We start from the raw sequence: 49,814 nt of genomic DNA, 5'->3' as shown, positions 1-49,814 counted from the left end.
ACGAATTAGGGGCCTTAGCTGTAGGTCCGGGTTGTTTCCCTCTCCACGACGGACGTTAGCACCCGCCGTGTGACTCCCGGATAGTACTCTCAGGTATTCGGAGTTTGGTTGGGTTTGGTAAGACGGTAAGTCCCCCTAGCCCATCCAGTGCTCTACCCCCTGAGGTATTCATCCGAGGCGATACCTAAATATCTTTCGCGGAGAACCAGCTATTTCCCAGTTTGATTGGCCTTTCACCCCTAACCACAAGTCATCGGAGCCTTTTTCAACAGGCACCCGTTCGGTCCTCCAGTGAGTGTTACCTCACCTTCAACCTGCTCATGGCTAGATCACTAGGTTTCGGGTCTAATACAACGAACTTGACGCCCTATTCAGACTCGCTTTCGCTACGCCTTCGCCTATCGGCTTAAGCTTGCTCGTTAAATTAAGTCGCTGGCCCATAATACAAAAGGTACGATGTCACCCAGAACGTATCTTGGGCTCCATCTGTTTGTAGGTGTCCGGTTTCAGGTCTATTTCACTCCCCTCGTCGGGGTGCTTTTCACCTTTCCCTCACGGTACTGGTTCACTATCGGTCGCTGAGGAGTACTTAGGCTTGGAGGGTGGTCCCCCCGCGTTCAGACAGGATTTCACGTGTCCCGCCTTACTCGTGGATACATCATCGCATTACTCGTACGGGGCTATCACCCTCTGAGGCCCAGCTTTCCTGACTGGTTCCGATTGTCTTTGATGTATCACTGGCCTGGTCCGCGTTCGCTCGCCACTACTAACGGAGTCTCTGTTGATGTCCTTTCCTCCAGGTACTTAGATGTTTCAGTTCCCTGGGTTTGCTTGAAACCTCCTATGTATTCAGAAGTCTCATACCTTCTCTTGATAACCGGAAATCCAAAACCTCGCGGTTATGGTCCCGATCATTTCTGGTCGAACACCAAGACACAAGGTCTTGGAGTTCCGGCTATCGAAGGTGGGTTTCCCCATTCGGAAATCCGCGGATCAAAGCTTCTTCGCAGCTCCCCACGGCTTATCGCAGCGTAGCACGTCCTTCATCGCCTCTCAGCGCCAAGGCATCCACCGAACACCCTTAAGGCACTTGATTGCTCTCATTATCAATGTCCACACACTCGGCAGAATGTTGTCTGTACGATTGCCTTGCGGCGCGCACCCTCGATGAATGCTACGTACAGCCGGACATTGACTAGAAAGACCAGCTTGCTTCGTAAGATCGTTCCGATAGCGAGGCGGTCAAGCTTCGCTAAAAGGATCATTTTACAACTCGCAGCCAACCTTGCGGTCAGCGTCGAGCGCCGAAAATGATCCGGAGATAATGAAGTCTCGCGTGGCAATTGCTTGCCGCACGATCCAACTCGGATCGATCTCCTCTTTACGATGTCAGAAATCACGCAGCTTACTGTCTATCCAGACTAGTAAGTGCGAAGTGATGTTTCGCGGACGACGGTACAAGATCTCGGTGATCAAACCATCTGGTGGAGCCAGACGGGATCGAACCGACGACCTCATGCTTGCAAAGCACGCGCTCTCCCAGCTGAGCTATGGCCCCGTAACCAGAAGACGAATGCTCACTCGATGAAAGTGGTGGGCCTGGGAAGACTTGAACTTCCGACCTCACGCTTATCAAGCGCGCGCTCTAACCAACTGAGCTACAAGCCCCTAACGCATATCCTGTTAAGGACCAGGGATTCTGCAAGCCTGCAGCCCCAGCGCGTGTTCGTCCGCGAAGAAAGAGAAACGAAGACGGCGAAATCCCGCCAATGCAGCTCAACGATCTGGCGATCTGTTGGCCACTGATGTTTCTAAAACGGTTCGATAGAAGCAAGCTTCTGAAGAACCATCCTTAGAAAGGAGGTGATCCAGCCGCAGGTTCCCCTACGGCTACCTTGTTACGACTTCACCCCAGTCGCTGACCCTACCGTGGCCGGCTGCCTCCCTTGCGGGTTAGCGCACCGTCTTCAGGTAAAACCAACTCCCATGGTGTGACGGGCGGTGTGTACAAGGCCCGGGAACGTATTCACCGTGGCGTGCTGATCCACGATTACTAGCGATTCCAACTTCATGGGCTCGAGTTGCAGAGCCCAATCCGAACTGAGACGGCTTTTTGAGATTTGCGAAGGGTCGCCCCTTAGCATCCCATTGTCACCGCCATTGTAGCACGTGTGTAGCCCAGCCCGTAAGGGCCATGAGGACTTGACGTCATCCCCACCTTCCTCGCGGCTTATCACCGGCAGTCTCCTTAGAGTGCTCAACTAAATGGTAGCAACTAAGGACGGGGGTTGCGCTCGTTGCGGGACTTAACCCAACATCTCACGACACGAGCTGACGACAGCCATGCAGCACCTGTGCTCCAGGCTCCGAAGAGAAGGTCACATCTCTGCGACCGGTCCTGGACATGTCAAGGGCTGGTAAGGTTCTGCGCGTTGCGTCGAATTAAACCACATGCTCCACCGCTTGTGCGGGCCCCCGTCAATTCCTTTGAGTTTTAATCTTGCGACCGTACTCCCCAGGCGGAATGCTTAAAGCGTTAGCTGCGCCACTAGTGAGTAAACCCACTAACGGCTGGCATTCATCGTTTACGGCGTGGACTACCAGGGTATCTAATCCTGTTTGCTCCCCACGCTTTCGTGCCTCAGCGTCAGTATCGGGCCAGTGAGCCGCCTTCGCCACTGGTGTTCTTGCGAATATCTACGAATTTCACCTCTACACTCGCAGTTCCACTCACCTCTCCCGAACTCAAGATCTTCAGTATCAAAGGCAGTTCTGGAGTTGAGCTCCAGGATTTCACCCCTGACTTAAAGACCCGCCTACGCACCCTTTACGCCCAGTGATTCCGAGCAACGCTAGCCCCCTTCGTATTACCGCGGCTGCTGGCACGAAGTTAGCCGGGGCTTATTCTTGCGGTACCGTCATTATCTTCCCGCACAAAAGAGCTTTACAACCCTAGGGCCTTCATCACTCACGCGGCATGGCTGGATCAGGGTTGCCCCCATTGTCCAATATTCCCCACTGCTGCCTCCCGTAGGAGTTTGGGCCGTGTCTCAGTCCCAATGTGGCTGATCATCCTCTCAGACCAGCTACTGATCGTCGCCTTGGTAGGCCATTACCCTACCAACTAGCTAATCAGACGCGGGCCGATCTTTCGGCGATAAATCTTTCCCCGTAAGGGCTTATCCGGTATTAGCACAAGTTTCCCTGTGTTGTTCCGAACCAAAAGGTACGTTCCCACGCGTTACTCACCCGTCTGCCGCTGACGTATTGCTACGCCCGCTCGACTTGCATGTGTTAAGCCTGCCGCCAGCGTTCGCTCTGAGCCAGGATCAAACTCTCAAGTTGGACTTGAACTTTGAACCGGCTGATCACAACGTTTGACGAGGTCCCACCATTTTTCCGACGACCGAAGCCGCCGAGCTGCCCGCGATTCACATCGCTGGCAACGATGGTGTTTCCTTTAAAACGTGTACCGCCGAAGTCTTTCGTCCGGTCCCGATCCAAAAAGCCGAAGCTTTCTAGATGCGAGACCCGCAAGGACTCCGCCGTCCACGTTTCTCTTTCTTCATCTTCACTTGTCAAACAGCCCGAGACCGTGGAGGCCTCAACCTTCCCTCAGGAAGGGTACCGACACCCTTACCGACGATGAATGAACTCCAACCGACTTGTGTCGGCTGTTGTGTCACTCAACAAAGTGAGGAGCATCAGTGGCGCGTTCGCTCGCCTTGGTCAGTGACCCGGCGGCGCCGCGCTCAGTGGTTGGGGTTATAGGCCCCACCTTCCGGGCTGTCAACGCCAATCGTCAACAAAACGTCGCACAGTGGATCGTCGCGAAAATTCCTGCAATTCCAGCCTATTAGCGAGGCGCGGGACGCGACGTCGGCGCCCGCGCCGGAAAAAATCTGAAAAAAAGTTTGCGCGCCGGCGGGCTCCGGAGGGCGCTCCAGGGCCCCCTTCCCGGGCCCTTCGCCTCCCCCTCCCCCGGCGCCCCGCTTACCTTGGCGGGGCGGGTCCAGAAGCGGCCCGGCAATCCACGGCCAGAGACCTGGCCGGATCAGCCGCTCGGCCCGGGCCTAGCTTTGCTCCCCCCTCAGACCGGGCTTTTACGGCCTGTCATTCAGGAAACTTTTTCCATGATAGACGCCGTACTTGAGCCACAATCCCGCGGCGTTCTGATAAGAGACAAGCTTGAATCGCGGGGGTGCCAGTGGGGGCTGCCGGCGGTTTTCATGGGGTCAGAGGAAGGCGATCTTGCAGATGACGCGGCCTTCCCCGGACATTCGAGAGACATCGAGAGCGCTTTTTCCGTTCAGCTGTTCGTAATTTCGGCCGGGCCCCTCGCGGGGTCTTCTGAGCGCGAACGACTGTGCGGCTTGCCTTTTTCCGGCGATGCCCCTTCAAGAGGGCGACACGGACAAGGTTCGAACCGGGCTTCTTGGGTCGTTGATTGGGGGACTTGAGTGAACCACAGGACGTCACGCGGCGCTTACGGGCGTGAGACCGGGATCATCGATCTCGGCCACGAGCCGCCGCTGTCCGTCGACGGTTCTGAAGCCGCCGTGATCGACCGCCGCCGCGTCTCGGTGCAATGGTTCAGCGGCACGATTCTGACCGGACTCTGCGGCGCAGCCCTGATCGGCGGCGCCGTTTTCGCATCGCTCGACGGCGAGATGACCTTCGCCAAGGTGCCGGAGCGGGTCGAGGGCGCGCTGCGCGGGGCCTTCGGCGCAGCCGATCGCGCTGCCACGCTGCACAAGAGCGACCGCCTGCCGCCGCCGAGCGAATCCACGGCGTCGCGCAACATCGTCCGCGTCTCCACGGTCGCCCGCGTCGGCAACCGCGACGTGATGCGGGTGCGGCCCTTCGTCCGGATCGCCGGCAATCTGTCGATGACGACGAGCGATCTGTCGGCGAAAATTCCGCCGTTCAACGCCCAGCGCCTGCTCACCGATGTCGGCTCCGATCCGAAGACGGCCGCGGAAGACCCCAACAATCCGGAAGCCGTCGAGCCCGACGCGGAGGTCTCCTTCGTCACCAAGGACTTGTCGCCGGTGCTGCCGAAGGCGAAGATTTCCGCCGTGGTGGCGCTCGACGACATCCTGATGCGGGTGCGCGACGCCGCTAATTGGCGCGGCAATGGCGGGGTGCGCTACGCCTCGCTCGCCAACGCCGCCGCCGACATCTCCGGCGCGACCGGCCCCTCCGACATCAGGACTGCCTACGCCGCCGAGGCCTCGCCGTCCGATCCCTATGCCGGCTTCGAGACGCGCGTGGTGCCGGAAAACGTCACGCTGCTGCCCAAGACCAAGGAGCAGATCACCGGCGGCAATCCCAACGGCGAACGCGTCCATCTGGTCAAGAAGGGCGACAGCGTCGCTGGCGTGCTGCGCGATCTCGGCGCGACCGCCGACGAGATCAAGGCGATCACCGCGACGCTCGGGCCCCGCGGCCGCGACGGCGGCCTCAAGGAAGGCGAGAAGCTCCGCATTTTGATGGCGCCCGCAAGCCCCGGCGCCCGCCTGCAGCCCTATCGCGTCGTGGTTGCAAACGAAACCATGGTCGAGGCGATCGCGGCGCTGTCCGATCTCGGCAAATACGTCGCGGTCGACGTCTCCAGCATGAACACCGTCGCGGACGCTGCGGCCAGCGCCAACAGCGACGACGATGACGACGATGACGGCTCCGGCGTGCGGCTGTACCAGAGCATCTACGAGACCGCGATGCGCAACAAGGTCCCGATGCCTGTCATCGAGGACATGATCAAGATCTACTCCTACGACGTCGATTTCCAGCGCAAGGTGCAGCCGGGCGATTCCTTCGACGTGTTCTATGCCGGCGAAGACGAGGGCGTGGCGTCGAGCGAAAAGAACGACGTGCTGTTCGCCTCCCTCACCGTCGGCGGCGAGACCAAGAAATACTACCGCTACCAGAGCCCCGACGACGGCGTCGTCGACTACTATGACGAGACCGGCAAGAGCGCGAAGAAGTTCCTGGTCAGAAAGCCGGTCAACAACGCCATCATGCGCTCCGGCTTCGGCGGCCGCCGCCACCCGATCCTCGGCTATGTGAAGATGCACACTGGCGTCGACTGGGCCACCGCCTACGGCACGCCGATCTTCGCCTCCGGCAACGGCGTGATCGAGAAGGCCGGCCCCGAGGGCGGCTACGGCAAGTACATCCGCATCAAGCATTCCAACGGCTACGAGACCGCCTACGGCCACATGTCGGCCTTCGCCAAGGGCATGGAAGCCGGCAAGAAGGTGCGTCAGGGCCAGGTGATCGGTTTCGTCGGCTCGACCGGCCAGTCGACCGGCCCGCACGTCCACTACGAGATCCTGGTCAACAACCGCTTCGTCGACCCGATGCGCGTGAAGCTGCCGCGCGGCCGGTCGCTCGAAGGCCCGATGCTCGCAAGCTTCGAGAAGGAGCGCGACCGGCTCGAGGGCATGATGAGCGGCCGCGGCGGCGCTATCGCCCGCATGTCGGACGCCACCGGCGGCCCGCTGCAAGTCACTAACCGGTAAGCCGCCAACCGGTAAGCTGGCAGCCCGCCGACATCGGCTGGACATCTCCAAACACGACACGACTCTGCGTTGATCGCGCAAGGCTACTTCGCCACGTCACAACGTCAAGTTTCGTTTGCCAAAGCGCCGTGAGGAGCGAATACTTTCCAAAAAACGGGAGGTCTCGCCATGAAGAACAGGCTCGCCTGCGCAGCCTTCGTCGCTGCGTTTTTCACCGCGTCGAGCGCGTCAGCCGACGGTTGGGAAGTGACAAAACTCGTTCCCGGCTCGGCATTCCATGGCGTGCACGGGCTCGGTGTCGACAAGGCCGGCCATCTGTTTGCCGGCAGCGTCGCCGGCGCGGCGCTCTACGAGGTCGACATCTCCGCCGGTACCGCCAAGGTTGCAATCCCTTCCCCGGTGGGCATGGCCGACGACATCGCGTTCGCCCCTGACGGCACCATGGCCTGGACCGGATTTTTGACCGGCGATCTCTATTCGCGCAAGGGCGATGGCCCGATCAAGAAGCTCGCGAGCGGCCTTCCCGGCATCAACTCGCTCGCTTTCCGCAAGGACGGCAGGCTCTATGCCACCACCGTCTTCCTCGGCGACACGCTCTACGAGATCGACATCGAGGGCACCAAGCCGCCGCGCCAGATCATGGAGAAGATGGGCGGCCTCAACGGCTTCGAGTTCGGTCCCGACGACAAGCTCTACGGTCCGCTCTGGTTCAAGGGCCAGGTCGCCAAGGTCGACGTCGACAAGGCCGAGCTGACCGTCGTTGCCGACGGCTTCAAGGTCCCGGCCGCAGTGAATTTCGATTCCAAGGGCAATCTCTGGGTCGTCGACACCGCGCTCGGCCAGCTCGTCCGGGTCGATCCCAAATCGGGCGCCAAGACCATGGTCGCGCAGCTCAAGCCGTCGCTGGACAATCTCGCGATCGACGACAAGGACCGCATCTACGTCTCCAACATGGCCGACAACGGCATTCAGGAGGTCGATCCCGCGACCGGCCAGTCCAAGCAGATCATCATCGGCAAGCTCGCGCTGCCCGGCGGCATCGGCGTCACTAGCGAGAACGGCAAGGATACGATCCACGTCGCCGACGTGTTCGCATACCGCACGGTGGACGGCGCGACCGGCGAGGTCACCGAGAAAGCGCGCATGCACGCCGCCGGCACCACGCTCGAATATCCGATGAGCGCGACGGCGCAGGGCAACGACGTGGTGCTGTCGAGCTGGTTCACCGGCACCGTGCAGGTGATCGACGCCAAGACCGGCGCGACGCGCGACATGCTGCACGGCTTCAAGGCGCCGCACGACGCGGTCGTGCTCGCTGACGGCAGCATCCTGGTCGCCGAGCTCGGCACCAAATCGCTGGTCAAGGTGAGCGGCGAGCACGGCAAGGACCGCACCACGCTGATTGGCGACCTCGAAGGCCCGGTCGGGCTCGTCCGTGGCAAGACCGACGAGGTCTATGTCACCGAGGCCTTTGCAGGCACCGTGTCCCGGATCGACGGCAACGGCGAAAAGACAGTGGTCGCCAAGGAGCTGAAGATGCCCGAAGGAATCGCGCGCGGCAGCGACGGCACGCTGATCGTCGCGGAAGCCGGCGCCAAGCGACTGATCGCGATCGCGCCGGAGAGCGGCAAGGTGACGGAGATCGCGGCCAATCTGCCGATCGGGCTGCCGGGCGCGCCGGGCGGATTGCCGACGAACATTCCGACGGGCGTGGCCGTCGGGGCGACGGGGGTGGTCTACTTCTCGTCGGACGTCGAGAACGCGATCTACAAGGTGGCCAAGAAATAGCCTCGGCGCGTTCCCGCCTGCCGGCGGGGCCGCGCGTCGTGGCGCGATACAAGGCCCAGCAACCGCAGGTCCGCGAAGGTGCCTCGGGCCAGCGGAGGCGTATCGTGTCCACGGGTAAACCAGCTACCGACGTGTGGCGCGAGGTCAACGTCAACACCCCATGCGGGCGACAGCACGCGCTGTGCGGGCTCCGGCGCGTGCAGTGAGCCTGCGAACGGCCCTGCAAAAAACCGCCCCCGAGAGGCTGACCTCTCCGGGGCGGTTTGTCGTTTCAGGCTTCGAACACCCGCATTCAGTTCAACTTGCGTTTCGCCACTGGCGCCTCGAACTGCGCAATCTCGGCTGTCTGCGGTGCCTTGCCGTTGAAGGTCAGCACGTTGCCTTCGGAGGAGATCGCAACGGCATCGCCGTCCCTGACGTCGCCGGCCAGGATCATCTCGGCGAGCGGGTCCTGGAGGTGACGCTGGATCACGCGCTTCAGCGGCCTTGCGCCGTAGGCGGGATCCCAGCCCTTGGCGGCGAGCCAGTCGCGGCCGGCAGCGTCGAGGGTCAGCACGATCTTGCGATCGGTCAGGAGCTTCTGCAGCCGCGCGAACTGGATCTCGACGATCCGGCCCATCTCGCTGCGCTGCAGGCGATGGAACAGGATGATCTCGTCGACGCGGTTGAGGAATTCGGGGCGGAAATGCCCGCGCACCATTCCCATCACCTGCTCGCGCACGGCCGAGGTGTCCTCACCCTCCGGCTGGTTCACCAGGAATTCCGAACCGAGGTTCGAGGTCATGATGATCAGCGTGTTGCGGAAGTCGACGGTGCGGCCCTGGCCGTCGGTCAGGCGGCCGTCGTCGAGCACCTGCAACAGGACGTTGAAGACGTCAGGATGCGCCTTCTCGATCTCGTCGAACAGCACGACCTGGTAAGGCCGGCGCCGCACCGCCTCGGTGAGCGCGCCGCCCTCGTCATAGCCGACATAGCCCGGAGGTGCGCCGATCAGCCGCGAGACCGAGTGCTTCTCCATGTATTCGGACATGTCGAGGCGAACCATCGCGGTCTCGTCGTTGAACAGGTACTCCGCCAAAGCTTTGGTCAGCTCGGTCTTGCCGACGCCGGTGGGGCCTAAGAACATGAACGAGCCGGTGGGACGATTCGGGTCCTGCAGGCCGGCGCGCGAACGGCGCACGGCGGTTGCGACCGCACGCACGGCCTCGGCCTGGCCGACGACGCGTTGTCCCAGTTGCTCCTCCATCTTCAGGAGCTTCTCCTTCTCGCCTTCCAGCATCTTGTCGACGGGCACGCCGGTCCAGCGCGAGACCACCTGCGCGATGTGGTTGGCGGTGACCGCCTCCTCCATCATCTCGCCTGAGTTCTCTTTCGCCTCGATATCGGCCAGCTGCTTCTCGAGCTGCGGGATCCGGCCATAGGCGAGCTCGCCGGCCTTCTGAAATTCGCCGCGCCGCTGCGCATTGGCGAGCTCCACCCGCAAACCGTCGAGCTCCGCCTTCAGCTTCTGGGCATCGGAGAGCTTGTTCTTCTCCGCGCTCCAGCGCGCCGTCAGCGCCGCCGACTTCTCCTCGAGCTCGGCAAGGTCCTTCTCCAACGTCTGGAGCCGTGACTTGGAGCCGAGATCGCTCTCCTTCTTCAACGCCTCCTGCTCGATCTTGAGCCGGATGATCTCGCGGTCGAGCGAATCCAGCTCTTCCGGCTTGGAATCGACCTGCATCTTCAGCCGGGCCGCAGCCTCGTCCATCAGGTCGATCGCCTTGTCGGGCAGGAAGCGGTCGGTGATGTAGCGGTTAGACAGCGTCGTCGCCGCCACGAGCGCGGAATCGGTGATCCGCACGCCGTGGTGCTGCTCGTACTTGTCCTTGAGGCCACGCAGGATCGAGATGGTGTCCTCGACCGACGGCTCGCTGACGAAAATCGGCTGGAAGCGCCGCGCCAGCGCGGCGTCCTTCTCGACGTGCTTCTGGTATTCGTCGAGCGTGGTCGCGCCGATGCAGTGCAGCTCGCCGCGGGCGAGCGCCGGCTTGAGCAGGTTGGAGGCGTCCATCGCGCCGTCGCCCTTGCCCGCGCCGATCAGCGTGTGCATCTCGTCGATGAACAGGATGAAGTTGCCCTCGCTGCCGGTGACCTCCTGGAGCACGGCCTTCAGCCGTTCCTCGAACTCGCCGCGATACTTCGCGCCGGCGATCAGCGAGCCGAGATCGAGCGACAGCAGCTTCTTGTCCTTCAGGCTCTCCGGCACGTCGCCATTGACGATGCGCAGCGCAAGGCCTTCCGCGATGGCCGTCTTGCCGACGCCGGGCTCGCCGATCAGGACGGGATTGTTCTTGGTCCGGCGCGAGAGCACTTGAATCGTGCGACGGATCTCCTCGTCACGGCCGATGACCGGATCGAGCTTGCCGTCGCGCGCCGCCTGGGTCAGGTCGCGGGCATATTTCTTCAGGGCATCATAGGCGTTCTCGGCAGTCGCCGAGTCCGCGGTGCGGCCCTTGCGCAGCGCCTCGATCGCGGCGTTGAGGTTTTGCGGGGTGACGCCGCCCTTGTTCAGGATCGTGCCGGCCTCGCTGGTCTTCTCCAGCGTGAGCCCGAGCAGCAGCCGCTCGACGGTGACGAAGCTGTCGCCGGCCTTCTCGCCGGCCTTCTCAGCCGCGTCGAAGGTGCGAGCGAGCTCGGGCGCCAGATAGATCTGGCCGGCGCCGCCGCCGGAGACCTTCGGCACCTTGCCGAGGGCCTCCTCGGTCGCCTTGAGAATTGCACGGGAATTGCCGCCGGCGCGGTCGATCAGGCCGGAAGCCAGCCCTTCATTGTCGTCCAAGAGGACCTTCAGCACATGCAGGGTGGAGAACTGCTGGTGCCCCTCGCGCATCGCGAGCGACTGCGCGGACTGGATGAAGCCCCTGGAGCGTTCGGTATATTTCTCAATATTCATCTTTTCTGTCCCTCGGCCTGCCCTCGGGGCCCTCTAAGGCACCCCAAACGGCATCTTCATTGGGTTTCCGATTACCGCATTGACGTTTCTCAACCGGTAACGGTCGTCATTGACCGCCGTTGCCGCCGGCCTGAGGCAGATGTGGGAAGCAGGTTGCGGGTGCGAAAGAGGCGCCTTCACAATTTCGTGCGCTGGAGCGGCGGCTTGGCGGGGACAGGGCGAATCCCTTAAGTAACGGCATGACCCCTGTCGCAAAGTCAGCCAGCCAGACCGCCGAGATCACCGGCCTCTACCGCTACCCCATCAAGGGCCTTACGCCGGAGCCCCTGCGCCGCGCCCCCTTGCGGACAGGCCAGACCCTGCCCGCCGACCGGCGCTACGCCATCGAGAACGGCCCGAGCGGCTTTAATCCCGAGCAGCCCGAGTGGAAGCCGAAGATCCAGTTCCTGATGCTCGCGCGCAATGAGCGGCTGGCGCAGCTCGACAGCCGCTTCGACGACGCCACCAATGTGCTGACGATCCGCAAGGACGGCCAGATCGTCGCCAGCGGGGACCTCGAGACGGCCGCCGGGCGTGCCGCGATCGAGCGCTATTTCGCGGAGAATTTTCAGCCGGAGCTGAAGGGCCCGCCGAAGCTGCTGTCCGGCCGGGACCACAGCTTCTCCGACGTCGCCCGCAAGGTGGTCTCCATCATCAATCTCGGCAGCGTCCGCGCCATCGAGACCATGCTGGGCGGTACCGCCGTGCATCCCTTGCGCTTCCGCGCCAATCTCTACGTCAAGGGCTGGCCGGCTTGGTCGGAGCTCGACCTCGTCGGCCAGACGCTTGCGATCGGGCAGGCGCGGCTGAAGGTGGTCAAGCGCATCGTCCGCTGCCCCGCCACCAATGTGGATCCAGTGACGGCCAAGCGCGATCTCGAGATCCCGCCCACGCTCTCGCGCCATCTCGGCCACATGGACTGCGGCATCTACGCCGAGGTGGTCGAAGGCGGGGAGATCGGTATCGGCGACGCGGTCGCGGTGGAAGAGCCGAAGCTGCTGTGAGCTAACGCCGCGGCCGTAGGGTGGATTAGCTGAGCGGCTGCGCGAAGTGCAGTCGCTCAGCGTAATCCACCATGCTTCGTCGATCACCGAACGAAGTTGGTGGATTACGCTTCGCTAAGCCACCCTACGACACCTTCTCAATTCGGCATCACATACGCATAGATCTTGCCGCGCGAGACCGGTGCCTCGCGGACGCGGTTGCCGTTGTTGCCGGAGATCATGATCGGATTGCCCTGCGCGTCGACGCCGGTGATGATGCCGACATGGCCGCCACGGCCGCCGCGCGACATCACCGCGATGGCGCCGACCTGCGGACCGGAGACGCGCGTGCCATAGCGGGCGAACGAGCTCGCCATGTCGGAGCCTGAGCCCTTATGGCCGGTATGCTCCAGCACCATATTCATGAAGCGCGCGCACCACAGCCTGCCGCGCCCGGTCGGATTGCCGCCGATGTAGCGCCGCGCCTCGGAGACGAGGCCCGATCCGCCACCAAAGCCACCGCTGCTCGTGGCGTCATTCGCCATGCCGCCGTTCGCGCTCATCGCCGCGCGACGGCTTGCGCGCGTGATCATTCGACCGCCGCCGGTGATGATCGTTCCTCCATTGCCGCTCATGGCAACGCCGGGGCTGTTGGTGTTCGGATCATAGCTGGCAAAAGTGCCACCGAACCCGCTCGCCTGCAACTGCGCCGCGCTGCGCTCGAAGCGCGAGCTGCGGGCATGGTGGCGGTAATGATGATGTCTGGCGTGGTGCACGTAAGCGTGCCGCTCTGCGCTATGACGATGATGCGGCCGCGCTGAAGCCGGAGAAGCGAATGCGGCAAATGCCGCGGAGAAGATCGCCAGCGCGACAACACAACGCGACAGGCGAGACGCAAGCAACTCAAACATTCTTCATCCTTCGTTGACACCCCACTTCCCATCGGCCTGTGCAAGAGCCGACATCCGTCTGGCCGTTAAGCCGCCGGATGTGGCGAGAAAAAGACGCCAATAGCCTGCGAATAGCTGCGATGATTTTGCGCTGGCACTGGCCCAATGCTGCCGCATTGCGGACAACAGCATTAACTGCGATCCTGCAAAGGCGGCTTGAAGAGAGGGAAACGGTTAATGCCCCACGCCACGACCAGGGACGACGTCCGCATCTATTTCGAAGAGGCGGGTCTGGGAGCGCCGATCATTTTTCTGCACGAGTTCGCGGCCGACTACACCAATTGGGAGCCGCAGATGCGTTACTTCTCGCGCAGCCACCGCTGCATCACCTATTCGGCACGCGGCTACACGCCGTCGGACGTGCCCGAGGGCGAGGTCTACAGCTACACGCATTTTTACAGCGACGCGCTCGCCGTGCTCGATCATCTCAAGATCGATCGCGCGCATCTCGTCGGCCTGTCGATGGGCGCCTACTCGTCACTCCAGATCGGATTGAACGCGCCACAGCGCGCGCTCTCGATGACGCTGGCCGGCGTCGGCTCGGGTTCGGAGCTCGAGAATTTGGAGGTTTGGCGCAAGCAGTGCCGCGCCAATGCCGAGCAGTTCGAGACGCTGGGATCGGTGGAAGTGGCAAAAGTCACGCGCGAGGCGCCGAGCCGGATTCCCTTCCTGGTGAAGGATCCGCGCGGCCACGCCGATTTCTACGCCGCGCTGGCACGGCACGACGCCAAAGGCTCGGCGCGCACGATGCGCGGCTTCCAGGGCGGCCGCCCCTCGATCTTTACGATGACGGACGCGATCCGCGCCGCAGCGACGCCGGCACTGATCATCTGCGGTGATGAGGACGATCCCTGCGTCGGCGCGAGCCTGTTCCTGAAGAAGCACCTTCCCGCGGCGGGACTCGCGATGTTTCCGAAGTCCGGCCACGTGCTCAATCTCGAAGAGCCCGCGCTGTTCAACGAAACGGTGGCACGGTTCGTGACGCTGGTGGAAGCGGGACGCTGGCCAGTACGCGACCCGAGGTCGCTGGCCCCACACTAGCTGTCGTTCCGGGATGCGCCGGAGGCGCAGGCCCGGACTCCATCGGGCAGCGGGCAGTGTTGCACGATGGAATCTCGAATGCGCAATTGCGCATCCTGGCTCGCGCTTCGCGCGCCCCGGAATGACGGAGAGAGACTACTTCCCCCCGCCGCGGCTCAGCAGAAACACGCCCTGCTCGCCGAACATGTTCCACACCCACCAGGGCAGGTTCAAGGGCACCGGACGGCCGTAGAGATCGAGCGCCACCGAACGCTCCATCTTGACGTTGATCTCGTCGCAGAGCTCGACGAAATCCTTGATGGTGCAGAAATGGATGTTGGCGGTGTCGTACCAGGTCGCCGGCAAATTCTCGGTGCGCGGCATGTGGCCGCCGATCAGGAGCTGGAGCCGCATCTTCCAGAAGCCGAAATTCGGGAACGACACGATAGCGCGGCGGCCGATGCGCAGCAGATTCTCCAGCACCACCCGCGGCTGCCGCGTCGCCTGCAGCGTCTGCGACAGGATCACGTAGTCGAAGGCGTCATCGGGATAATTGACGAGATCGGTGTCGGCATCGCCCTGCACCACCGCAAGGCCCTTGGCGACGCAGCGGTTGACGCCCTCGCGCGACAGCTCGATGCCGCGGCCGTCGATGCCGCGGGTCTCCAGGAGCTGAAGCAGGTCGCCCTCGCCGCAACCGACGTCGAGCACCTTCGAGCCTGGCTTGACCATTTCGGCGACCAGCCGATGATCGGCGCGAAAATCACCGGACCGTCCGGTCGCAACGCCGCCCAGCGGCAATACGTCCTGCGCAGACATGCTAGCTATCCTTCAGCCCGCGGGCCTTGCCTGCCGATTGCAGGAAGGCGCGGGAGATGTCGAAGAATTCGGGAACGTCGAGCAAGAAGGCGTCATGGCCGCGATCGGTCTCGATCTCGGCGAACGACACCCGCGCGCTCGACGCGTTCAGCGCATGCACCAGCGCGCGCGATTCCGAGGTCGGAAACAGCCAGTCGCTGGTGAAGGAGACGACGCAGAAGCGGGTCTTGATATCCGCGAACGCCTTTGCGAGCACGCCGCCATGGTCGGCGGCGATGTCGAAATAGTCCATCGCGCGGGTCAGATAGAGATAGGCATTGGCATCGAAGCGTTCGACGAAAGAAGAGCCCTGGTAGCGCAGGTAGGACTCGACCTGGAAGTCGGCGTCGAACGAGAAGGTCGGCAGCTCGCGGTCCTGCATGCGCCGGCCGAACTTGCGATGCAGCGCCGCGTCCGAGAGATAGGTGATATGCGCCGCCATGCGCGCCACCGCGAGCCCGCGATGCGGATGGATGCCGTGATCGGCATAGCCGCCGCCGTGCCAATCGGGATCGGCCATCACGGCCTGGCGGCCGAGCTCGTGGAAGGCGATGTTCTGCGCCGAGTGCCGCGTCGCGCACGCGATCGCCAGCGCGGAGAACACGCGGGCGGGATAGGCCGCGGTCCATTGCAGCACCTGCATGCCGCCCATCGAGCCGCCGACCACCGCAAACAGCGTGTCGATGCCGAGCCGGTCGATCAGCATCGCCTGCGCGCGCACCATGTCCGGAATCGTGATGACGGGAAACTCGAGACCCCAGACCTTGCCGGTGGCGGGATTGATCGACGCCGGCCCGGTCGAGCCCATGCAGCCGCCGATCACGTTGGAGCAGATGATGAAGTAGTGCTTGGGATCGATCGGGCGGCCGGGGCCGACCAGCGTCTCCCACCAACCGGGCTTGCCGGTGACGGGATGCACATTGGCGACATGCTGATCGCCGGTCAGCGCATGGCAGATCAGAATTGCGTTGGAGCGATCGGCGTTGAGCTCGCCATAGGTCTGATAAGCGATCTGGAACGGGGAGAGATCGACGCCGCAATCGAGCCGCAGCGGCTGCTCGCTGCCGAAATGCGCGACCTGCGAGCTCGGATGATCCACCTCGTGCGATCGCTCGTCGGCGCTGATCGCAGGACTCGGTATCGACTTGACGCCACCCATCTGACCATCGACCTCGTTCGCGATCAAACCTTGATCGCCACTTGCATCAGGCCATGAAAAACCCGGCCTGAACGATAGGTTCGGCCGGGATCGGAAGCGTCCCCGGCCTGTTTAGCGAGTTTTTTAACGTGGCTGCAAGCCGGCCGGCTCAAATGACCACGGAACGGATGAAAACTACCGTCTTGGGCGGTTTTCGTCAAGTCGCGGCCCGGATCGGTTCAATTCGCCTCTGTCGCGCGGGACGAAAAGGACGTCATTTCTCTTTGCTTTCGCCGCTCCGACTGCCTAATCAGGGCATTCCCCATCGGAACGATCGACAGCCAGACATGTCCCAACGTCCGCCCGCGCCACCATCGCTGCAGGAACTGCGCAAGGAGATCGACGCGATCGACGAGGGCATGCACCGCCTGTTGATGCAGCGCGGCGACATCATCGACCGCCTGATCCAGGTCAAGCAGACCCAGGAGGTCGGCTCGGCGTTCCGCCCGGCGCGCGAGGCATCCATGATGCGCGAGCTCGTGCAGCGCCATCGCGGCATCCTGCCGCTCGACACGGTCGAGAGCATCTGGCGCGTCATCATCTCGACCTTCACCTATGTGCAGGCGCCGTTCTCCGTGCATGCCGACATCTCGGCCAGCGAGGCGGCGATGCGCGATTCCGTGCGCTTCAATTTCGGCTTCACGGTGCCTTACGTCGCCCATTTCAGCGCGCAGGCCGCGGTCGAGGCGGTGGCGAAATCCAAGGGCGATTTGGCAATGGTCTCGGCAACCTCGAGCCGCACGCCGTGGTGGCTGGAGCTGGAAGCGGACGGCGCGCCGAAGATCATCGCGCGGATGCCCTTCATCGAGCGTGCCGACCATCCGGCCGCCCTGCCGGTGTTCGCGATCTCGCGCGTCGCCGACAGCGCCCTGGTGACCGAGGTCGAGACCTTCAGTGTCCGCGTGTCCGGCTGGAACGCGGAGGTCGCGCGCGCGCTGTCGCCGCTCGCCGAGATCGTGGCGGTGCCCGACACCGCCTTCGACGGCGCAGCGCTCCTGGTCTCGGTCACGAGCGCGACCAGCATCGACAAAATCAGGGCTGCCCTGATCGAGGCGGGGGCCTCGGTGCGCTCTGTGGCCCTCGTCGGCAGCCACGCAACGCGCTATACGGTGCCCCCGACCGGGGCGAAATCGTAAACCGCGCGCCCGCCCCGCCATTTTCGGAGTTCAAGATGTCCCGCCCCGTGCCGAATCCCGGCATTCTCGATATTGCGCCCTACACGCCCGGCAAGAGCCCGGTCGCCGAGCCGGGCCGCAAGGTGTTCAAGCTCTCCGCCAACGAAACACCGTTCGGGCCCTCGCCCAAGGCGATCGAAGCCTTCAGGCGCGTCGCGGATCACCTGGAAGACTATCCGGAAGGAACCTCGCGCGTGCTGCGCGAGGCGATCGGCCGCTCGTTCGGGCTCGATCCCAACCGGATCATCTGCGGCGCCGGCTCGGACGAGATCCTCAATCTGCTGGCCCACACCTATCTCAGCCACGGCGACGAGGCGATCTCGACCACCCACGGCTTCCTGGTCTACCCGATCGCGACCATGGCGGTCGGCGCCAAGAACGTCGTCGCGCAGGAGACCAACCTCACCTGTGACGTCGACGCCATCCTCAAGGCGGTGACGCCCCGCACGAAACTGGTCTGGCTCGCCAACCCCAACAATCCGACCGGCACCTATGTGCCGTTCGACGAGGTCAAGCGGCTGCGCGCCGGCCTGCCCTCGCACGTGCTGCTGGTGCTGGATGCCGCCTATTGCGACTACGTGTCTCGCAACGACTATGAAATGGGGATCGAGCTGGTCGCCACCACCGAGAACACGGTGGTGACGCACACCTTCTCCAAGATCCACGGCCTCGCCGCGCTGCGCATCGGCTGGATGTTCGGCCCCGAGCACATCATCGACGCCGTCAACCGCATCCGCGGGCCCTTCAACGTGTCGACGCCGGCGATGTATGCCGCGGTCGCCGCGATCGAGGACACCGCGCACCAGGCGATGTCGAAGCAGTTCACCGAGACCTGGCGCAATTGGCTGACCGAGGAGATCGGCAAGCTCGGGCTGAAGGTGACGCCGAGCGTCGCCAATTTCGTGCTGATCCACTTCCCAACCGAGAAGGGCAGGACAGCTGACGACGCCGACGCCTTCCTCACCAAGCGCGGCCTCGTGCTGCGCGCGTTGAAGAACTACGGCCTGCCGCATTCGCTGCGCATGACCATCGGCACCGAGGAGGCCAATCGCCTCGTGGTCGACGCCTTGCGCGACTTCATGGCCGGCAAATGAGCGAGCAGACGCACTTCCAGCGCGTCGCGCTGATCGGCTTCGGCCTGATCGGCGGCTCGATCGCGCGCGCTGCGAAGCTTCAGGGGCTGGCGGGCGAGATCGTCACCACCGCGCGCTCCGAGAAGACCCGCGCGCGGGTGATGGAGCTCGGCATCGTCGATCGGGTCGTCGCGACCAATGCGGAAGCCGTGAAGGATGCCGATCTCGTCATCCTCTGCATTCCCGTCGGCGCCTGCGGGCCGGTGGCGCAGGAGATTGCCACGCATCTCAAGCCCGGCGCGATCGTGTCCGATGTCGGCTCGGTCAAGGGTGCGATCGTCAGGGACATGGCGCCACATCTGCCGAAGACCGTTCATTTCGTGCCGGCGCATCCCGTCGCGGGCACCGAGCATTCGGGGCCGGATTCAGGTTTCCCCGAGCTCTTCATCAACCGCTGGTGCATTCTCACGCCGCCCGAAGGCGTCGATGCCGCAGCCACCGATCGCCTGCGCGCGTTCTGGGCGGCGATGGGCGCCAAGGTCGAGGTCATGACGCCGGATCACCACGATCTCGTGCTCGCCATCACCAGCCATCTGCCGCATCTGATCGCCTACACCATCGTCGGCACCGCCGACGAGCTGGCGCAGGTGACAGAGTCAGAGGTGATCAAGTTCTCCGCCGGCGGCTTCCGCGATTTCACCCGCATCGCGGCCTCCGACCCGACGATGTGGCGCGACGTCTTCCTCGCCAACAAGGAGGCCGTGCTGGAGATGCTCGGCACCTTCACCGAGGATCTCGCCAAGCTCACGCGCGCCATCCGCCGCGGCGACGGCGAGGCGCTGTTCGACCACTTCACCCGCACGCGCGCCATCCGCCGCGGCATCGTCGAGATCGGCCAGGATTCGGCGGCGCCCGACTTCGGCCGGCAGCACGGACAGCTCGGCAAGAAGCCGTAGCGACGTCTCCTTGTCTTCCGTCATTCCGGGGCCACGCGCAGCGTCGAACCCGGAATGACGCGCGAACCGATCAATACAACGGCGGGATCTGGCCGACCTTGACCGGGCCGAGCAGCACGGCGCCGTCGACGAACTTCAGCGGGAAGCTGCGCGCCTTCTTGCCTTCCAGCGTGCTCTCGGTGCCGATCGAGTTGATGCCGGCGGCAACGCCGGCATTGGCGTTCTGCTTGATGACCTTGCCGAGACCGGGCACGGCACGATCAAGCGCACCGAACAGATTGTTGAGGTCCTGCGACTTCACGCCGGGCGCCACGCGGTCGAGCGTTGCCTGCGGCACGCCCTCCTCCAGCATCTTCTCGATGCCGAGCGCCGGGATCACGCGCTCGAGGCCCGTCACGGTCATCTGCAATTCACCGTCGAGCCGGCCGTTGGCAGAGAGGCCGAGCGCGCCGGCCGCGATCGCGATCATCTCACCCTGCTGGATCCGCGACTGCACGATCTCGATATGACCGCCGGCGGCCTGGATCTCGCGGAAGCGCTGCGGCCAGGGCTTTGGCATGAGGTCGGAGAGGCCGGTGACCTTGGCGCGGGTGTCGGCCTCGAACGGCTCGGCAAGCAGGGGATGAACGCCCTGGATGCTGCCCTGCGCGACGTGGAGCACGGTCTCGATCACGGGATGATCGGCCGGCGAGCCGTCTGCGAGGCGGCCGTGCAGCTCGATCTGCTTGGCGCGCGCCAGCGGCACCTGCACGCTGCCGTCGAGGCGGTTGAGCGAGGGATCGTCGAACACGAGGGAGGCGCGGTCCGGCACCGCCGGAAGGCCGACCACGCTGCTGCGGCCCTTGCTCCAGTTCACCACGAAGGTGTTCTGCGTGACGCTGTCGGTCAGCGTCGCGGGTGCGGAGAATTCGGCGATGACGAGCTTGGGATCGTACACCTGGGCGACGACCAGGATGTTGTCCAGCTTGGCCGTGAATGGCGTCTTGCTCGCATTCTGCGAGACCAGGGCGACGCTGGCGCCGGAGCACTGGACCTCGAAGCGGAACGGGAAGCCGGCGATCGAGCGCTTGGCGCAATCATAGATGCGGCCGGACTTGGCCTCTTGCGCCCGCCAGGCGTCTGCGGCCACTTCGGCCTGTGAGGCCGCATAGAACCAGAAGCAGCTCCATGCGACGGCAAGGATCAGGACGATAACGGGTGCGATGAAAAGGCCCCAGCGGGAGCGGCGGCCGGCGGCAACGGTCATATTGGACATGCGGCGACCCTTTGATCCCAGATTTTGGCAAATGTAAGCGAGGCGGGCCTGCGACGAAAGGCGGAGAATTTACTTCGCTTGGGGCCTTCGTTCTGGTAGCCGTGCGCGAAATGTCCGAAATCACCCTCCCCTCCGTCACGACAGCCACCGGCGACCTCTGGGTGTTCGGCTACGGTTCGCTGATGTGGCGGCCGGGCTTCGACTTCGAGGAGCGCGTTCCGGCGCGGCTGGTCGGCGAGCACCGCGCGCTCTGCGTCTATTCCTTCGTGCATCGCGGCACGCCGGAGAAGCCGGGCCTGGTGCTCGGGCTCGACCGTGGCGGCGCATGCCGCGGCATTGCCTTCCGCGTGGCCGAGAAGAACCGTGCCGAGGTCGTCGCGTACTTGCGCGCGCGCGAGCAGGTCACCTCGGTCTATCGCGAGGTGATGCGCTCGGTCTGGCTGGAGAACGACGCGCGCCAGCGCGTCTCCGCGCTCGCTTACGTCGTCGATCGCGGCCACGTGCAATATGCCGGCCGGCTGTCGCTCGCCGAGCAGCACCGCCATGTCATCCAGGGCCACGGCCAGTCCGGCGCCAACCGCGACTATGTCACCGCAACGGTGAAGGCGATCAAGGCCGAAGGCTTTCGCGACGCGCAGCTGCATCAGCTTGCATTGATGCTGCATGGTGATGCGCATTCCCTGCACGCGCCTGTACCAGGGCAAGACCGCGAGAGTCGCTAGCGCTCCGCCGGCGTATAGCTCGGCGCCGAGCCGATCAACTGCTCCTGCTCCTTGCGGCCGGCCTCGACGAGGCGGCCGGTTGCCTCTTCGATGGCGGTTTGCACGCGGGAGAGAAACTCGTCCTTCGGCAGGCCCGGCGGCAACGGATCGAGGAACTCCACCACCAGCGTGCCGGGATAGCGCATGAAGGTCCGGCGGGGCCAGAACAGGCCGGAGTTGAGCGCGACCGGCAGGCACGGCACGCCGCAGGACGAATAGATCTGCGCAAAGCCGGTCTTGTAGTCGGGCTCAGCGCCGGGCGCGCGGCGCGTACCTTCCGGAAAGATGACGAGTTGCCGGCCGCTGCGCACTGCCTCGCGCGCGCGTCGCGTCATGTCGAGCAGCGCCTTCACGCCGGCATTGCGATCGATCGCGATCATCCCGGTCTTGACCAGGAACTGACCGAACACCGGGATCTGCATCAACTGACGCTTGAGGATGAAGATCGGCCGATTGAAGAAGCCCGGCAGCACGAACGTCTCCCAGAACGACTGGTGCTTCGCCACGATCACCAGCGGTCCCTGCGGAATCTTCTCCGTGCCCCGGAATTCCACCTTGATGTTGCAGATCACGCGCATCAGGACCAGCGTCGCCTTGGCCCACCATTCGGCGACCGTCAGCATCGCGCGCGGCGGCAATGCGAAGGTCGGCAGCGCCACGATCGCGAGGCACACCAGCACGGCGTAGAACAGCACGTTGAACACGAGCGAGCGCAGGAAAATCAGGAACATCGACGATCCGATTATTTGCCGGTCAATTGGCGTGTCAGTTCGCCTGGGCGGTGGCGGGCCGCTTGAGCTGGTGACCTGCAGGCTGCTCCGACATCTCGGGCGAAAGGTCAATCCCGAAATCCTCCAGCCGCACCCTGATCTCGGCCGCGATGTACTTGACATATTCCGACAGCAGCAGCCGCAAGGTGGAGGCCGAGGTCCACCACGGCTCCTCGCGCCATTTGTCCCCGACCACCGCGAACGGGATCAGCGTCGTTTGCGGCATCGCATGCGAGAATTCCACCAGCGCGCGCGGCATGTGGTAGTTCGACGTGACCACGATCAGCGACTTGAAGCGGCGGCCCTCGGCCCAGCGCCGCGCCTCCGCCGCATTGCCGCGGGTCGAGAGCGCGGTGCGGTCGAGATCGACGCAACAGGTCATGAAGGATTGGTTCTCCGGCAACGTCCTGGAGATGTCGCTCGCCGTCGAGGTCGGATGCACGCCGGAGATCAAGAGCCGCCTGCCGTAGCCGGCAGCGAGCAGCTCCATCGCGTCCGAGACCCGCGAGGAGCCGCCGGTCAGGACCACGATGCCGTCGGCCTTGCGACCCGGCGCGACCTCGGCGCCACGCAATTGCGATAGGAACGCGATGAACCCCGCCGCAGCGCCGACGAAGGCGAGCGCAATCGTCGACACCAATGCCGCGCGCAGCCAGCCGCGAGGCAGTTTCGGCGATCGATCGTCGGTCGGCGAGGCCATGTGATGTCGTTGATCCCTTCCCTGAAGTGATTTTAGGACGTTTTGAGGCGAAGTGGAGTCTCGTTTCTGCACCCTCTCCCCTTGTGGGAGAGGGTGGCTCGACGCGAAGCGGCGAGACGGGTGAGGGGTCTCTCTCCGCGAATTCGCACAGTTCTTTTGCGCCGAGATATACCCCTCATCCGGCGCTTCGCGCCACCTTCTCCCACAAGGGGAGAAGGGAAGAAATGATCTCAATCCACGTCATTCAGCGTCGCAAACAGCGTCTGGCGCGAGGCCACTGCGGTGATCGCGCCGATCAGCACGGCCTGGACCGCCAGTACGATGTAGCCAGACGGCCGCAGCGAGAAGGTGCCGAGCAGCGCGGCGAACTGGTCGCCGACGGGCGTACCGGAAAACCAGCCGGCGATCGACTCGGAGAACCCGAACACCAGCATGGCAGCGCCGCCGCCGATCACGCCGCCCTCGAGGCCCAGGCGGAGGAAATGGCGGAGGAAGTGATTGGCGATGTAGCGGTCGCCGGCGCCGACGAAATGCAGCACCTCGACGATCGGGCGGTTCGCCGCCATGGCGCCGCGGGTGGCGAACGAGACGGAGATGATGGTGGCGACGATGACGAGCGCGAGGATGCCGAGGCCGGCGAGCACGGTGGCGTTGGTCATCGAGCGCATCCGCTCGATCCAGGCGCGGTGATCGTCGACGCTGGCGCCCGGCGCCACCTGGGTCACCCGCGCGCGCAAGGCGCCGAGATCGAGCGGCGTGCCGGGCTGCACGCGCGCGATAATCATGCGCGGCACCGGCAGGTCGTCCATCGCCAGCCCGGTGCCGAGCCAGGGCTCGAGCAGCTTGCCGCTCTCCTCCTTGCTGAACGGCTTGACCTCGACGATTCCGGCTTGCGCGCGCATCGCCTCCGTCACCGCGGCGGTGTCGCGATCGAGATCGCGCCCCGTTTGCGGACGAACCTGGATGGTGATCTCGCTCGCGACGTCGGACTGCCATTCCGCGGCGGACGCACTCACCAGCAGCACGGTGCCCGTGGTCATCGACGCGAGGAAAGTCATGATGGCGACGACGGCGACCAGCGCCCGGCCCTGGATCGAGGCGCGCGGCACGATCGGCGACATGTTGCGCGCCTTGGCCGGCAGCTGCGGACGCTCCTGCCCGAGGTCGACCAGCACGCCGCGCTCGTCTGTCCTACTCATAGACGTGCAACCGTCCCTGGTGCAGCACCAGCCGCCGGGCCTCATACTGGTCCATCAGGCCGATATCATGGGTCGCGATGATGACGGCGGTGCCCGATTTGTTGAGTTCGATGAACAGCCGCAGCAGGCGGCGTCCGAGCGTCGGATCGACGCTGCCGGTCGGCTCGTCCGCAAGCAGCAGCTGCGGCCGCGAGATCACGGCGCGCGCGATCGCCGCGCGCTGCTTCTCGCCCCCCGACAGGATCGGCGGCAGCGCGTCCATGCGGTCGCCAAGCCCGACCCAGCGCAACAGATCGATCACCTCCTTGCGGTAGCTCGACTCGCTGCGGCCCATGACGCGGAACGGCAGCGCGACGTTCTCATACGTCGTCATGTGATCGAGCAAGCGGAAATCCTGGAGCACGATGCCGATGCGCTTGCGCAGATCGGCGATCTCGTCCTTGCCGAGCTGCGAGATGTCGTGGCCGAACAGATTGACGAGGCCCCGCGTCGGCCGATGCGACAGGAACAACAGGCGCAGCAATGAGGTCTTGCCGGCGCCCGACGGGCCGGTGAGGAACTGGAACGAATGCGCCGGAATCTGGAAGCTGAGGTCGCGCAGGATCTCCGGCCCCAGACCGTAACGCAATCCGACATTTTCGAACCGAACCAAGCTCAGCTCCGTTCGAGAGGGGGCGCGGGACACATGGCCGCGCTCCGCCATGCGCGATCCACGGGTTTTGACGCCGTTATGGTTTCCGGTTCGTTAACGGTCGCCCTGTAGCATATTGGTCGCATCCTGGCCGCCCGGTTCTTCCCGAAAGGGTTATGGTCAGGACCTCGTTCAAGTCCTGGTTCATGCATCAAGGCTCGTCCATGCATATCGTCTGCCCCCATTGTATGACATCCTACGCCATCAAGCTTGCGAGCCTTGGGGCGAACGGGCGGGCGGTCCGCTGTTCCCGCTGCAAGGAGACCTGGATCGCCCATGCCGAGGATGCCATCGAGGAGGCGTCCGTTCCGGCCATGGCTGCAGCCAGCCAGGCCGACGACCAATCCGACCTCGCCGAGCAGTGGAACTCCTACGCCAAGGACGACAGCGCCACTGACACGCCCGTTGTCGACAGCCCGTCGATCGCCAGCGACTGGCCCGAGGAAGAGGCCAAGGAAACCGAGGACGAGTGGTCAGCGGCGGCCCGGGAGGTCGAGGAGGAGGGCGCTGGCGTGCAGCACCAATCCTGGTTCCGCGGCCTGTTCAGCCGTCGCGGGGCGCGGGTCAGCCGTCCCGCCGCCACCGCCGCTCCGCGAAAATCCTATTTTGGGCTGCCGACCGCCTGCGCCGCCATGGGCGCGCTGGTGCTGGCGCTGGTGATCTGGCGCGGCGACATGGTGCGCCTGCTGCCGCAGACGGCAGCGTTCTACAAGATGGTCGGGCTCGAGGTGAACCTGCGGGGCCTCGCCTTCAAGGACGTGAAGCTGTCGAGCGAGACCGTGGACGGTAAACAGGTGTTGGTCATCGAGGGCGTGATCGTCGGCGAGGGCAAGAAGCCGCTCGACATCCCGCGGCTGCGCTTTGCCGTGCGCGACGCGCAAGGCGCGGAGATCTACGCCTGGAATACGGTGCTGGAGCAGACCGTGCTGCGGCCCGGCGAGCGCGCCTTCTTCCGCTCGCGTCTCGCCTCGCCGCCGCCGGAGGGCCGCAATATCGACGTGCGCTTCTTCAACCGGCGCGACATTGCCGGCGGCAGCGTATAATCAGCTTGTAGGGTCCCGCACGGGAAGGTTTGTCCCAGAGGTTGATCTGATGCCGAAAATCCTGATCGCCGACGACGAGGATTCGATGCGCACGCTCGTGGCGCGCGCCATCGCCATGGACGGCCACGAGACCGTCACCGCGCAAGACGGCGCCGAGGCGCTGGAAATCCTGAGCCGCGAGGACGGCGCCTTCGACCTGCTGCTCACCGACATCCAGATGCCCGTCATGGACGGCATCGCGCTGGCGCTCTCCGCCGCGCGCGATTTCCCTGATCTGACCATCCTCTTGATGACCGGCTTTGCCGACCAGCGCGAGCGCGCATCGAACCTCAATGCGCTGGTGCACGACGTCGTGACAAAACCATTCTCGGTCGCGGATATCCGCACCGCGGTGGCGGACGCGCTGGCGGCAAAGAAGGGGTAGCCATGGATTCCGCTGTCATGCCCCGGCTTGACCGGGGCATCCAGTACGTCGCGGCCCCTCGGATGACCCACTAGCTTCCCGGAATACTGGATCGCCCGGTCAAGGCCGGGCGATGACACCGAGTGTACCGTCAAAAATCCTTCAGCAGCCGCTCGATGTAATCGAGCTCGATCTGCGGGCGCGAGCTGTCCCCCAAGCGGCGGCGGAGCTCTTCGAGGATGCGACGGACACGCTGGGCGTCGATCTCACCGGGGATCTTGACGGTGTAGTCGTCGCTGAGATCGCGGCCGTGCAGCGGGCGTCCCAGCGGATCGGTCTGATTGCCGCCGCTCTGCTGACGGCCGGCCCGATTGCCGGGACCATCGTTCTGCCCGTCGCCATCGCCCTGCTGCATCGCTTCGGCCATCTTCTGCGCGCCCTTGCGCATGGCGTCGAGCGCCTTGCCCTGCGAATCCACGGCGCCGTCGGCATTGCCCTCGCCGAGCTTCGAGCCGGCATCACCCATGGCGCCGTCCGCGGTGTCGAGGCTGCCATCATCGCCGTCGTCGCCGTCCTGATCGCCGTTCTGGCCCTGGTCCCCCTGCTGGCCTTTCTGTCCCTGCTGTCCTTTCTGACCCTTTTGTCCCTTCTGCGCGAGACCGCGCTTGGCAAGCTCGTCCTGCAGCTTCTTCAGGCGGTCGCGCAGCGACTGCTGATCCTGCTGCAGATCCGACATCGACTGGTCGCCCTGCTGCTTGCCGCGCGAGCGGTCACGCCGGGAATCCTGGCCCTGCTTGAACGTCTTGTCGCGCAATTGCTGCTGCTTGCGGATCATGTCGCTGAGCTCGTTGAGCGCCTGCTCCATCTCGCTTTCGCCGGATTGCCCGGGCTGCGCCATCTGGAGGTTTTCCATGATCTGCGCCAGCTGCTCGAGCAGGCGCTGGGCGGCCTCTTTATTGCCTTCGCGCGCCGCCTTCTCGATCTGCCGCAACAGGTCGTCCAGATCGCGCTGCGTGATGACGTTGCGGTCACGGCTGGAGGATTGGCTCCGTTCCGTCGCCCGCTTGTACTCCTCGAGCTTCTGGATCGCGTCGGACTGGTTGCCCAGGCTCTTGCCGGATTCCTTCTGCCTGAGGCTGTCGCCGGACTCCTGCATCGCCTTTTCGGCGCTGTCGAGCAGCGCGTCGGGATCCTGATCCAGCTGGGCCGCAACCGGGGTAACGCTTCCCAACAGGAAGGCGAGGCAGGCGATCGACATCGCCTTCAAGACTGGCACGCGCGCTAGCTTCCGCATTTCCGGTCCCGCGTAAACTGGTTGGCCTTGTCGTCCCCCGCCTTGTTGGCACGGTTGTTCGCCGACTTCCGATAGGCCTGAAGCTGCTCGCGCAACGCGTCCTGCTGCTGCGCCAGCTCGGCGAGCTGCTCGGGCGTCGCATGCTGGGTCTTCTGTCGCAGCTCGATCGCCTTGTCGAGAATGAGCTGGACCTCGGCGGGGAACGGCTGCCGGGCACCGAGCGGATTCTGTTCGGCGCGGCGGGCGAGATCGCGCACCTTGCCGGCCATGGCCTCGCGGAGTTTCTGCGTCAACACTCTCAGCTCGTCCTCGCTGGCGCCGCGGTCGAGCGCCGCCTTGAGCGCGTCCTGCGCCGAGCGCAGCGCGGCGTTGACGCTGCCGGCGACACCATCGTCCTCGATGGTGGTCGCGAAAGCCCACATGCTCGCCACAACATTGCGCAGCGCATCGTCGGTGCGGGCGGCCTCGAGCTGGCTCGCGAGACTGCGGAGGCCGAGATAGCAGCCGGCGTCCGGCGTGAACAATTCGGGTGCGATCATCAGCGCATCGAGCGCGGTGTAGACGTCCGAGTTCCTGTTGGCGTCGAGCGCGAGGATGCGGCGCTGCTCGATCAGCGCGCGCGCCAGCGAGTTGGTGAAGAGACGTTCCGGCAGGCGCATGTTGAAGGGCTCGCTTCGCGCCTCGTTGCCGGCTTCGTCCTTGGCGGTGAGCGTCAGCGTGACGTCGGCACCGGCATAGGGATCCTCGCTGAGGTCCTTCACGGTCTGGCCGACGCCGTTGCGGGTGCGCGCGTTCGGGAGCACGAGCGGGAATTGCGGCGGCTGGAACAGCGGCCGCGGCGCGGCCTTCCCGTCGGAATCCTTGGCTCCGTCTTTGGCGTCGGCGCGGCGCAAGGCGATGTGCGCGTTCGCGCCGGTGACGCCGTAATCATCCTCGATCTTGTAGGAGAGCTGGAGCCCGCCGCGCGCCTGGCGTTCGGGATCCTTGGCAAGCGCGATCGTCGGCGCATGGTCCGGCGTTGCGGCAAACGCCCATTGCGGCTGGCCGGAGGGCGCGCGGACATGCGCGGTGCCGTCGGTGGTGATGGTGAAATGCTTCTCGTTGGTGCCCTTGGGTGCGGCTTCCGTGGGGGCGACCTCCTTGAGGCCACCGGAGACGACGACATCCAGGCTGCCGCCGGAGGAGCGCACGATCAGGGTGGAGCCGGCGGGAACGGCAAGCGGGCCGGACGCGGGCAGGGCCGCGGCCTCCTTGTTGGCGGCCGACAGGATGACCGGCGGCTTGCCGGTATAGAGCGGCGGCGTCACCCAGGCGTCGACGCGAACATTCGCGGGCGCCAGCACGCCGTTCCAGTCGAAGGCGGCGCCGAGCCGCATCGCCCGCTCGTCGCCGGCGGCGATGAAGGTTGCAACCAGCATCACCATGATCAGCGCGCGCAGCGCCCAGGGATCGTGGAGCGCAAGCCGCGGATGCGGCAGACCGGCGCGGATGCGCTTGAGCGAGGCCAGCGTGCGTTCGCGCTGCGCCTGCCACAGCGCCTGCGCGACCGGATCCTGCGAGGACAGCGTGTCCGTCAGCGTCGTGGCCGGGCGGTGACGGATGCCGGAGCCACGATCGAGCCGGCCAAGTGCCTCCTCGCGGCTCGGCCAGCGGAAGCGAATCAGGGGCAACAGGGCCGCAATGGCGATGCCGGCGAAAACGACGAGACCGATGGCACGGGCCATGAAAGGCAGCGCCAGCCAAAGGCCGGCCCAGGACACCGCCAGGAACAGGCCGACGACGGTCAGAAGCCGCGCCAGATGTGGCCAGGCACGCTCCCATGCGATGGCATAGAGGGCCCGATCCAGGGCCTGCGCCAGCTTCAACCGCGACAGAGCGTCACTGTTGCGGATCGGGTCTGACGGGTCGGGGGTGACGCCGTTCAATCAACTCTCCAGGTTGCCCGGTGGAGCGAAGCCTATCACAACGGCAGCACTGAGGCATCCGTTCCGGTACGGGAGACACCCCTTTTCCCGCATAACACGAGGACGTGACTGGCTCGCCCCAACCCCGTAATTTCCGCGCGTGATCCGAGGGAAACGAGAGGAAACGCCATGGACAAGAAGATGCACGACAAGGGCCTGGAAGTCCGCAAAGCGGTGCTGGGCGAGGCCTATGTCAACAACGCCCTGAAGAACGTCGACGACTTCAACCGTCCGTTCCAGGAGATGCTGAACGAATATTGCTGGGGGACGGTGTGGGGCCGCGAGGAGCTGCCGCGCAAGACCCGCAGCATGCTCAACATCGCGATGATCGCGATCCTCAACCGCCAGCACGAATTCCGCGCGCATCTGAAGGGCGCGCTGACCAACGGCGTCAGCCGCGAGGAGATCCGCGAGATCCTGATGCAAGTCGCGATCTATGGCGGCATGCCCGCCGCGGTCGACAGCTTCCGCATCGCGCGCGAGGTGTTCGCGGAGATCGACGGCAAGGCGTGAGATGCAGCGCCAATCTCCGCTGCCGTCCGGGACAAGCGAGCTCGGGAAAACGCGTAGCGTTGTCCCGAGCGGAGCGCAGATCCGGGACGACAGCGGGGATGGAGCGAGCACTTACACAACAACGAAGAAGAAAGAAAAGGAAACACCATGGACATCGGATTCATCGGCCTCGGAAACATGGGTTTCCCGATGGCGCGGCGGCTGATCGAGGCAGGGCACAGGCTCGTCGTGTTCGACACGCGCAAGGACGTTATGGGCAAGCTCACGGCGCTCGGCGCGACCGCCGCAACATCGCCGAAGGACGTCGCCGATCAGGTCGAGACCGTGATGGCGAGCCTGCCTTCGCTGCAGGCTTCGCTCCAAGTCGCAACGGGAGCGAACGGCGTCGTCGAGGGCAGCCGCGCCAAACGCTTCATCGATCTCTCCACCGTCGGCTCGGCGATGGCCGTGACGATTCACGGCCTGCTCGCCAAGCGCAACATCGTGCAGATCGACTGCCCGGTCTCCGGCGGCGTCGGCGGCGCCGAGAAGGGCACGCTGGCGGTGATGGTCTCCGGACCTAGGACCGAGTTCGAACTGCTCAAACCCGCGCTCGACGTGATCGGAAAGGTGTTCTTCATCGGCGAGAAGCCCGGCGCGGCGCAGACCATGAAGCTCGCCAACAATTTCCTGTCGGCCACCGCGATCGTGGCGACGTCGGAAGCGGTCGTGATGGGCGTGAAAGCCGGGCTCGATCCCGCCGTGATGATCGACGTCATCAATGCCGGCTCCGGCATGAACACGGCGAGCCGCGACAAGTTTCCGCGCGCCGTGCTGCCGCGCAGCTTCGACTTCGGCTTCGCCACGGGATTGATGGTGAAGGACGTCCGGCTGGCGCTGGCGGAGATGAAGCAGCTCGGCCTGTCGATGGAAGTCGCCGACGCGGTCGGTAGGTTATGGGAGACCGTGATCGCCGCGGAAGGCGCCGAATCCGATTTCACCGCGGCGATCAAGCCGATCGAGAAGAAGGCGGGCGTCGTCGTGGGTGGGGCGAAAGGCGGATTGGCGGGGAAGTAGCCGTCCCAATCTCCACTGCCGTCCCGGACAAGCGCGCCCAAAGCGCGTGCTGATCCGGGACCCTCACGGTCAGACTACGACACACTCACAGCCACGGCGCCGGCTTATCCATCGCGATCAGCTGCTCGACCTCGATGCGCGGGCGCACCACGGCGTATTGGTCGTCCTTCACCAGCACTTCCGGCACCAGCGGCCTTGTGTTGTAGGTGCCGGCCTGCACCGCGCCATAGGCGCCGGCGGTCATGATGGCGAGGAGATCGCCGGGCGCGGGCGTCGGCAGCGTGCGGTCGAGCGCGAGATAATCGCCGGTCTCGCAGACCGGGCCGACGACATCGGCCATGATGGTCGCCGCGCCCTTTGGGGCTTGCGTCACCGGCAGGATGTCGTGATGCGCCTCGTACAGCGTGGGGCGGATGAGGTCGTTCATCGCAGCGTCGATGATGACGAAATTCTTGCCGTCGCCATGCTTCACATAGATCACCTTGGCGACCAGGATGCCGGCATTGCCGACGATCATGCGGCCCGGCTCGAACATCAGCGTGCAGCCGAGATTGTGGCTGACGCGCTTGACCATGGCGGCATAGGCGGCCGGCGCCGGCGGCGCCTCGCGGTCCATGTAATAGGGAATGCCGAGGCCGCCGCCGAAATCGACGTGGCTGATGTTGTGGCCGTCGGCGCGCAGCGTCTGCACGAATTCGGAGAGGATGCGGAACGCGGTCTCCATGCCCGAGAGGTCGGTGATCTGGCTGCCGATATGCACGTCGGTGCCGGTCACCTCGATGCCCGGCAGCTTCGCGGCGCGCGCATAGACCTCGCGGGCATGCACGATCGGGATGCCGAACTTGTTCTCGGACTTGCCGGTGGAGATCTTGGCGTGGGTGCCGGCATCGACATCCGGGTTGACGCGCAGCGAGACGCGCGCGGTCTTGCCCATCTCGGTCGCAATCCGCGACAGCAGCTCGAGCTCGGGCTCGGATTCCACGTTGAGGCAGAGGATGTCGGCGGCAAGCGCAGCGCGCAGCTCGGTTTCGGTCTTGCCGACACCGGAGAAGAGAATCTTGTTTGGCGGAATGCCGGCCGCCAGCGCACGCTTCAATTCACCGCCCGAGACCACGTCGGCGCCGGCGCCGAGCTTGGCCAGCGTGCGCAGCACCGACTGGTTGGAGTTCGCCTTCATGGCGTAGCAGACCAGCACCTTCTCGCCGGCGAAGGCGTCGGTGAAGACGCGATAGTGCCGCTCCAATGTCGCGGTCGAATAGCAATAGAACGGCGTGCCGACGGTCGCGGCCAGCTCGGACAGGTTCACCGCCTCGGCGTGCAGTACGCCGTTGCGGTAGTCGAAATGGTTCATGGCTTAGGCTCGGTTGTCCCGGCTTATTTTCTGCCGGGAGGTTCGTCCAGGAGCGGGTCGAGAATAAACGGTTTCTTCCGGCCCTTGGCCGCCGCCGGCTCGGCATCCGCACCTGAGCTGGGATTGAACATGCTCGACGTCTTCTGGGCTGCGGTGTCGGTGTTGGTCGAAGCCGCGCCGTTGGGCGCGGGTGCGTTGGTGGCCGTCGGCGGCAAATCCAGCGGACCCTTGCGGCCGCAACCGGCAAGCGCAAGCGCCGTCAGACTCAAGACAATGATGGCCCACCCCGAGCCGGCCGGGCGAAACTTTGACGTCACGACGAAATCCCCAATACGCGGGCCGCACCATACAGAGATTGGCGCGCTCTGGCGAGAGCCCGGATGACCATGAAACATCAGCGAAATTTTGCCTTCAGCCCAATTTCCGCTCTTTTTCCAGCCGCTTCGCCCACGCTTTGGCCTGGGCCGTCACGTTCTTCGGCGCGGTACCGCCGAAGCTGGTGCGGCTCTTCACCGACGATTCGACCGAGAGCACGCCGAACACGTCCTTGGTGATTTTCGGCTCGATCGCCTGCATCTCCTTGAGCGGCAGCTCGTGCAGCGCCACGCCGCCCTCGGCGGCCTTGGCGACGATGCGGCCGGTGACGTGATGGGCGTCGCGGAACGGCATTTTCAGCGTCCGCACCAGCCAGTCGGCCAGGTCCGTCGCGGTGGCGTAGCCCTCGCCCGCAGCGGCCTTCATCCTGGCTTCGTCGGGCACGAGGTCGCGGACCATGCCGGTCATGGCGCGGATCGCGAGCGACAGCGCGGCAAAGCCCTCCATCGCGCCCTGCTTGTCCTCCTGCATGTCCTTTTGATAGGCGAGCGGCAGGCCCTTCATCACGATCAACAGGCCGTTGAGCGCGCCGATGACGCGGCCGGTCTTGGCGCGCACCAGCTCGGCGGCATCCGGATTACGCTTCTGCGGCATGATCGACGAGCCGGTGGTGAACTTGTCGCTGAGCCGGATCATGCCGACCAGCGGTGAGGTCCAGATCACGATCTCCTCGGCAAAGCGCGACATGTGCACGGCGCAGATCGAGGCCGCCGACAGCGTCTCCAGCACGAAGTCGCGGTCGGAGACGGCATCGAGCGAGTTCGCCATCGGGCGATCGAAGGCAAGCGCCTTCGCGGTGGCGTGGCGATCGATCGGGAACGAGGTGCCGGCCAGCGCGGCGGCGCCGAGCGGGGATTCGTTGAGCCGCTTGCGCGCATCCTGGAACCGTCCGCGGTCGCGCGCGGCCATCTCGACATAGGCGAGCAGATGGTGGCCGAAGGTCACGGGCTGCGCGGTCTGCAGATGCGTGAAGCCGGGCATCACGGTGCCCGCGTGCTCCAGCGCGCGCTCGACCAGCGCCTGCTGGAACGCCGCCAGCGCCGCATCCGTCTCGTCGACGATGTCACGGACATAGAGACGGAAGTCGGTCGCGACCTGGTCGTTGCGCGAGCGCGCCGTGTGCAGGCGGCCGGCGGCGGGACCGATCAGCTCGGACAGGCGGCTCTCGACATTCATATGAATGTCCTCGAGCGCGCGCTTGAATTCGAAGCCGCCCTTGCCGATCTCTGACAAAATCGTGTCTAGACCCTTGCCGATATTTTTCGCATCAGAACCCGTGATGATGCCTTGGTTGGCGAGCATCGCGGCGTGGGCCTTGGACGCGGCAATGTCTTGGGCGAAGAGGTGACGATCGACGTCGATGGAGACGTTGATCTCTTCCATGATCTCATCGGGACGTTCCGAGAACCGGCCGCCCCACATCTTGTTGCTCATGATCCCCTGCTCACGCCTTGATGTGCCGCACGTTTGCTGGCCGCCGCCAGCCGTATTAAGAGGCCTCTGATAGCCATATCTGCGACCGGATGACAAACGATATGCTCGACAAGAAGCCCTCCGCCACGCGCCGGGTCCCCCTCGTGATCGCCACCGTGGCGGTCGGGGGCCTGGCCGGCTTCGCCGCGCTGTACGGGCTGGGCCTGAGCCGGGCGCCCTCGGGCGATCCGACCTGCAAGCCGGCGGTCGCGACGGCGCAAAAGATCGCTCCCCTCGCCCATGGCGAGCTGGCGGCGCTGACCATGGCGAGCGCCCCCCTGAAGCTGCCGGACCTCGCCTTCGAGGATGCCGATGGCAAGCCGAAGAAGCTGTCGGATTTCCGTGGCAAGACGCTGCTGGTGAATCTCTGGGCCACCTGGTGCGTGCCGTGCCGGAAGGAAATGCCGGCGCTGGACGAGCTGCAGGGCAAGTTGTCGGGCCCGAATTTCGAGGTGGTGGCGATCAATATCGACACCCGCGACCCCGAAAAGCCGAAAAACTTCCTGAAAGAGGCCAATCTTTCAAAGCTGAGCTATTTCAGCGACCAGAAAGCCAAGGTTTTTCAGGATCTTAAGGCAATAGGCCGGGCCCTGGGCATGCCGACCTCGGTGCTGGTCGACCCGCAGGGCTGCGAGATCGCGACGATCGCGGGGCCGGCGGAATGGGCGAGCGAGGACGCGCTCAAGCTGATCCGCGCGGCAACCGGCAAGGCCGCGGCGGCGCTTTAGAAAGTCAGGCGGTGACGTTGAGATTGCCGCCGACGCCAGGGCCGACATTGGCGAGCGAGGGCTGACCGGCACCGAGCAGCGTCAGGACGGTGGATTTCTCCATATCCGCGTTCTGCTTGCTGAGCGTCGCCGCAATATTCGACTGCAGCGCACCTTGCTGAGCGGCCAGCATGGTGCTGACCATTGCCATCATGTCCATTACGCGAACCCTCGTACTCGCCGTAACCTAGGCGCGAGAGGTTAACGCGACATGAAATGTCACAGAGGCTTGTGAAGTGGCCGTATTCCAGCCCTCCAGCGCATCGCTGACGCGCTGCGCCGCGTCGGGGGGCACGAGACCACGCTTAACGCGTCGGAACCGGCTTGGCGCCGCGGTAGTCGTAGAAGCCACGCTGGGTCTTGCGGCCGAGCCAGCCGGCCTCGACGTATTTCACCAGCAGCGGGCACGGGCGGTACTTGGAATCGGCGAGGCCCTCGTGCAGCACCTGCATGATGGAGAGGCAGGTATCGAGGCCGATGAAATCGGCAAGCTCGAGCGGGCCCATCGGATGGTGCGCGCCGAGCTTCATCGCCGCGTCAATCGCCTCGACGTTGCCGACGCCTTCGTACAGCGTGTAGATCGCCTCGTTGATCATCGGCAGCAGAATGCGGTTGACGATGAAGGCCGGGAAATCCTCGGAGACCGCGACCTGCTTGCCGAGCTTGGAGACGAATTCCTTGGACGCCTCGAAGGTCGAATCATCGGTGGCGATGCCGCGGATCAGCTCCACCAGCTCCATCAGCGGCACCGGATTCATGAAGTGAATGCCGATGAAGCGCTCAGGCCGGTCGGTGGCGGCCGCAAGCCGTGTGATCGAGATCGAGGAGGTATCGGAGGCGACGATGGCCTCCGGCTTCAACACCGCGCAGAGCTCATGGAAGATCTTGCGCTTGACCTCTTCCTTCTCGACCGCGGTCTCGATCACGAGATCGCAATCGGCGAGGTCGTCAAGCTTTTCGGCGGGCGTGATGCGCGCCATCGCCTTGGCCTTGTCGTCCTCGGAGACGGCCTTCTTGGAGACCTGGCGCGCCAGATTGCCGTTGATGGTGGCCATGCCCGATTTGAGGCGGTCCGCCGAGATGTCGTTGAGCACCACGTCGAAGCCGGCGAGCGCCGCGACATGCGCGATGCCATTGCCCATCTGCCCCGCGCCGATCACGCCGACCTTCTTGATCACTGCCGCCATAATGTCATCCACCGGAACGGCGCGCAGATCGCGCCTGTCTATCCCCCGAGCCGGGAGGTCTGATTTGATCAGGAGCTGATTTAATCAGAACCCGGGCTCGAAACCTAGATTGGATCGCTTCCCCGGCGTGCCCCCCGCCAAAGAAAACGCTTCAGAAATGAAACACCGGCCGGAGTTTATACCTCCGGCCGGTGTTTACGACGTCTTTTACTTGCCGAGCTTGCCGAGTTCGGTCGTCAGCTCCGGAACCGCCTGATAGAGGTCGGCGACCAGGCCGTAATCGGCAACCTGGAAGATCGGCGCGTCCTCGTCCTTGTTGATCGCGACGATCACCTTGGAGTCCTTCATGCCGGCCAGATGCTGAATGGCGCCGGAAATGCCGACGGCGACATAGAGCTCGGGCGCCACGACCTTGCCGGTCTGGCCGACCTGCCAGTCGTTCGGCGCATAGCCGGCATCGACCGCCGCACGCGAGGCACCGACACCGGCCCCAAGCTTGTCGGCGAGCGGCTCGATGTACTTGGCAAAATTCTCACGGCTTTGCATGGCGCGGCCCCCGGAGACGATGATCTTGGCCGAGGTCAGCTCGGGACGGTCGCTCTTGGCAACTTCCTCGCCGACGAAGGTCGACAGGCCCGGATCGGCCGCACCCTGAACGGTCTCGAGCGGCGCGCTGCCACCCTCGCCCGCAGCGGCGAAGGTCGAGGTCCGCACCGTGATGACCTTCTTGGCGTCCTTCGACTTCACGGTCTGGATGGCGTTGCCGGCATAGATCGGACGCTCATAGGTGTCGGGGGCGACCACCTTGATGATCTCCGAGACCTGCATGACGTCGAGCAGGGCGGCGACACGCGGCATCACGTTCTTGAAGCGCGAGGTCGCGGGCGCGACGATCGCGTCATAGCCGGATGCCAGCGAGACGATCAGCGCGGCCAGCGGCTCGGCCAGATCGTGCGCGTAGAGGTCGCCATCGACGAGCAGCACCTTCTTCACGCCGGCGAGCTTGGTCGCGGCATCGGCCGCGGCCTTGGCGTTCTGGCCGGCGACCAGGACTTCGACATCCGCGCCGAGCGCGGCGGCCGCGGTCAGGGCCTTGTTGGTCGCATCCTTGAGCGACGCGTTGTCGTGTTCGGCAATCAGAAGCGTCGTCATCAGAGCACCCCGGCTTCGTTCTTGAGTTTCGACACCAGCTCGGCGACGTCCTTGACCTTGACGCCAGCCTTGCGGCCCGCCGGTTCAGTCGTCTTGAGAACCTCGAGGCGCGCGGCGACGTCGACGCCGTAGTCAGCGACGGCCTTCTCCGCGATCGGCTTCTTCTTCGCCTTCATGATGTTCGGCAGCGAGGCGTAGCGCGGCTCGTTGAGACGGAGATCGGTGGTGACGATCGCCGGTCCCTTCAGCTTCACGGTCTGCAGACCGCCGTCGACTTCGCGGGTGACCTTGAAGTCAGAACCTTCGACCTCGAGCTTCGAAGCGAACGTCGCCTGCGACCAGCCGAGCAGCGCGGCCAGCATCTGGCCGGTCTGATTGCTGTCATCGTCGATCGCCTGCTTGCCGAGGATGATGAGGCCCGGCTGCTCTTCTTCGGCGACCTTCTTCAGGATCTTGGCGACCGCGAGCGGCTCGACTGCGCCTTCCGCCTTCACCAGGATGCCGCGGTCGGCGCCCATGGCAAGACCAGTGCGGATTGTCTCCGACGCCTGCGCCGGTCCAATGGAGACCACCACGACCTCGGTCGCCTTGCCGGCTTCCTTCAGACGCAGCGCTTCCTCGACCGCGATTTCGTCGAACGGGTTCATCGACATCTTGACGTTGGCGAGTTCAACGCCCGATCCATCGCCCTTGACGCGGACCTTGACGTTGTAATCGACCACCCGCTTTACCGGCACTAAGACCTTCATCGATCCTCTTTCACTCAATTTGGGAGGGGGGTTATCAACTGGCGCGGAACCTAAAGGCCTGATCTGCCCCGGTCAACGCGCGAACGGGCCTAATTTTGGCCTTCTGAAATGCAGCGGTCTCGATGGGTCAGCGGTTCTGGCCCGGAACCCAGAGCACGTCGCCGGAGCCGTTACCGTTGGCGGCTCGGCTGGCCACGAACAGGAAGTCAGACAGGCGGTTCATATATTGGATGCCAGCCGCGCTGACCGGCTCGCCGGGCCGGGCCGCCAGTTCCACGATCACCCGTTCCGCCCTGCGGCATATCGTGCGCGCCACATGGAGATGGGCCGCGGCCGGCGTGCCGCCGGGAAGCACGAAGGAGGTCAGCGGGGCAAGCTCGTCGTTGAGCGCGTCGATGTCGCGCTCGAGCCGCTCGACCTGGCTCGCTACCACCCGCAGCCGTTCCGCCTTGCCTTCGCGCTCGGGCACCGCGAGATCAGCACCGAGATCGAACAGATCGTTCTGGATGCGGCCGAGCATCGCGTCGAGCTCGGCCATGCCGCCGGCATGGAGCCTGACGATTCCGATCGCGGCGTTGGTCTCGTCGACAGTGCCATAGGCCTCGACGCGCAGATCGTATTTCGGACGCCGCTCGCCGGTTCCAAGCGCCGTCGTGCCGTCGTCACCGGTCTTGGTGTAGATGCGGTTCAACGTGACCATGGGGTCCTCTTGAGTTGAGGCATGATCCTGTCGGAAAACCGCTTCACACTTTTCCGGATCATGCCCTAGCGCCCCATGGCCCAGACCGCGGCCATCGCGATGACGATCGCCACGAACTGAAGCAGCACGCGCCAGCGCATCAGCTTCTGCGAGGTGTCGGGCGAGCCGCCACGCATCATGTTGACGAGACCGAGCAGCAGCACCAACGCCACGGCACCGACCGCGATCGGCAGGATAAAAGTACTCAGGATAGATGCCATTCGGGGGTGATAACACCATGTGCGCCGGTCCGCCATGGTGCAGCGGCAGCCGCCGGCGCCCTTCTACGCGCGTCCCGGAATGACAGCGGGGCGTTTCGCGAACTGGCTTTTGGGCCAATAATGTCAGATGGTAGCGTGATGATTTCCGATTTGTGCCGATTGCCTGCCCTTCTCGCCTCTCCCTGCGTCCAGGGGGAGAGAGCAGCGGCGTAGGTGCCACGTGAAAGCCGTCCGCTACATCTACTGCGTTCTGGAGGATGCGTTCTACACGTTCCTCGCCGATGACGGCTGGGCGATCGCAAGCCACATCGCCCTGTCGACACTGATGGCGCTATTCCCGTTCCTGATCGTGCTGACCTCGCTCGCCGGCTTCTTCGGCTCCAAGGAACTCGCCGACCAGGCTGCCAGCCTGATGCTGCAGATCTGGCCCAAGCAGGTCGCCGATTCGATCTCGGGCGAGGTCCATGACGTCTTGACTACGACCCGCACCGGCATTCTGACCATCGGCGCGGCGCTGTCGGTCTATTTCGCCTCCAACGGCGTCGAGGCGCTCCGGGTCGCGCTCAACCGCGCCTATGCGGTGGTGGAGATGCGGCGCTGGTACTGGCTGCGGCTGGAATCCATCCTCTACACGCTGATTGCGGCTTTCACCGCGCTCGCCATGGCGTTCCTGATCGTGCTCGGCCCGCTCCTGATCGAAGCGGCGCGGCGCCATATCCCGCTGTTCGTCGAGTCCAACGAGAGCATCCTCACCTGGCTGCGCTACGGCATCACCATCGGTGCGCTGGTGGTGGCGCTGATCATCCTCCACGTGTGGCTGCCGGCGGGACGGCGGAGATTTGTCCAGATCCTGCCCGGCATCATCTTCACCATCGTGGCGTCGCTGATATCAGGCATCGTGTTCGGCCAATATCTGGCGCGCTTCGCCAACAATTACGTGACGATGTATGCGGGGCTCGCCTCGGTCATCATCGCGCTGGTGTTCCTGTACTTCATCGCCGCGATCTTCGTTTACGGCGGCGAACTCAACGCCGCGATCATCAAGTCGCGGCTTCCTCACGGCGTGTCGCTTCAAGCAGCGCAGTCGCTAGCGCCCGCGGAGACACAGGCTTGACCAGGAAGGCGTCGGCGCCGGCCTCACGCGAGGCTGCCTCGTCCTCGCCGCGACCGGACACCCCGATGATCGGGATCTGAGCCAACGGCGCGTCCATGGTACGGATCCGCCGGATGGCCTCGACGCCGTCGATGCCCGGCAGCACCATGTCCATCAGCACCGCATCGAACGCGCCTTGCGCAAGCCGGCCGACGGCGTCCTCGCCACGCCCGATGAACTCGGCATGATGGCCGAGCTCGGTCAGAATCGTGTTGAGCACGACACGGCCGAACGGGTTGTCCTCGACGCTGAGGACGCGCAGCGCGGCGACCGTATCGACCCCGGCCCCGCCCTTTGTCTTGCTGGATTTGCCCGGTCCCGTGGCATCCAGTGACACCGTCAGGGTGAAGGTGGCGCCGCCGCCGCGTCGTGGTGCGACGCTAATGTCGCCGCCCATCGCCCGCGCCAATTGCTTGACCGAGGACAGGCCGAGACCGGCGCCGCCGAAGCGCGAGGCAATGGTGACGTTGGCCTGCGTGAACGGGCGGAACAGCCGCTTGATCTCGGCCATGGTGAGGCCGATGCCGCTGTCGGACACCGCGAAAGCAACGCCGACCCTGCGTTTGGTTTTGGCCTTGCCTTTGGCAGGACGCCACGGCTCGACCGCCAGCGCCACGCCGCCCTGGTCCGTGAATTTCACGGCATTGTCGATCAGGTTCTCGAGCGCCGCGCGCAGGCGGACGGGATCGCCGACCACGAGGCCGGGGAGCTTGTCGGAGATCTTCACCTCGGCCTGGAGCCCCTTGGCTGCGGCGCGCCCCGCAAGCGAATCGCCGGCGCTGCGGGCGAGCGTGCGCAGATCGAACAGGTCCTGCCGCAGCGCGCTGCCCCTGCCGGCCCCCTTGCCGCTCCTGGCGGCATCCACGAACAGCGTGGCAAGGCTCGCCAGATGCTCGGCCCCGGCCTTGATGGTGTCGGCCCAGCGCCGCTCCCGTTCACCGAGATCGGAGGTCGCGAGCAGGTCACTGATCGCCAGAATGCCGGTCAGGGGGGTGCGGACCTCATGGGCAAAGGCGGCGAGCGCCGCCTGGACCACGTCAGGCGCAACCACCTTCGTGCTGCGCTTGCGCACCTGTGCAGTCGCCCCGGACCGTTTCCGAGGCGGTCGGCTGGACGTCCGCGTGGTGCGCGCTGGGCGCTTCTTCGCCGCCATGAATTCCCTTCGAAGTCTCCCTTTCGGGCCCGGGTTGTTTACCGAGCATGGCACGGCGAAACACCCGGAGTCACGGCGACGTTTCGCTAACCCCCAGAGAAACTTAACCTAATCCCACCAGCTGGCGGACACCGGCAGGCGTGATACCGGCCGCGCGCAAGGCGCGCAGGCCGGTCGAGCCGCTCGATTTCGACAGCTTCCGCCCGTCACCGTCGCAAATCAGCCGGTGATGGCGGTAGGCGGGTTCGCCCAGGCCGAGCAGGGCCTGGAGCAGGCGATGGACGGAAGTCGCGTGAAACAAATCCTGGCCGCGAACGATCTCGCTGACGCCCTGCAGCGCGTCGTCGACGACCACGGACAGATGGTAGCTGGTGGGCGTCTCCTTGCGGGCCAGGATCACGTCGCCCCAGGCCTCCGGTCGCGCCGGGACGCGCGCGCCGTCGGGCTTCTCGCCGAATTCGTTCCAGGTCAGGCCGGCGATCCGCTGACAGGCGGCCGCCATGTCGAGCCGCAGCGCGTAGGGCATGCCCGATGCGATGAGACGATCGCGCTCGGGAGCCGAGAGCGATTTGGCATCACCAGGATAAAGCGGCGCGCCGTCGGGATCACGCGGCCACGGGCCATCCGCCTCGCGCGCGGCAACGAGCTTCGCGATCTCGGCGCGGCTTTCGAAGGCGGGATAGACGAGACCAAGCGCCGACAGCTCGTCCAGCGCGGCGCGATAATCGGCGAGATGCTCCGACTGCCGCCGCACCGGCGTCTCCCACTCAATCCCGAGCCAGGCAAGATCCTCGTCGATCGCCGCCTCGAATTCCGGCCGGCAGCGCGTGCCGTCGATGTCCTCGATCCGCAACAGCAGCCGCCCGCCGCTCTCGCGTGCGCGATCGAAATTCAGCAGCGCGGAGTAGGCGTGGCCGAGATGCAGGAAGCCGTTGGGGCTGGGGGCAAAACGGAAAACGGGTGGCACCATCTGATAGATCTCGTCATGGCCGGGCGTGGCCGCCACGGCTGTCATTCCGGGGCGGCCCGAAAGGACCGAACCCGAAATCTCGAGATTCCGGGTTCGATGTCCGGGTCGCGCTTCGCGCGATCCCGTCGCATCGCCCCGGAATGACGGAGTAGGATAATAGATGCGTGGTCAAGCCCGCGCATGACGTCGGAGAGAGCCTGCCAAACACATGACCATCCACCTCGAAACCCAATCCGATCTCGAAGAGGCCGTCCAAGCGCTGATCAAGCGCGATCCGCGCCTGAAACCGGTGCTCGAAATCGCGGGCATGCCGGCGCTGCGGCGGCGCGAGCCGGGCTTTGCGGGGCTTGCCCACATCGTCTGCGGGCAGCAGCTGTCGACCGCGAGCGCCGCGGCGATCTGGGGACGGCTGTCGGCGGCCTTCGACCCGTTCGACCATGAGGCGGTGGGGCGCGCCCGCACCGACCGGCTGGGGCGGCTCGGGCTCTCGGCCGCCAAGATCAAGACGCTGAAGCACCTGGCGCGCGAGATCCGCGCGCAGCGGCTGAACCTCGACGTGCTGGCCGAGGAAGACGCCGATGCCGCCCATCACACGCTGATCGCGCTGCCCGGCATCGGCCCCTGGACCGCGGACGTCTATCTGCTGTTCTGCCTCGGCCATGGCGATGCCTGGCCGGCCGGCGACCTCGCCGTGCAGGAAGCCATCAAAATCGGTCTCGGCCTGAAGGCGCGGCCTACTGAGAAGCAGATGGCGCCGCTCGCCGAGCCCTGGCGTCCCCTGCGCGGCGCGGCGGCGCATTTGTGGTGGAGCTATTACCGTGCGGTGAAGAAGCGCGAGGGCGTGCTGGCAGGATCGAACTAGCCGCGCAGCCGCTCGCGATCGGCGCGGGCGCATTCGGCCACGAAATCGACCACGGCCCGCACCGCGGACAGTTCGACCAGATCAGGGTGAGCGAGCAGCCAGAGATCGGCGACGCTGGCGAGCTTCTGCGGCGCGACACGCACGAGGTCCGGATAGCTCTCCGCGACGAAGCACGACAACGCGGAGATCCCGATTCCCGCGCGCACCGCCGCCAGCATGTCGCCCTGCGACGAGCAGCGCATCACCATCGTGCCCTGCCGCGTGATCGCATCGCTCCAGCGCGCCAGCTGCGCGTTGGAGTCTTGATCGGCAAAGCCGATGACGCTGTGCCCCTTCCACTCGCCGCTGCGCTCCGGCAGGGACCGGCCCGCCGCATAGTCACGCGAGGCATAAAAACCGGTGCCGAGACGGCCGATCTTGCGGCCGACCAGATTTTCCTCGCCGCTGTCGACCGGACGCAGCACCACGTCGGCTTCGCGGCGCCGCACGCTGGCCGGAAATGGATGCGTGATGATCTCGAGCCGGATGTGATCATGCGCGCCGAGGAAGGATCGCAGCCGCGGCATCAGCCAGTGCGAGGCCAGCGTCGCGCCGATCGACAGCTTGACGGTGCCGCGCGCCTTGCGGCCGCCGGCGCCAACGGCCGCCTCGGCCCGCAGCGCGGCAGCGGCCATCGCCTCCGCATGCTCGCGCAGAGTGCGGCCGTCGGCGGTGAGCACGAGCCCCTCGGCGGCGCGCGCCAGCAGCTTGGTGCCGAGCTGCGCTTCCAGCGCCATGATCTTGCGGCTCACGGTCGGATGGCTGACGTGCAGCCGCCGCGCCGCCGCGGTGAAACTGCCGGTATCGGCGACCGCGACGAAGGTCTTGCAGAGATCCCAATCCACAGGCACTCCCGTTCAAACTTGGATAGACATATGTTCAATATTGAACGGTCCCCCGGCTGCCGTGCAACCCTATAGTGAGGCCAAAGGCGCTAGCGGACACCCGCCGGCGCGACAATCGACATGGAAGCGCTCGACCATCGGCCGACAGGCCGCCGACGCGCGCCGTCAGGAGGATCGGATGGCACTGCCCGCCCTGCTCAAGAACAATCTCGAGCTGCCCGTCGTCGGCTCACCCCTCTTCATCGTGTCCGGCCCGGAGCTGGTGATCGCGCAATGCAAGGCCGGAATCGTCGGCTCGTTTCCCGCGCTCAATGCCCGTCCGGTCGAGAAGCTCGACGAGTGGCTGAGCCGCATCGAGGACGAACTCGGCGAATACAAATCGCGCAATCCCGGCAAGAAGGTCGCACCCTACGCCGTCAACCAGATCTGCCATGCCTCCAACGACCGGCTGATGAAGGACATGGAGACCTGTGTGAAGCACAAGGCGCCCATCATCATCACCTCGCTGCGGCCGCCCGCGGAGATCGTCGAGGCCGCGCATTCCTATGGCGGCCTCGTGTTCCACGACGTCATCAACGTCAAGCATGCGCGCAAAGCCGCCGAGCAGGGCGTCGACGGCCTGATCCTGGTCTGCGCCGGCGCCGGCGGGCACGCCGGCACGCTGTCGCCCTTCGCGCTGGTGCGCGAGGTCAAGCAATGGTTCGGCGGCGCCATCCTGCTGTCGGGCGCGATCAGCGACGGTTTCGGCATCGCCTCGGCGCTGACGCTGGGCGCCGACCTCGCCTATATGGGCACGCGCTTCATCGCGACGAAGGAAGCCAATGCCGACGAGGCCTACAAATCCGCGCTGACGCAGCACGCCGCGCATGACATCGTCTACACCAACCTGTTCACCGGCGTGCACGGCAATTATCTCGGCCCTTCGATCGCCGCCGCGGGACTCGATCCGGACAATCTTCCGGCCGCCGACAAGTCGAGGATGAATTTCGGCTCCGGCGGCAACATGAAATCAAAGGCGTGGCGCGACATCTGGGGATCAGGCCAGGGCATCGGCCAGATCGTGGACGCGCCGCCGGTCGCCGAGCTCGTGGACCGGATGAAGGGCGAATTCGACCAGGCAAGACAGGATTTCCTGATGCGCGCCAGCGCCTGATGGTTCGGACTGACAGAACGAAAAACGGGAGGACACCATGAAGCTGGCAGCCGCACTGATCGGCCTGTCGTTGCTGACGCTCGCCGCCGGCAAGGCCCATGCCGAAGGCAGCGATGAGATCCGGATCGGGCAGACCCTGCCCTATAGCGGCCCGGCCTCCGGCTTCGGCGCGATCGGACGGACGCAGGAGGCGTTCTTCGAGAAGGTGAATGCCGAGGGCGGCATCAACGGCCGCAAGGTCAAGTTCATCACGCTGGACGATGCCTATTCGCCGCCGAAGACGGTCGAGCAGACCCGCAAGCTTGTGGAGCAGGACGAGGTGCTGATGATGTTCGGCTCGCTCGGCACCGCCACCAACAGCGCCGTGCAGCGCTACCTCAACGGCAAGAAGGTGCCGCAGCTCTTCGTGCTGTCCGGCGCGACCAAATGGGCCGATCCGCAGAAATATCAATGGACCATGCCCGGCATGGCCGCCTACGAATCCGAGGGCGTGGTCTATGCCAAGCACGTGCTGCGGACCAGGCCGGGCGCCAAGATCGCCATCCTGTCCCAGAACGATGATTTCGGCCGCGACTATGTCGCCGGCTTCAAGCGCGCGCTCGGCGACAAGGCCGCGAGCATGATCGTCGCGGAGCAGACCTACGAGACCAGCGCGCCGACGATCAGCTCGCAGCTTTCGACGTTGAAGGCATCGGGCGCCGACGTGCTGTTCGGCGTCGTGCTCGGCAAGTTCACCTCGCAGATGATCAAGGGCGTCGCCGAGATCGGCTGGAAGCCCGAGCTGTTCTTCGTGCCGACATCAGCCTCGTCGATCTCGTTCCTCGAGCCGGCCGGGCTCGACAACGCGGTGGGCCTGATCTCGTCGAGCAACCAGAAGGACACGATGGACCCGCAATGGGCCAGCGATCCCGGCGTGAAGGAGTATTTCGCCTTCATGAAGCAATACATGCCGACCGCAGATCTCTCCAATTCCAACTACGCGGCCGGCTACCATTACGCGACGCTGCTGATGACGGTCCTCAAGGCCTGCAAGGATGATTTCAGCCGCGACAACATCATGCGCCAGGCCGCGTCGCTGAAGGACGTCAAGCTGCCGCTGCTGCTGCCGGGCATGTCCGTCACGACAGGCCCTGACGACTATCTGCCGTTCCAGCAGCTGCAGCTCCGCCGCTTCAACGGCAAGAGCTGGGTCGGGTTCGGCGACGTGCTGGACGATCGGTGATGCGAGCGGAACAAGGACAGGCCATGATCATCAGCGGCGAACGCCGGATCGGCTATGACGAGATCCAGGCGCGCATCAAACGCGCGGCGAGCGGGCTTCGCGAGATGGATCTTGCCGAAGGCGCGCCAGTCGCCATGATGCTGCGCAACGATTTCGCGCTGTTCGAAGTGGTTGCGGCCTCTGCCGCGCTCGGCAGTCCGGTGGTGCCGATCAACTGGCATCTCAAGGCCGAGGAAGTCCGCTACATCCTGACTGACAGCGGCGCGAAGATCCTGGTTTGCCATGCCGACCTGCTGCCGCAGATCCGCGCCGGGATCCCCGACGACGTCCGCCTGCTCGTCGTCGCAAGTCCGCCGGAGCTTGCGGCGACGTTCGCCCTTCCTCCGGGGTTGACCGAGGTTCCCGCCGGACTGACCGATTGGGACCGCTGGCGCGACGGCCACACCGAAACCCAGGAGGCGCCGCGCCGCGCCGCCGCGATGATCTATACGTCGGGCACCACGGGCATGCCGAAGGGCGTGCGGCGCATGCCGATGCCTCCCGAGCAGGCCGCCGCCTCCGAGCGCGTCGGCGCCATCGCCTACGGCATCAAGCCGCGCGAGGGCCAGATCGTGCTGATCAACGGGCCGATGTATCATTCGGCGCCGCATTCCTACGGCATGATGGCGTTCCGCAACGGCTGCACCATCGTGCTGCAGGCGCGGTTCGACGCCGAGGAACTCTTGGCGCTGATCGAGCGGCACCGCGTGACGCACATCCACATGGTGCCGACCATGTTCGTGCGCCTGCTCCGCCTGCCCGAGGCGGTGCGCCATCGCTATGACCTGTCGTCACTGCGGTTCGTCGTGCATGGCGCCGCGCCCTGCCCGCCCGAGGTCAAGCGGGCCATGATCGAATGGTGGGGACCGGTCATCAACGAATATTTCGGCTCGACCGAGACCGGAATCCCGGTGTGGCATTCGGCCGAGGAAGCCCTGAAGAAGCCCGGGACGGTCGGCTGCGCCATCGAAGGCGGCATCGTCAAGATCTTTCGCGATGACGGCAGCCTCTGCGGCGTCGGCGAGGTCGGCGAGATCTTCATGCGGCAGACGGCGGTGCCGGATTTCGACTATCACGGCAAGGCGCAGGCCAGGGCCGAGGCGGGGCGCGAGGGTCTCGTCAGCGTCGGCGATGTCGGCTATCTCGACGAAGACGGCTATCTGTTCCTGTGCGACCGCAAGCGCGACATGGTGATCTCGGGCGGCGTCAACATCTATCCCGCCGAGATCGAGAGCGTGCTGATCGGAATGCCCGGCGTGCGCGATTGCGCCGTCTTCGGCGTCCCTGACGCGGAATACGGCGAGCGGTTATGCGCCTGCATCGAGCCCGACAGCGGCGCACAGCTCTCCGCCGGCGCCGTACAAGGCTGGCTGCGCGACCGGCTGGCCAACTTCAAGGTGCCGAAGGACGTTCAGTTCCTGGATGCGCTGCCCCGCGAGGCGACCGGAAAGATCTTCAAACGCAAGCTGCGCGATCCCTATTGGGCTGACCACAAGGCGGGCGGGCCTTAGTTCACCGCCGAAGCCCGGCCAGGGCATCGCCGGCACATTCCGTCCGAGCAGTGCCATATGCCGGCATCGCTGGGGTCGCCGGCTTTTGGCGGCCCGCGAAACAGGATAGCTTCGACCCGAGGAAACGCCGCGAAGACGGCCACGAGGTCGCATGCTGGACAGGACGAAGGATATCGCCGCATCCGCGCAGGCCTGGCTCGATGCATTCGAGCGCACGCTGGGCAAGCCCGAGCCCGATGCGCTCGGCCATCTCTTCCTCGCCGACAGCTTCTGGCGCGACGCGCTGGCGCTGAGCTGGAACCTGCAAACGCTCGCCGGCCGCGACACGATTGCGCAAGCGCTGGCCGCGCTCGCGCCCAGAGCGTCACCAACCGATTTCAAGATCGCGCCCGACCGCGCACCGCCGCGCTGGGTAACGCGCGCCGGCACCAATACCATCGAGGCGATCTTCAAGTTCGAAACCGCGATCGGGCGCGGCAGCGGCATCATCCGGCTCATTCCGGATACCGCTGACGGCGACCGTCTGAAAGCGTGGACACTGCTGACCGCGCTCGAGGAGCTCAGGGGATTCGAGGAGCGGCTCGGCACCTCGCGACCACGCGGCCAGGCCTATTCGCGCGATTTCCGCGGGCCGAACTGGCTCGATCTGCGCAACGCCTCGCGCGACTATGCCGACCGCGATCCGGCCGTGCTGGTGGTCGGCGGCGGCCAAGCCGGGCTTGCGATCGCAGCGCGGCTGAAGCAATTGCAAGTCGACACGCTGATCGTCGATCGCGAGACGCGGATCGGCGACAATTGGCGCAAGCGCTATCATGCGCTGACCCTGCACAACCAGGTGCAGGTCAATCATTTGCCCTACATGCCGTTTCCGCCGAGCTGGCCGACCTATATCCCCAAGGACAAGCTCGCCAACTGGTTCGAAGCTTACGTCGACGCGATGGAGCTGAACTTCTGGACCGGCACCGAATTCGAGGGCGGCGCCTATGACGAGGCGAAGGCATGCTGGACGGTGACATTGCGGCGCGCCGACGGGGGCAAGCGCACCATGCAGCCACGCCATGTCATCATGGCGACCGGCGTCAGCGGCATTGCCAACATTCCTGCTATTCCGACCCTCGACAATTTCAAGGGGACGCTGCTGCATTCCAGCCGCTACGAGGACGGCGAGAGCTGGACCGGCAAGCGCGCGATCGTCATCGGCACCGGCAACAGCGGCCACGACATCGCGCAGGATCTCTATTCCAGCGGCGCCGAGGTGACGCTGGTGCAGCGCTCGCCCACCCTCGTCACCAATATCGAACCGTCGGCGCAGCTTGCTTATGCCACCTACAATGAGGGCACGCTCGAGGACAACGATTTGATCGCGGCCTCGATGCCGACGCCGCTCGCGAAGAAGACGCACGTCATGCTGACCGAGCAGTCGAAACAGCTCGACAAGGAGCTGCTCGACGGCCTTGCCCGCGTCGGCTTCGAGCTCGATTTCGGCGAGGCCGGAACGGGGTGGCAATTCAAATACCTCACCCGCGGCGGCGGCTATTATTTCAACGTCGGCTGCTCCAATTTGATTGTCGAGGGCAAGATCAGGCTCAGGCAATTTGCCGACATCGAGAGCTTCGTCACCGAAGGCGCACGGATGAAGGACGGCTCGACCCTTGCGGCCGACCTCGTCGTGCTCTCCACCGGCTACAAGCCGCAGGAATACCTCGTG

The 49,814-nt window shown here is 64.9% G+C and carries 42 protein-coding genes, 2 tRNA genes, 2 rRNA genes and 1 riboswitch (2 of these 47 cut by a window edge); of the genes, 19 read left to right on the top strand and 27 right to left on the bottom strand.

What is annotated here, in order from left to right; all coding sequences use genetic code 11:
- The 4 genes from XH83_RS04540 to XH83_RS04525 form a co-directional block, all read right to left on the bottom strand.
- A 23S ribosomal RNA gene (locus XH83_RS04540) occupies positions 1-1,096 on the bottom strand (it extends 1,750 nt beyond the left edge of the window).
- Between the two features lie 386 nt (positions 1,097-1,482).
- Positions 1,483-1,558: transfer RNA gene (locus XH83_RS04535), tRNA-Ala, on the bottom strand.
- A gap of 33 nt (positions 1,559-1,591) precedes the next feature.
- Positions 1,592-1,668: transfer RNA gene (locus XH83_RS04530), tRNA-Ile, on the bottom strand.
- Between the two features lie 188 nt (positions 1,669-1,856).
- A 16S ribosomal RNA gene (locus XH83_RS04525) occupies positions 1,857-3,345 on the bottom strand.
- The 16S and 23S rRNA genes sit together here with 2 tRNA genes alongside, the layout of an rRNA operon.
- Positions 3,346-4,460: 1,115 nt before the next feature.
- On the opposite strand from XH83_RS04525, the gene XH83_RS04520 reads away from it, so the two are divergent.
- Together XH83_RS04520 and XH83_RS04515 are read left to right on the top strand one after the other, a co-directional pair.
- Positions 4,461-6,524 (top strand): M23 family metallopeptidase, encoded by a 2,064-nt coding sequence (locus XH83_RS04520; RefSeq protein WP_194405871.1) that lies wholly within the window; start codon positions 4,461-4,463, stop codon positions 6,522-6,524.
- 168 nt (positions 6,525-6,692) lie between these two features.
- On the top strand, positions 6,693-8,312 hold the full coding sequence (locus XH83_RS04515) for a hypothetical protein (protein ID WP_194405870.1): 1,620 nt from the start codon (positions 6,693-6,695) through the stop codon (positions 8,310-8,312).
- A 292-nt stretch (positions 8,313-8,604) separates the two neighbouring features.
- On the opposite strand, the gene clpB is transcribed toward XH83_RS04515, so the two are convergent.
- The gene (gene clpB / locus XH83_RS04510) at positions 8,605-11,244 is read right to left on the bottom strand and encodes an ATP-dependent chaperone ClpB (RefSeq protein WP_194405869.1); all 2,640 of its coding nucleotides are present in this window, start codon (positions 11,242-11,244) and stop codon (positions 8,605-8,607) included.
- Positions 11,245-11,483: 239 nt separating this feature from the next.
- Between clpB and XH83_RS04505 the strand changes: the two genes are divergently transcribed.
- The gene (locus XH83_RS04505) at positions 11,484-12,287 is read left to right on the top strand and encodes an MOSC domain-containing protein (RefSeq protein ID WP_194405868.1); all 804 of its coding nucleotides are present in this window, start codon (positions 11,484-11,486) and stop codon (positions 12,285-12,287) included.
- Positions 12,288-12,424: 137 nt separating this feature from the next.
- On the opposite strand, the gene XH83_RS04500 is transcribed toward XH83_RS04505, so the two are convergent.
- Entirely contained in the window at positions 12,425-13,177 is a 753-nt protein-coding gene (locus XH83_RS04500; protein WP_194405867.1) for a TIGR02594 family protein, read from the bottom strand.
- Between the two features lie 216 nt (positions 13,178-13,393).
- On the opposite strand from XH83_RS04500, the gene XH83_RS04495 reads away from it, so the two are divergent.
- Positions 13,394-14,257, top strand: a complete 864-nt coding sequence (locus XH83_RS04495; protein ID WP_194405866.1) for an alpha/beta fold hydrolase — start codon at positions 13,394-13,396, stop codon at positions 14,255-14,257.
- Positions 14,258-14,392: 135 nt separating this feature from the next.
- Here XH83_RS04495 and metW read toward each other — a convergent pair whose 3' ends face one another.
- Positions 14,393-15,055 (bottom strand): methionine biosynthesis protein MetW, encoded by a 663-nt coding sequence (metW, locus tag XH83_RS04490; RefSeq protein ID WP_194405865.1) that lies wholly within the window; start codon positions 15,053-15,055, stop codon positions 14,393-14,395.
- Position 15,056: 1 nt separating this feature from the next.
- Complete coding sequence (locus tag XH83_RS04485) at positions 15,057-16,253, bottom strand: homoserine O-acetyltransferase (RefSeq protein ID WP_194405864.1); 1,197 nt, start codon at positions 16,251-16,253, stop codon at positions 15,057-15,059.
- A 90-nt stretch (positions 16,254-16,343) separates the two neighbouring features.
- A riboswitch (SAM riboswitch) is annotated at positions 16,344-16,423 on the bottom strand.
- Positions 16,424-16,579: 156 nt separating this feature from the next.
- Here XH83_RS04485 and XH83_RS04480 point away from each other — a divergent pair.
- From XH83_RS04480 to XH83_RS04470, 3 genes are read left to right on the top strand one after another with little or no spacing between them, the layout of a single operon-like run.
- A complete protein-coding gene (locus XH83_RS04480) occupies positions 16,580-17,428 on the top strand; it encodes a chorismate mutase (protein ID WP_194405863.1) in 849 nt (282 codons plus the stop codon).
- A gap of 35 nt (positions 17,429-17,463) precedes the next feature.
- On the top strand, positions 17,464-18,561 hold the full coding sequence (hisC, locus tag XH83_RS04475; protein ID WP_194405862.1) for a histidinol-phosphate transaminase: 1,098 nt from the start codon (positions 17,464-17,466) through the stop codon (positions 18,559-18,561).
- A complete protein-coding gene (locus XH83_RS04470; RefSeq protein ID WP_194405861.1) occupies positions 18,558-19,496 on the top strand; it encodes a prephenate/arogenate dehydrogenase family protein in 939 nt (312 codons plus the stop codon). The genes hisC and XH83_RS04470 overlap by 4 nt, the downstream gene beginning before the upstream one ends.
- Positions 19,497-19,566: 70 nt before the next feature.
- Here the strand turns inward: XH83_RS04470 and XH83_RS04465 are convergent, their stop codons facing one another.
- Positions 19,567-20,751, bottom strand: coding sequence for a DUF2125 domain-containing protein (locus XH83_RS04465; protein WP_194405860.1), 1,185 nt, complete (start codon positions 20,749-20,751; stop codon positions 19,567-19,569).
- Between the two features lie 110 nt (positions 20,752-20,861).
- Here XH83_RS04465 and XH83_RS04460 point away from each other — a divergent pair, with 110 nt between their 5' ends.
- Positions 20,862-21,473, top strand: coding sequence for a gamma-glutamylcyclotransferase (locus tag XH83_RS04460; protein WP_194405859.1), 612 nt, complete (start codon positions 20,862-20,864; stop codon positions 21,471-21,473).
- Here the strand turns inward: XH83_RS04460 and XH83_RS04455 are convergent.
- The 4 genes from XH83_RS04455 to ftsE form a co-directional block, all read right to left on the bottom strand.
- Complete coding sequence (locus XH83_RS04455) at positions 21,470-22,243, bottom strand: 1-acyl-sn-glycerol-3-phosphate acyltransferase (RefSeq protein WP_194405858.1); 774 nt, start codon at positions 22,241-22,243, stop codon at positions 21,470-21,472. The two genes, XH83_RS04460 and XH83_RS04455, sit on opposite strands and share 4 nt — an antisense overlap.
- A gap of 34 nt (positions 22,244-22,277) precedes the next feature.
- Complete coding sequence (locus tag XH83_RS04450; RefSeq protein ID WP_194405857.1) at positions 22,278-22,982, bottom strand: YdcF family protein; 705 nt, start codon at positions 22,980-22,982, stop codon at positions 22,278-22,280.
- A 230-nt stretch (positions 22,983-23,212) separates the two neighbouring features.
- The gene (locus XH83_RS04445; RefSeq protein ID WP_194405856.1) at positions 23,213-24,181 is read right to left on the bottom strand and encodes an ABC transporter permease; all 969 of its coding nucleotides are present in this window, start codon (positions 24,179-24,181) and stop codon (positions 23,213-23,215) included.
- The gene (gene ftsE, locus XH83_RS04440) at positions 24,174-24,833 is read right to left on the bottom strand and encodes a cell division ATP-binding protein FtsE (RefSeq protein WP_018646542.1); all 660 of its coding nucleotides are present in this window, start codon (positions 24,831-24,833) and stop codon (positions 24,174-24,176) included. Before ftsE ends, XH83_RS04445 begins: the two co-directional genes overlap by 8 nt.
- Positions 24,834-25,036: 203 nt before the next feature.
- On the opposite strand from ftsE, the gene XH83_RS04435 reads away from it, so the two are divergent.
- Both XH83_RS04435 and XH83_RS04430 read left to right on the top strand, forming a co-directional pair.
- Positions 25,037-25,915, top strand: coding sequence for an MJ0042-type zinc finger domain-containing protein (locus XH83_RS04435; RefSeq protein ID WP_194408167.1), 879 nt, complete (start codon positions 25,037-25,039; stop codon positions 25,913-25,915).
- Between the two features lie 49 nt (positions 25,916-25,964).
- A complete protein-coding gene (locus tag XH83_RS04430) occupies positions 25,965-26,339 on the top strand; it encodes a response regulator (protein WP_194405855.1) in 375 nt (124 codons plus the stop codon).
- Positions 26,340-26,469: 130 nt separating this feature from the next.
- On the opposite strand, the gene XH83_RS04425 is transcribed toward XH83_RS04430, so the two are convergent.
- Positions 26,470-27,612 carry a DUF4175 family protein gene (locus tag XH83_RS04425; protein WP_194405854.1) on the bottom strand — a complete coding sequence of 381 codons (1,143 nt, stop codon included), beginning with the start codon at positions 27,610-27,612 and terminating at the stop codon, positions 26,470-26,472.
- Positions 27,600-29,537: a TIGR02302 family protein gene (locus XH83_RS04420; RefSeq protein ID WP_194405853.1), complete on the bottom strand. Its 1,938-nt coding sequence runs from the start codon at positions 29,535-29,537 to the stop codon at positions 27,600-27,602. The genes XH83_RS04425 and XH83_RS04420 overlap by 13 nt, the downstream gene beginning before the upstream one ends.
- 168 nt (positions 29,538-29,705) lie before the next feature.
- On the opposite strand from XH83_RS04420, the gene XH83_RS04415 reads away from it, so the two are divergent.
- Together XH83_RS04415 and XH83_RS04410 are read left to right on the top strand one after the other, a co-directional pair.
- Positions 29,706-30,089 carry a carboxymuconolactone decarboxylase family protein gene (locus XH83_RS04415; RefSeq protein ID WP_018316258.1) on the top strand — a complete coding sequence of 128 codons (384 nt, stop codon included), beginning with the start codon at positions 29,706-29,708 and terminating at the stop codon, positions 30,087-30,089.
- Positions 30,090-30,236: 147 nt separating this feature from the next.
- Positions 30,237-31,145 carry an NAD(P)-dependent oxidoreductase gene (locus XH83_RS04410; RefSeq protein WP_194405852.1) on the top strand — a complete coding sequence of 303 codons (909 nt, stop codon included), beginning with the start codon at positions 30,237-30,239 and terminating at the stop codon, positions 31,143-31,145.
- An 85-nt stretch (positions 31,146-31,230) separates the two neighbouring features.
- On the opposite strand, the gene lysA is transcribed toward XH83_RS04410, so the two are convergent.
- The 3 genes from lysA to argH all read right to left on the bottom strand — a co-directional run bounded on the left by lysA (position 31,231) and on the right by argH (position 34,305).
- Entirely contained in the window at positions 31,231-32,496 is a 1,266-nt protein-coding gene (gene lysA, locus XH83_RS04405; RefSeq protein ID WP_194405851.1) for a diaminopimelate decarboxylase, read from the bottom strand.
- A gap of 23 nt (positions 32,497-32,519) precedes the next feature.
- Positions 32,520-32,813 carry a lipoprotein gene (locus XH83_RS04400; protein WP_194408166.1) on the bottom strand — a complete coding sequence of 98 codons (294 nt, stop codon included), beginning with the start codon at positions 32,811-32,813 and terminating at the stop codon, positions 32,520-32,522.
- A 94-nt stretch (positions 32,814-32,907) separates the two neighbouring features.
- Positions 32,908-34,305 (bottom strand): argininosuccinate lyase, encoded by a 1,398-nt coding sequence (gene argH, locus XH83_RS04395; protein ID WP_194405850.1) that lies wholly within the window; start codon positions 34,303-34,305, stop codon positions 32,908-32,910.
- Between the two features lie 101 nt (positions 34,306-34,406).
- Between argH and XH83_RS04390 the strand changes: the two genes are divergently transcribed.
- Positions 34,407-35,072, top strand: a complete 666-nt coding sequence (locus tag XH83_RS04390; RefSeq protein ID WP_194405849.1) for a TlpA disulfide reductase family protein — start codon at positions 34,407-34,409, stop codon at positions 35,070-35,072.
- Positions 35,073-35,076: 4 nt separating this feature from the next.
- On the opposite strand, the gene XH83_RS04385 is transcribed toward XH83_RS04390, so the two are convergent.
- The 6 genes from XH83_RS04385 to XH83_RS04360 form a co-directional block, all read right to left on the bottom strand.
- Positions 35,077-35,271 (bottom strand): hypothetical protein, encoded by a 195-nt coding sequence (locus XH83_RS04385; RefSeq protein WP_142250949.1) that lies wholly within the window; start codon positions 35,269-35,271, stop codon positions 35,077-35,079.
- A 145-nt stretch (positions 35,272-35,416) separates the two neighbouring features.
- Entirely contained in the window at positions 35,417-36,298 is an 882-nt protein-coding gene (locus tag XH83_RS04380; RefSeq protein WP_194405848.1) for a 3-hydroxybutyryl-CoA dehydrogenase, read from the bottom strand.
- A gap of 207 nt (positions 36,299-36,505) precedes the next feature.
- A complete protein-coding gene (locus XH83_RS04375) occupies positions 36,506-37,450 on the bottom strand; it encodes an electron transfer flavoprotein subunit alpha/FixB family protein (RefSeq protein ID WP_194405847.1) in 945 nt (314 codons plus the stop codon).
- A complete protein-coding gene (locus XH83_RS04370; protein WP_194405846.1) occupies positions 37,450-38,199 on the bottom strand; it encodes an electron transfer flavoprotein subunit beta/FixA family protein in 750 nt (249 codons plus the stop codon). Before XH83_RS04370 ends, XH83_RS04375 begins: the two co-directional genes overlap by 1 nt.
- Before the next feature lie 127 nt (positions 38,200-38,326).
- Positions 38,327-38,899, bottom strand: a complete 573-nt coding sequence (locus XH83_RS04365) for a cob(I)yrinic acid a,c-diamide adenosyltransferase (RefSeq protein WP_194405845.1) — start codon at positions 38,897-38,899, stop codon at positions 38,327-38,329.
- Positions 38,900-38,964: 65 nt separating this feature from the next.
- Positions 38,965-39,159 carry a twin transmembrane helix small protein gene (locus XH83_RS04360; RefSeq protein ID WP_183246976.1) on the bottom strand — a complete coding sequence of 65 codons (195 nt, stop codon included), beginning with the start codon at positions 39,157-39,159 and terminating at the stop codon, positions 38,965-38,967.
- A gap of 220 nt (positions 39,160-39,379) precedes the next feature.
- On the opposite strand from XH83_RS04360, the gene XH83_RS04355 reads away from it, so the two are divergent.
- Positions 39,380-40,273, top strand: a complete 894-nt coding sequence (locus tag XH83_RS04355) for a YihY/virulence factor BrkB family protein (protein ID WP_194405844.1) — start codon at positions 39,380-39,382, stop codon at positions 40,271-40,273.
- On the opposite strand, the gene XH83_RS04350 is transcribed toward XH83_RS04355, so the two are convergent.
- The gene (locus XH83_RS04350) at positions 40,200-41,465 is read right to left on the bottom strand and encodes an ATP-binding protein (RefSeq protein WP_194405843.1); all 1,266 of its coding nucleotides are present in this window, start codon (positions 41,463-41,465) and stop codon (positions 40,200-40,202) included. The genes XH83_RS04355 and XH83_RS04350 overlap by 74 nt on opposite strands.
- A gap of 103 nt (positions 41,466-41,568) precedes the next feature.
- Entirely contained in the window at positions 41,569-42,435 is an 867-nt protein-coding gene (gluQRS, locus tag XH83_RS04345; protein WP_194408165.1) for a tRNA glutamyl-Q(34) synthetase GluQRS, read from the bottom strand.
- Positions 42,436-42,643: 208 nt separating this feature from the next.
- On the opposite strand from gluQRS, the gene XH83_RS04340 reads away from it, so the two are divergent.
- Positions 42,644-43,297, top strand: coding sequence for a DNA-3-methyladenine glycosylase (locus XH83_RS04340; protein ID WP_194405842.1), 654 nt, complete (start codon positions 42,644-42,646; stop codon positions 43,295-43,297).
- Here the strand turns inward: XH83_RS04340 and XH83_RS04335 are convergent.
- The gene (locus tag XH83_RS04335; protein ID WP_194405841.1) at positions 43,294-44,181 is read right to left on the bottom strand and encodes a LysR family transcriptional regulator; all 888 of its coding nucleotides are present in this window, start codon (positions 44,179-44,181) and stop codon (positions 43,294-43,296) included. The genes XH83_RS04340 and XH83_RS04335 overlap by 4 nt on opposite strands.
- Before the next feature lie 178 nt (positions 44,182-44,359).
- On the opposite strand from XH83_RS04335, the gene XH83_RS04330 reads away from it, so the two are divergent.
- The 4 genes from XH83_RS04330 to XH83_RS04315 all read left to right on the top strand — a co-directional run.
- Positions 44,360-45,334 carry a nitronate monooxygenase family protein gene (locus XH83_RS04330; RefSeq protein WP_194405840.1) on the top strand — a complete coding sequence of 325 codons (975 nt, stop codon included), beginning with the start codon at positions 44,360-44,362 and terminating at the stop codon, positions 45,332-45,334.
- 37 nt (positions 45,335-45,371) lie between these two features.
- A complete protein-coding gene (locus XH83_RS04325) occupies positions 45,372-46,556 on the top strand; it encodes an ABC transporter substrate-binding protein (RefSeq protein WP_194405839.1) in 1,185 nt (394 codons plus the stop codon).
- A gap of 23 nt (positions 46,557-46,579) precedes the next feature.
- Positions 46,580-48,106 carry an acyl-CoA synthetase gene (locus tag XH83_RS04320; protein ID WP_194405838.1) on the top strand — a complete coding sequence of 509 codons (1,527 nt, stop codon included), beginning with the start codon at positions 46,580-46,582 and terminating at the stop codon, positions 48,104-48,106.
- Between the two features lie 151 nt (positions 48,107-48,257).
- Positions 48,258-49,814, top strand: partial view of an NAD(P)/FAD-dependent oxidoreductase gene (locus XH83_RS04315; RefSeq protein ID WP_194405837.1) — the 5' portion only. Its footprint extends 207 nt past the window's final position; 1,557 of the gene's 1,764 nt are visible here — the first part of the coding sequence; the start codon lies at positions 48,258-48,260; its stop codon lies off the right edge, out of view.

The sequence above is a fragment of the Bradyrhizobium sp. CCBAU 53351 genome, assembly GCF_015291745.1.
Lineage (GTDB): Bacteria > Pseudomonadota > Alphaproteobacteria > Rhizobiales > Xanthobacteraceae > Bradyrhizobium.
The sequence above is the reverse complement of the archived record's forward strand: the minus strand, read 5'-3'. Positions and strand labels throughout refer to the sequence as shown.

Excerpts from the sequence above, each read along its gene's own strand:
- XH83_RS04460 (WP_194405859.1), top strand. The coding sequence starts at position 20,862 with ATGTCCGAAATCACCCTCCCCTCCGTCACGACAGCCACCGGCGACCTC.
- XH83_RS04365 (WP_194405845.1), bottom strand. The coding sequence starts at position 38,899 with ATGGTCACGTTGAACCGCATCTACACCAAGACCGGTGACGACGGCACG.
- XH83_RS04430 (WP_194405855.1), top strand. The coding sequence starts at position 25,965 with ATGCCGAAAATCCTGATCGCCGACGACGAGGATTCGATGCGCACGCTC.
- gluQRS (WP_194408165.1), bottom strand. The coding sequence starts at position 42,435 with ATGGTGCCACCCGTTTTCCGTTTTGCCCCCAGCCCCAACGGCTTCCTG.
- XH83_RS04505 (WP_194405868.1), top strand. The coding sequence starts at position 11,484 with ATGACCCCTGTCGCAAAGTCAGCCAGCCAGACCGCCGAGATCACCGGC.
- argH (WP_194405850.1), bottom strand. The coding sequence starts at position 34,305 with ATGAGCAACAAGATGTGGGGCGGCCGGTTCTCGGAACGTCCCGATGAG.
- XH83_RS04455 (WP_194405858.1), bottom strand. The coding sequence starts at position 22,243 with ATGTTCCTGATTTTCCTGCGCTCGCTCGTGTTCAACGTGCTGTTCTAC.
- XH83_RS04445 (WP_194405856.1), bottom strand. The coding sequence starts at position 24,181 with ATGAGTAGGACAGACGAGCGCGGCGTGCTGGTCGACCTCGGGCAGGAG.
- XH83_RS04360 (WP_183246976.1), bottom strand. The coding sequence starts at position 39,159 with ATGGCATCTATCCTGAGTACTTTTATCCTGCCGATCGCGGTCGGTGCC.
- XH83_RS04495 (WP_194405866.1), top strand. The coding sequence starts at position 13,394 with ATGCCCCACGCCACGACCAGGGACGACGTCCGCATCTATTTCGAAGAG.
- XH83_RS04370 (WP_194405846.1), bottom strand. The coding sequence starts at position 38,199 with ATGAAGGTCTTAGTGCCGGTAAAGCGGGTGGTCGATTACAACGTCAAG.
- XH83_RS04380 (WP_194405848.1), bottom strand. The coding sequence starts at position 36,298 with ATGGCGGCAGTGATCAAGAAGGTCGGCGTGATCGGCGCGGGGCAGATG.
- XH83_RS04340 (WP_194405842.1), top strand. The coding sequence starts at position 42,644 with ATGACCATCCACCTCGAAACCCAATCCGATCTCGAAGAGGCCGTCCAA.
- lysA (WP_194405851.1), bottom strand. The coding sequence starts at position 32,496 with ATGAACCATTTCGACTACCGCAACGGCGTACTGCACGCCGAGGCGGTG.
- XH83_RS04320 (WP_194405838.1), top strand. The coding sequence starts at position 46,580 with ATGATCATCAGCGGCGAACGCCGGATCGGCTATGACGAGATCCAGGCG.
- XH83_RS04470 (WP_194405861.1), top strand. The coding sequence starts at position 18,558 with ATGAGCGAGCAGACGCACTTCCAGCGCGTCGCGCTGATCGGCTTCGGC.
- XH83_RS04485 (WP_194405864.1), bottom strand. The coding sequence starts at position 16,253 with ATGGGTGGCGTCAAGTCGATACCGAGTCCTGCGATCAGCGCCGACGAG.
- hisC (WP_194405862.1), top strand. The coding sequence starts at position 17,464 with ATGTCCCGCCCCGTGCCGAATCCCGGCATTCTCGATATTGCGCCCTAC.
- XH83_RS04375 (WP_194405847.1), bottom strand. The coding sequence starts at position 37,450 with ATGACGACGCTTCTGATTGCCGAACACGACAACGCGTCGCTCAAGGAT.
- XH83_RS04465 (WP_194405860.1), bottom strand. The coding sequence starts at position 20,751 with ATGTCCAATATGACCGTTGCCGCCGGCCGCCGCTCCCGCTGGGGCCTT.
- XH83_RS04450 (WP_194405857.1), bottom strand. The coding sequence starts at position 22,982 with ATGGCCTCGCCGACCGACGATCGATCGCCGAAACTGCCTCGCGGCTGG.
- XH83_RS04330 (WP_194405840.1), top strand. The coding sequence starts at position 44,360 with ATGGCACTGCCCGCCCTGCTCAAGAACAATCTCGAGCTGCCCGTCGTC.
- XH83_RS04410 (WP_194405852.1), top strand. The coding sequence starts at position 30,237 with ATGGACATCGGATTCATCGGCCTCGGAAACATGGGTTTCCCGATGGCG.
- XH83_RS04425 (WP_194405854.1), bottom strand. The coding sequence starts at position 27,612 with ATGCGGAAGCTAGCGCGCGTGCCAGTCTTGAAGGCGATGTCGATCGCC.
- XH83_RS04435 (WP_194408167.1), top strand. The coding sequence starts at position 25,037 with ATGCATATCGTCTGCCCCCATTGTATGACATCCTACGCCATCAAGCTT.
- XH83_RS04415 (WP_018316258.1), top strand. The coding sequence starts at position 29,706 with ATGGACAAGAAGATGCACGACAAGGGCCTGGAAGTCCGCAAAGCGGTG.
- XH83_RS04515 (WP_194405870.1), top strand. The coding sequence starts at position 6,693 with ATGAAGAACAGGCTCGCCTGCGCAGCCTTCGTCGCTGCGTTTTTCACC.
- XH83_RS04385 (WP_142250949.1), bottom strand. The coding sequence starts at position 35,271 with ATGGACATGATGGCAATGGTCAGCACCATGCTGGCCGCTCAGCAAGGT.
- XH83_RS04500 (WP_194405867.1), bottom strand. The coding sequence starts at position 13,177 with ATGTTTGAGTTGCTTGCGTCTCGCCTGTCGCGTTGTGTTGTCGCGCTG.
- XH83_RS04390 (WP_194405849.1), top strand. The coding sequence starts at position 34,407 with ATGCTCGACAAGAAGCCCTCCGCCACGCGCCGGGTCCCCCTCGTGATC.
- XH83_RS04480 (WP_194405863.1), top strand. The coding sequence starts at position 16,580 with ATGTCCCAACGTCCGCCCGCGCCACCATCGCTGCAGGAACTGCGCAAG.
- XH83_RS04325 (WP_194405839.1), top strand. The coding sequence starts at position 45,372 with ATGAAGCTGGCAGCCGCACTGATCGGCCTGTCGTTGCTGACGCTCGCC.
- XH83_RS04350 (WP_194405843.1), bottom strand. The coding sequence starts at position 41,465 with ATGGCGGCGAAGAAGCGCCCAGCGCGCACCACGCGGACGTCCAGCCGA.
- metW (WP_194405865.1), bottom strand. The coding sequence starts at position 15,055 with ATGTCTGCGCAGGACGTATTGCCGCTGGGCGGCGTTGCGACCGGACGG.
- clpB (WP_194405869.1), bottom strand. The coding sequence starts at position 11,244 with ATGAATATTGAGAAATATACCGAACGCTCCAGGGGCTTCATCCAGTCC.